Origin of the sequence: Aliiglaciecola sp. LCG003 (assembly GCF_030316135.1) — a bacterium.
Lineage (GTDB): Bacteria > Pseudomonadota > Gammaproteobacteria > Enterobacterales > Alteromonadaceae > Aliiglaciecola.
The window spans coordinates 4,267,691-4,325,361 of sequence record NZ_CP128185.1 but is presented as its reverse complement, the minus strand read 5'-3'; the positions used below and the strand labels follow the sequence as shown (position 1 = coordinate 4,325,361).

The following is a 57,671-nucleotide window of genomic DNA, read 5'->3' as shown; positions in this document are numbered from 1 at the left end:
TTTTGGCCATTTAGCTTTTCGAGTCGATGATATTTACGCACTGTGTCAAACGCTGTCAGATGCGGGCGTGGTGATAAACCGTCCTCCTCGAGATGGGCATATGGCCTTTGTTCGATCTCCCGATGGTATCTCAATCGAGCTGCTACAAAAAGGTGATGCGTTGCCGCCACAAGAGCCATGGGCGTCAATGGAAAATAGCGGTCAGTGGTAATTACCGCAAAGCGGCGATAATGACAGACTTTAGCTGCTGGTAGTTGCCACCAATACTCTGCACCTACCAGCTAGTTATGGCCCAATTGCTGGGCCGATTTTTGCTATCAAATGTCTGATTTGTACAATTATATCAACATATATTTTTCAGACTAAAACATACAATATCGGGACATTTTTCGGCAGTGACAGTCTGCTTCCATCCCAACGGGAAATATCTTTGTAGTGATTATGAAAGCCCATTCTTACCATTTAAAAGTCAATTCAGAGCAGCCATCAATCGTTAAATTGTGATTGAATTTATGCTGTTCGTACCCACGTTAATTGTTCTTCAGTTAGACGGTTAAAAAGAGTAAGACTATGGAACAGGCATTTAATGAGGCCCTACTTAAATTATGCATGTTGATGTATAGAATTGATGGGAAAATCACACTCACCGAGCAGGATTACTTTCAATCAATATATTCTCATCTCGATTGGCAGGGCGAACAAGATCTTGACGAGTTTCAACGACAGTCAATTCATCAAGTGCGCCAAGCGGTCGATAGTGGTGAGGTGAAGGCTTATATTCTATCGCTTAAGGATGCGTTGACTTTCAATGCTAAAAAAGCACTAACTGTGGCACAAGGGATTTCACTGGTTGACGGAGACATTGCCGAAGAAGAACAAGAGATACTTGATTACCTACAAAATCGGCTGCTCGCCAAAGCACTTGATTAAATTCCCAGAGCATAAAGCTGCAATATGTTTTGATACCCAAGGGTAAAATATTATACACTCACTTTCAGGGTAAAAATTTAACCTTTAGAGGTGTTAATGGATAATAAATTTGAAGCCCATGGAAGTTTGCAGCTAAAACTTGATGGGCAAATTCTTCAGGTAGAAGGCACTGGACCATGGAATTTAGAATCTCTTCAGCAAACCGGTGAAAGTGCTAGTGGGTTAATAGAGCGCTTAGCTGATAAGCCCTGGGCGGTTATCGTGATATTACATGGTGAATGTATATACGTACCAGCGGCCATGCAGTATTTGATCGATGTGGTAGCGCAAGAAAAACAAATAGGCAGAATCGCGACCGCTATTTTAGTCGATGATTGCGACTTGCCAATGTTTGCCGAGTCTCACCTTTCGGAAATTTATCGTAGCGCGGGAGAAACGTTTCGTTTTTTTCATGATGTTACAGAAGCTAAACAATGGCTGTTAGAGCAACTTAGTGATGGCCAAAGCTAACTTCTAACAACTCAATATTTTGGGTGAATGTCAGGGTTTTGATATCACCCATTCCTTCAATGTTTACAGTATTGGTTTGACTTGACCATAAGTCTCTTAACGCATCATGTTTAACTTGAATACCCTGTAAATTATCTATTTGGGCGGTTTCTTGATAGACCCAAAAAAACTTACCATCCACTTCAAAACCGACTTTTTTCAACGCAAGGTTATTGTTGTCTGCATCAAATAAGGTAAAACGTGCGGCGACATATTCACTAAACTGCAATTGTGTTTCCGTCGAATCCAGAATGTCGGCGCCCTTGCCAAAAATCTGTTTAACCGCATGTTCTGCATCGTGCAGATTGAACCGATGCATAACTTCGATATTGTCGGTGCGTGGATTGAACAGTATGGTTGAGATAGCGGTTTTCTGTTGATGGGCACTCACAGCTGCCGAAACCACTAAGGTAACGGCAAGCAACCATTTTAGTAAGCTTGGCTTGAACACTATTGATCGTCGCCTTTAAAGTCAGTTTTCAACTCCGTGGTCATATCATGCATGATGTCACGGCTGACTTTAGCTTTACTTTTTTCTTTCTTAAACGCTTCAATACGCGATGGAATGATCCGTCTAGGGTAGTGGTTATTACTGGTATCGACATCAGCCGTTTCCCAATGAGGGTCAATACTGACGCCAGTCAGCACTTTATCTTTTTCGGTGACAATTAATTTATTCACTGCCTTAGGGGTACGGCGCCAGATCTCGGCGGGAATTCGAAGCATATCAGTAGTACCATCTTCAAAAGTGAGCTCAAGAATAATCGGCATCACCAAGCCTCCTAAATTGGAAAACTCCAGCACATAGTAATTTTTGTCTTCTTTTACAGCACGCTCTAAAGCTATACGTTCCCAGTCTTTTAATTTACTCAGATATTTCTGATATTTATTGCGATCTTTATTGGTTACGGTGAAGCGGTCATTTTCATCGTAAAAGTCTTTCAAATCAGGAAAACGTTCAACCCAAAGCTGCTTACCTTCTTGGCGATTTCTGATATCGGTTAGTGAAACAGGTTTGTCGGCCTCTTGTTGACGTTCTCGGTCAAAATCGATATCCGGATCTTTGCTATCTAAGCGTAATTTATAGATAGAATCTAAAGATATGTCTACGTGGTCAGTGGTGTAAAACCAGCCGCGCCAGAACCAGTCCAAGTCAACCCCTGAGGCTTCTTCCATGGTGCGGAAGAAATCAGACGGAGTTGGACGTTTATATTTCCAGCGTTGGGCATATTCTTTGAATGCAAAATCGAACAACTCACGACCTAAAATCGTTTCGCGCAGTATATTCAGTGCCACGGCAGGTTTAGTATAGCCATTGGGTCCCAATTTCAACACACTATCAGATTGGGTCATAACCGGTACTTGGGTGGAACCTTTCATATAGTCAACTACATCGCGGGGTTCTACTCCCCAAGGAATGGTTGGGTCCCATTCACGACCTGCCACACCATCTAAGAAACTGTTTAAACCTTCATCCATCCAAGTCCATTGGCGCTCGTCGGAGTTGACGATCATCGGGAAATAGATGTGGCCCACTTCGTGGATCACTACGCCAATCAAGAAGCGCTTTTCGGCTTGAGAATACGTGCGGGTGCCATCGTCTTGTAACGTGGTGCGTGGACCATTGAAAGTGATCATTGGATATTCCATTCCGCCAACAGGTCCATTGACAGATTGGGCAACAGGGTAAGGGTAATCAAACGAGAAACGGGAATAGACTTCTAGTGTATGGATGATCGACTCAGTAGAGTATTTCTTCCATAAATCGCCCCCTTCTTTGGGGAAGAATGACATGGCCATTACCAGTGGTTGCTCGTCACCGCCTTGTTGATGGCCTCGGGCATCCCAGATAAATTTACGTGATGATGCCCAAGCAAAATCGCGGACATTTTTTGCTTTGAATCGCCAGGTTTTCTGCTCATCAGTAGCTGCTTTCTCGTTCTCCAGAGCTTCCTCTTCTGTTACCACAAACACAGTCCGCTCGGCTTCCTCTGCTTGTTTTAAGCGCTTACGCTGAGTAGCGGTTAAAACATCATTGGGGTTTTGCAGTGAACCTGTGGCTGACACTATGTGATCGGCAGGCACCGTGAGTTCAACATCATAATCACCGAACTCGAGAGTGAATTCACCTCGTCCAATGAATTCCTTATTGGTCCAAGCTTCATAATCGGTATAAGCGGCTAAACGAGGAAACCACTGAGCTAATAAGAAGATGTCATTGCCGCCTTCTCTGGCATCATCGGGGAAGTGCTCGTATCCAGAACGCGCAGAGACCGCATCTTCTTCGACGATATTGAAAGCATAGTCAATAGAAAATTCAACATCTTTACCCGGTTTGAGCGGTGTGGCTAAATCGACGCGCATTAGGGTGCCGACAACGGTGTATTTGAGGTCATTGCCACGGCTATCTGCAACCTTGTTAAGTTGGTAACCTAAAACGTTATCGTCAACAAATTGTTGTCTGCGTAATGCCCCAATACTGATTTGTGCAGGCGTGCTGCCTGAAGCACTCTTGGTACCAGGACCACGATTACCTATCCCACCAAAGGTAGTAGTAAGCGCTGACATTGAGTCATCACGAAATTTGTTTTGATCAAGCTGAACCCACAAATATTTTAGTGTGTCGGGTGAGTTATTTTGATAAGTAATTTGCTCACTAGCTTCAATGCGTCGCTTGGTCTCATCAAGTTTGGCTTGAATTTTATAGTCAACTTTTTGTTGCCAATATTGATGACCTGGCTCGCCCGCAGCATTACGGTAAACATTTGGAGTGGGGAGTGCTTCATCTAATTGACGGAATTTGTCTTGGAAGTCGCCTTTGGTTTGCTGGATAGTTGCGTAACTACTAAAAATTGGTAGAACGAATATCGCCAGAATACTTACTACAATTGCTCTGATTCGCATAGTGATGGATACTTAATACAGCTAATTCAATGCCCTAATTCTACCCTAAAAGCAATCTAAATCGCCAGCAAAACGGGATTTTAGCCTATAGCGCGCTAAATACGTGTTTTATTACGATTTAATCCATAAGTTATAACCCCTGTGGCTTGTTTTGTTTACATTTTGTCGTAATCTACACCTACAGTTATCTTTGAGGGATTACGATGATGGATTTTACCTGGCAACGAGTGGTGATTAAGGTCGGCAGCGCTTTAATCGCCCCGGATGGCAATCAATGCAGCGGCCGCTATTTATTGGCTATAGCACGCTTTATCACAGCGAGTCGTGATTTAGGTAAAGAGGTGATTTTAGTTTCTTCCGGCAGTGTTGCGGCGGGAAAGGGCAAAATTAAAACCCACCACGCTCCTTCTATTGCCGAGAAACAGGCAATGGCGGCCATCGGTCAAACTCAGATGATGGCGAATTGGTCACGCTTCTTTGACTTTCCCTGTGCACAGCTTTTGTTAACTTATGATGATCTACACAATCGCACTCGTTACGTGAATATTAAAAATACCTTACGAGAGCTGCTCAATCATCACGCTTTGCCGATCATCAATGAAAACGACACCGTGGCGGTGAATGAGCTAAAAGTCGGTGATAACGATAATCTTGCAGCCTATGCTGCCCTTATTGCTGAGGCCGATACATTGATCATTTGCTCGGATGTGGATGGTTTGTTTGACAAAGATCCCCGCCGCAACCCAGATGCGAAGCTACTGCCATTGATTGAACATATCGACGAGGCAACCATGGCGTTAGCTGGGGGGGCCGGCACTAGCCTGGGCACCGGTGGTATGCAGACAAAATTGCAAGCCGCACAAAAATGTACTCAAAGCGGGATTCAAACACTGATAGTCAATGGCCAGAAAGGTGACGTGTTTGACAACTTACTCGAAGGAAAAATACAAGGTAGTCTATTCAAACCCGTTGCTAGTCGCGAAAATTCCCGTGGCCAGTGGCTTAAGCACACCCTTAAAAGTTGCGGAAAAATTGTAATTGATGCAGGCGCAAAAACGGCCATTTTAAACAAAGGTGCATCTTTATTACCCAGCGGTATTATTGAGGTTGTTGGACAATTTAAGTCTGGCGAGGCAGTGACCATCGAATATCAAAGTCATCCGTTAGCCAAGGGGTTGGCTTTGTACAGTGCCAGTGACCTGCACCACATCAAAGGTAAGCGCAGTAGTGATATCGAAGGACAATTAGGCTACACCCTCGGCGAAGCCGTGGTACACCGTGATGATATGGTGTTGTTATAAAAACAAATAAAAATTATCGCTCGCCGCAATGTCGCGAGGGAGCTATCAGATTAGGAAAGAATTTATGTCATTTTCCATCGCTGTAGCAGCCCGTGCAGCCAGACTTGCCGCACGCTCAATTGCTACTTTAAGCAGTAATGTTAAAAACCAATTATTACGGGATATTGCCGATGAGTTAATCAGTCAATCGGATGCGATTTTGGCGGCCAATAAACGGGATCTTGAGCAGGCTAAAATTGCTGGGCTGGATGTTTCCATGCAAGACCGATTAATGCTTAGTGAGGAGCGCTTACAAAGTATTCGCCAAGCGGTGCTACAAATTGAACAACAAAGGGATCCAGTCGGCAGTATTAATCAGATTGAACGACAGCCAAGCGGTATCCGGGTTGGCAAAATGCGCATTCCTTTAGGGGTGATCGCGATGATTTATGAGTCTCGTCCTAATGTTACCATTGATGCCGCGGCTTTGTGTTTAAAGGCCGGAAACGCGGTTATTTTGCGTGGTGGTAAAGAAGCTATTCATTCAAATCTAGCCTTAGCCGCATGTATCCATCGAGCGCTGGAAAAGCACAATTTAGATCCAGCTATCGTAACAGTGGTGCCCGACACCGACCGCGCGGTGATGAATGAATTAATGACCTTGAGTGATGATGTCGACTTGATTATTCCTCGCGGCGGTGAAGGCTTAATCCGATTTGTTAGCAAGCACAGCCAGATCCCAGTGATCCAACATTTTAAAGGTGTTTGTCATCTGTATATAGATAAAGCAGCCGATTTAGTTAAAGGACTGGCACTATTACAAAATGGAAAAACCCAGCGAACCAGCGTGTGTAACTCCCTCGAAACACTATTGGTGCACCAATCGGTAGCGTCCGAGTTTTTGCCCATGGCTGCAGCGATGTTTGCCCAACATAAAGTGAAAGTGCATGCATGCCCAAAAAGTATAGGGTTCTTCGATGGCGCGGTTGCCGCCACTGAAGATGACTGGCATGCCGAGTATTTGGCCCTTGAAATTGCCATACGGGTTGTCGATAACTTCGATCAAGCTGTTGAGCATATCGCGCTTTATGGCTCGGGCCACACAGAGGTAATTGTGAGCCAAGATTATTCAGCGACCAACGAGTTTATCCGAGTGGTAGATTCAGCGGTAGTGATGGCTAATGCCTCGTCGCGCTTTTCCGACGGTGGAGAGTTAGGCTTAGGCGCCGAAATTGGCATATCAACCAGTAAATTACATGCTTATGGTCCTATGGGAGCTTTGTCGCTGACCACAGAAAAATTCGTGGTTTATGGTGACGGCGAAGTGAGGAAATAAACTATGCGCAAAACATCACCAGATGCTTGGATGTTCGTCGTGTTCATTATTGGCGTTATTGTCATTCCCATTTTAGTGGGAATGACGGTATTAAAGCTCTACCGACAGGTAAAGCCTTTACCTGAAATTGATCCAAAAGCCAGCTCATTTGTGCATTTGGATCAAATTCAGCAAGATAGCTTTTTTAAGATTACTTTGGTCGGTTGGTTGATAACCGGGCCAATTTTCTATTTTATCTATGCGACATACTTAAGCTGAAAGTGGCTTAATTCTGTCCCGTTGCAGTTTGTTTTAACATGGCATGGAAAAATGTGATGGCATTGATGTAATCTGCCACCGGTAGTTGTTCATTCACACCATGAAAGCGTTTCAATCCTTTGGGATCGAGGCGCACCATCATAAAACGATAGACATTGTCTGATAACCCATAAAAGTGTTTTGAGTCTGTGCCGCCCATCACTAAATAGGGGGCAACTAGTATCTGGTTGTCTAACTGTCGAATGTTCTTTTCAATTAGGCTATAGCCTAAACTATCTGTAGGGGAAACTTGAGATGGCTCATTTTGCATAAAGCTCTCAATTTGCACCCTAGGATTGTCGATGGCTTCGACCACATGCTGGGTGACTGTCTCGACCGTCTCACCTGGCAAGATCCTGAAATTGACAACGGCACTGGCTTGAGTCGGCAGAATGTTAGATTTAGAACTGCCGCTCAGCATAGTGGCAGCTATGGTGGTGCGAATACCTGCCGCACTTGAAGGCTTGCCTAACATGGCGCTTTCAACCAAGGGAGACAGCAACCAAAGGTTTGCCATTGGCAAGCGGGAACTTAAGGGGGCGTAGTAGCCAACCCGCTCGAAGGTTTCTATACTAAAGGTCAAATTAGTCTCAAACTGAGCATTTTCGATATCTACAATAGCTTGGCTTAGGATCCCTACCGCGGTGTGTTCAGGTGGTTGTGAAGAGTGACCGCCTTCATCATTGACAATGAGCTTTAAATTGACAAAGCCTTTTTCTGCGATGCCAATTAATGCCACGGGTTGGGTCATACCAGCCATGACTCCGTCTGTTATAGCGCCGCCTTCATCGAGGACAAATTCAAACTCAGTGCCTTGTTGCTTGAAATGTTCAGCGATTCTGGCCGCGCCTTGTTCGCCGCCGATTTCTTCGTCGTGGCCAAAGGCAAAGACTATTTCACGCTCGGGTACTAAGCCCTGACTAAGCAGTAGCTCCATTGATTCGAGCAATGCAAACACTGTGACTTTATCGTCTATTGTGCCTCGTCCCCAAATAATATTGTCTACTACCGCGCCGCTAAAAGGCGGCTGTTGCCACTGGGATTGTGTTACCTCATCTACTGGCACCACATCCATATGGCCCATAAACAAAGCCGGTTTGAGGGCGGCATTACGGCCTTCAAAACGGTACACCAAACTATGATGATTAAAGATCATTTGTTCGGCCGTTTGATGTATCAAGGGGAAGCTCTGTTCAATGTGCTCACGCAAACCAGCGAAAGCAGCATCATCGATACGAGATGGGTCATCATAAGAAATCGTCGCAAAGCGAATACCTTTAGCAAATCGTTCAACAGCAGCTGATTGATCTATATCTAATTGCTCGGTGTTCTGGGGAAGGTTTAACTGCTTATTTTCAAAGGTGGTTTCCGCACGTATCCATAGTACGGCAACTAAAATCATAACCGCTAAAATAAAGGTTAACAGCAATCTCTTCATATAATCTGACTCATTGAGTTTTTCCACTTATAACCAGTATAAACCTGAAGTTACAATAAAGTCTTGCTTGGTTGTTGAGTTGTTTTGCTAACATATTGTTCCGATTTATGGGCTTGAGATTACGCGTGTCTAATATTCAACTTTTTATCAGTTGCACACTTATTTGGGGTTCAACCTGGATTGCCATTACTTATCAACTGGGAGAAGTGGATCCAGCTTTGTCGGTTGCCTACCGGTTTACCATCGCGTCGCTAGTATTAGGCGCATATTGTTGGTTTAAGAAACTGCCTTTGAAAATGCCAACCCATATTCATCTGAAAATGGCGGCGGTGGGATTATGCCTATATACGTTGGATTATAGTTTCTTGTATCAAAGTCAAAAGTACATCATTAGTGCTGTGTTAGCCTTGATGAGTTCCAGTATTATTTATCTTAATATCATTATGCGTAAAATCTTTTTGAAAAAACCGATTCGGCCAGAAGTGTTGATTGGAGCCACTTTTGGTTTATTGGGCATGGCGCTTATTTTTTTGCCTGAATTTGATAAGGTGCAAAATGATGAATTTTTAGCTTTTGGGATCCTGCTCGCCTGCATCTCATTCTTTTTCGCCGCGTTGGGTAATGTGGTGTCTGAGCGAATCTTGGACCAAGGCACACCTGTAATTCAAATGAACTTTTGGGCGATGACCTATGGGCTGGTGTTCTTATATGGCTTTGCATTTTTCAGCGGGGCTGAATTTATTCTGCCCAAGTCGACAGATTATTATGTGTCTCTGCTATTTTTAGCCGTGTTTGGTTCCGTGTTGGCCTTTGGTGCTTTTATGAAACTAATGCAACAGATCGGCTCTGACAAAGCAGCCTATGTGGTATTGATGTATCCTTTGGTCGCCTTGTTTCTTTCAACATTATTTGAAGGATATCAATGGCAACTTCAAGCTGTTATTGGTGTTTTAATTGTGTTGTTTGGTAATGCAATTGCTATGGGTAAGATAGGTCTGCTGCGCTTCAAGATTAAATCGTCAGCAAATTAGCATCCTGCGAACACACTCTCAGTGCGCGGCCATGGGCTGCGCACTTGACCGTAGCAAACAGACTAGAGTGCATTGATTTTCTTATTCAGCTCGTAAGCTGGTTCTGTTACGATTTTTTCTAATACCTGCACACGTTCTTTCAAATCATGTATCTGCTGATCTTTCTCATCAATAGTGGCTTCGTATTGTGCTTTCTGACTGGCTTTAAAAGGGTTTGATGTTTTTCCATTAAACCAGTCGACTAATTTCCAATTGTGTTGCTTATCTAACCAAGCCGCATATAAATACAGGGCGCTTGAGCTAGCTATTATCATGACTATCCAAAATGTACTCATTTTCTTCTCCAATAAATGACGGTTGATTAGGTTCTGCATGGACAAATTTGATTGCATTACTGAGTTAGTCAGCCAGGCGCAAAAATTATTACAACAATTTTGTAATTATTTTCAACTTAGGCAGACTATTGCTTATGAATCACTTAATCGGTCATCCCAATTTGGGATTGACTAACCGCAGGGAGTTTTGGCTTGAGTAAGGAATTTGACAGGATCCTGTCTGAATATGGACCGATGCTGAGCCGTGTGGCGTCAAGTTATGAGGCTAATGAACACCTTAGACAGGAATTGCTCCAGGAGATTAGCTTAGCGGTGTGGCAAGCATTAAAAGGTTTTAAAGGTAATAGTAGCTTAAAAACCTATGTTCTGCGGGTGGCGCATAACAAAGCCGTTACTCATGTTTCCTATCATTCAAAACAGCCGAATAATGACAGTTATTGTGAAGTCGACAACCCCATTGCCGCTGTTCACCAACAAACTTCCGAACAAAACCTTTCACAACAAGCGGCGATTCAACATTTACTTGAGGGGGTCCGCAAGCTGCCTCTACAAGCTAGACAAATTATTACCATGTCGATGGAAGGTCTGAGTTATCAAGAGATTGCCGAGGTATGCGGGATTAAATCGGTCAATGTGGGTGTGATAATTAATCGCGCTAAGAAAACCCTAATGGAGCAAGTTCAATATGAACAATAACCGCGACAATCTAGAGCAGTTGTGGCAACAACAGCAGGTTTCACCGGTTGACACATCGCAATTAAAGCAGCAATGGCGACTGATGCGCAGTAAACAGTACTTGTATGTTTTGCTGGATGCGTTATCGACAGGGGCGATACCCGCAATTCTATTTCTGTATAGACACAGTTTATCGATGTTTGAATTTATCTGGATTTCGGCATTATCGGTGCTGTTTACGGGCTGGTTTATTTATACGCTGTGGCTACGACGCTATTCACTGGGTATGAATAAAACCGCTACCTCAACCTCCGATTTTGTGGAACAAGTCAAACGCCAGTACCGGCAAAATATGAAAATTGCATATGTAAATAAACTGCTGTGTTATTTGATGCCTTTCATATTTGCGTCGTATTTTGCCTTTGGTTATCTGGGTAATTATATTGATCAGGCCGAGATGTTTCGCAAGGGCTCTAGAATGCTGTTGTTTAATTTACTGTGCTTACCCTTTATTTGGATTTGGGCTGATAGGCGACAGAAGAAGTTTGCTAAATTACTGGCCGGATTTGAAGCTCGCTGGTCAGAATATTCTGTGAAAGACTTATAAGCATTGTGAGTGAAACTCGGCCTTTGAACCTTTTAAATATCGATTAGATCAAAATCCAATCATGGTTTTTATGCTGATTTCAGGATAAGTAGTAATAAAAACAGTCCTGGTCTTTTTTATAACCAAGGGATTCGTATAGCGCCTGCGCGTTATGGTTAGAGTGTTCTGTTTGTAACATGATCCAGCAAGCTAGTTGCTTTTTTGCATAGCGCTTGGCTTTTTGCATCAGTGCTCTAGCCACCCCGGCTCTGCGAGCAGAAGGGGTCACAAATAAATCATTTAGCAACAAACTCTTCTGAGCCTTAACTGAGCTGAAAATAGGATACAGTTGGACGAAACCCAATAGTGGCCCTTCATCCTCCTGCGCGACAAAAATAGTCGAGTCCCGCTGGGTTAGCCGTTCTGCGATGAACCGTGTGGCGATGAGCATATCTGAATTTTGTTGGTAATAAACACGATAGCCGTCAAACAGTTGCGCCAAACTGGCTAGGTCGTCAAATGTCGCTGAGCGAATTTGCATAAAATTTCCATCAGGTTGGACCTGGATTTTGTATTATTTGCCTACGCTTTACATTAAACTCATTCCATGTGCGAAATCAAACAGTTACTCGAAAAAAATCGTAAGTGGTCAGAAGCCACTACGGCCAACAACCCCGACTTTTTCCAGTCCTTGGCTCGTCAACAGAGTCCGAGGTATTTGTGGATTGGGTGCTCGGACAGTCGTGTTCCGGCCAACCAGATTCTGGACTTACCGCCAGGGGATGTGTTCGTGCACAGAAATGTAGCCAATTTGGTGGTGCACACCGACTTTAACTGTCTTTCTGTGCTTCAATACGCGGTTGATGTACTCAAGGTTGAACACATAATAGTTTGTGGCCATTACGGCTGTGGCGGAGTTGATGCGGCATTACAAAATAACTCTCTTGGTCTAATTGATAATTGGCTCGGGCATATTCGTGACCTAGTGCATAAATATAAAGCTGATTTAAGCGGTTTGTCGGCCCATGAAAAGGCGGCCAAATTGTGTGAGATTAACGTGCTTGAGCAAGCTTCCAATGTGAAACGCAATAGTATCGTTCGAGAAGCCCTTGGTCGAGGCCAAAAGCTGCAAATCCATAGTTGGATTTACAGTTTGAAAGATGGACTGTTAAAAGATCTCGCTAGCCAATAGCTTAATAGGCTTTTGATCTTCACCCTAAACCTGCTTTTTTACCACTAAGATTATCTGCTAGTACCAAGCTGAGCATTAAAATTTGCCCTGTCGCTCACGTGTTACATTCTCCTAAATCGCTAGCCAATGGCCTACGCGAACTCACCCTTCACAACCGCCAGCCCTTAAATGACACTCTGTTTAAAGGATAATCAGCCGTATAATGCCCATCAAATGTAAATATTTTATTACATAAATATTCAATCGATAGGAAATTTACCGAGAGTAAATTTTTCCGCTGTGTTATAACCAACATGCTGTTTAAAAACAGTCACTTGCTAAAACTAAATCCACGGAGTAAGTGGATGAAAATTAATACAAGGGAACATACAAATGAAAACAACAATAGCGAAGTTGGCATTAATCTCCTCAGCAGTCGGTTTAGCCTTCACACATACAGCAGTATTAGCACAAGAAACCCAAGGCGTTGAAAAAATAACAGTGACAGGATCACTGATCAAACGTACTGATATGGAAGGGCCCTCTCCGGTTACTTCGATTAGCGCGGATCAAATAGCCAATACAGGTGTAACGGATTTAATCAGCTTGTTTACCAAGTTGCCTATTTCCGGCCAAGGCACCTTTTCCACCCAAGGTAACAGCAGTGACGACACTGCCAATGGCGGTTCAAGTGTGTCTTTGCGTGGACTTGGTGCAGACTCAACCTTGATTCTAATCAACGGTCGTCGCGTATCGGTTTCACCTTTTGCAAAAGGGATTGATACCGCTTTCGTCGATATTAATAACATCCCTATTGCGGCGATTAAGCGCGTCGACATCCTCAAAGATGGCGCTTCTGCAACCTATGGCTCTGATGCTATCGCTGGTGTAATAAACATCGTGCTTAAAGACGATTTTGATGGTGCTGAGATTTCAGCCAAGTTCGGTACCACAGCAGATGGTGGCGGCGATGAACAAAATATCAGTTTGATATGGGGTAGCAGCAGCGAGAAGTTCAAACATACTTTTATTCTCGATTATTTTGACCGTGAAGAAGTGCTTTACGGGGATCGCTCTTTTTCAAGCTCTTCAAATCAAGCCGCGTTGCGACCTAATGACCCTGATGCGGTCGATTTCAGAAGTTCGGCGGGTATTCCGGGTACCATAGCGTTGCGCTCTGATCCAACTAATCGCGTCATTGATGAATTTGGCGTCGACCGCTGTGCAGCTGAAGATATTGACCGAGAAAATGTTCTTTGTCGTTATGATTATGCGCCCGTCATGACTATGGTCCCAGATGCTGAGCGTTTCAGTTTCAACTACCTAGGTCGCTATGAGGTGAATGATTCGGTTCGTGCTTTTATAGATTTTAATGGTCAAAACTCCAAATCTATTGTTCGCGGTGCGGGCAGCCCAAGTTTTAATGAATTGTTCATGGATGGCGACAATGCCAATCATCCTTTCGCGGATGATCCAGAACATCCATTCTTTGGACAAGACCTAACGATGCGCCGTCGTACCGTAGATATTGGCAATCGTGAAAAACGGGTTGATACCGATTATTACCGTACCATTGTTGGTTTAAATGGTGAAATCGAAACATGGAACTGGGAAGCGGCTTATAGTTACATCAAAAGTGAATCGGTAGAACGTGGCGTTGACGGCTATCCAAATTCAAGACGTGTTCAAGAAGCTATCGATAGCGAGCTATGGAACCCCTTTGAACCATCAACCAACTCACAAGAGGCGTTAGATTATATCGAGACAACTACTACTCGTGTGGGCAAATCAACCAACAAAACCTTCGATGTAACTTTCTCAGGTCCATTGATGAAGATGGGTAACAGCGAAGTAATGGCTGCGATTAAGGCTGAGTACCGCGAAGAAGCAATCAGCGATAATCCCGATGATCAATTCTTGCGTGGTGATGTATTTGGTACAGAAGCAACCCAAGCAAATGGCGAACGCGATAGTAAATCTTTGTCAGCAGAATTTGCTTTTCCAGTGATGGATGAATTGGAAATTCAGTTGGCTGTAAGATATGAAGATTACAGTGACTTTGGCACCACCACTGATCCTAAAGTATCGTTTTTGTGGGCACCAATGGACAACCTATCCTTCCGCGGCTCTTACGGTACTGCATTTAGAGCACCGTCTTTGCATCAGCTAGGATTAGGCAGAACAGATGAATCGCCAAACTTAGTCGATACCGTACGCTGTAATGCTGTGGACTTAGGCTGTCAGCCTGCTGAATATACAGCAGTGTTCGCCGGTAACCCAGAATTAGGGCCAGAAGAATCATCAAGCTATAACTTAGGGATGATATTTGAAGTCACTGAAGATTTAGATTTCTCGATTGATTACTACAGTTATGATATCGAAAATATCATCGATTCAGATACCCAATTTGTGTTTACCAACTTTGGTAATGATTCAACAGTTGTTGAACGTATTCCTACTGCAAATCCAAACGACCCAGGTGAAGTAGTCAGAGTGTATGATTCTTTCCAAAACATCGGTGATCTAGAAACTTCTGGAATAGACTTGGATGTTGGCTACAAAATGGAGTCTGACATGGGCTCCTTTAGATTTGGCTTTGTGATGAACTACGTGGTCAAATTTGAAGAGTATCGTCCTGCGGCCGATGGTGGTAAGAGATTGAACCTCACCGAAGGTCAGTTTGAACAACCTAAAGTCCGCCACACTACTTCAATGGATTGGGTAATGGATGACTTCAACGCAACAGTTGCGGTTAACTACATTGGTGAGTTTGATGGTGATGCTGATTCAGGCTTTGGCGATAAAACCGTTGATGCCATGACCACAGTAGATTTGGTTTTCAATTATAGAGGTATTGAAAACACCACACTTACGCTAGGTGCAACCAATTTGTTCAATGAAGAGCCTCCATTTAGCCACCATGATTTTATGGGCTACGTGAACTCTACCCACAATGGTCAGGGACGTTTTGTCTATGCTCAAGCAGGGTATAAATTCTAAAACCTGATTTAACCATTTAAAAAGCGCCGTTAGGCGCTTTTTTGTTTTGTAACCACCGAATTCAGCATACAATGCTATTGAAATAAATATAATTTAATGCCGTCGTAGATTACACACTACGTGGTCAATTCACTAAATCTGCACTTGGATAAAAATGTCAAACACCATAAATAGCAAGATTGATAAACCGGAGCTTGGCTTAGTCGAATTTGTAGCGCTAATGGCTTTTTTGACATCACTGGTGGCGTTGAGTATCGATGCAATGTTGCCTGCAATGAATCAGATTGGTAGTGATTTAGCTAGCGACAGCCCTCAATACACCCACATGATAGTGTCTATCTTCTTTTTGGGTATGGCATTAGGGCAAATGTATTACGGACCCTACTCGGATGCTAAGGGCCGCAGGGCGGCTATATTATCCGGCTTACTAATTTTTGCGCTTGGTACGGTTATTTGTATGTTGGCCGAGTCCATGGAAGTACTGCTATTTGGCAGAGTGGTTCAGGCCTTCGGCGTGTCGGGCCCACGCATTGCCTCCATTGCGCTTATTCGTGACCGCTTTTCTGGTGAAGCCATGGCACGGGTCATGTCATTCATTATGATGGTGTTTATCTTGGTGCCAATGATCGCCCCAGCCTTCGGCAAAGTTATTCTCATTTTGGCAAGCTGGCGAGAAATTTTCACCTCGTTTTTAGTCATTGGCTCTGCAGTAGGAATTTGGTTTTTCAGCCGTCAGCAGGAAACTCTGCCTAAAAATAAGCGGGTTAAATTTAGTTGGGCGGCACTGATAAAGTCGAGCCAGTACATCCTTACTCACAAGCAAGTGATGTCATATACCTTAGCTATGGGCTTTATATTTGGCGCCTTCCTGTCCTACCTAAGCGCCTCACAAACCTTGTTTGAAGAGTTCTATCAAGTAGGAGATATGTTTCCGCTGTACTTTGCGATTTTAGCATTTTCAATTGGTTTTGCATCTTTTGTAAACGGTCATTTGGTAATGACACTGGGCATGCGAAAACTTTGTTTGGGAGCTCTGTATGGCAATATTGTCATGGCGAGTCTATTGGTCAGCATCACTTGGTACTTTGATGGTTTACCGCCCTTGCTTGTTACAGTAAGCCTGTTATTTTGCGAATTCTTTTTTATTGGAATTTTATTCGGCAACCTCAACTCTATGGCAATGGTCCCTTTGGGCCATATTGCTGGGTTAGGCGCTGCCATTATTGGTTCCTTAAGTAGCGCTTTTTCAGTCCCCATCGCAATCTTCATTGGCAGCTATGTGACTAACGATATTGTGCCGATAGCAATAGGCTTTCTGCTCTTTGGCTGCTTAGCACTGATTAGTGTCTTATGGGCGGGTAAAGGTGATAGTCACTTAGATGAACCAGAGCAAGTGGTATGCTCAACTCGTAAAATAAACCAATAGTCTTGACCTGAAAAAGCCGTTCGGCTATTTCAGGTATTCAGACTATTTAGCGGTTACTAAGGGTTATTTGACTAAACGGACTATGGGGGAAGGTTTGACGTTTTCGACAATGTCGACAACACGTGGGTGCCTTACACCATTTTTAACTTTGTCGTAAATCACATTTTTCATTTCCAGCTCCTGACAAAACTTGTAAAAAGTCAGAAAGTCTTTTCGTGAAAAATCGTCATTTTCTCGGGTTAATTGGCTGTCGATATACATTGACTCACCATTAGCTGTTAACGTTGCTAGCGCTGTATACGGCTCTCCATATTTTTTTACACGAAGTGCTCTAACCATTTTCACTTCGAAGATCCAATCTCCCATTTGAGTGAATCGAGATATCGATGAATTCATTTTGTTCCCCACTCAGAACTTTTACTTTTATTATATTTAATGGAAACCTACTGATAGTCGCCTTGGACGCAAATGCAATCGACGAGCCAATACTTCAGGCTTTTAAAAATGGCGTCTAGGGAAAAACCCTACGAAAATTAAGTTTCCAAACAGAGACAGTCCAGCGACTCCAAATCACCAAAAGAGTGTATTTTGCGCTACAAAAACTGTTAAATGTAATCTAAATCAAACGGTTATATATATAATTATTTTTTATTATTATAGTATCATTTTTGCGACTAGTTAATATGTTTTGCTCTAAGTCTGCATTTAACAACTGGGTAAGCATAACCCTAAAGCAGAGTTAATACGAGTTTGGTTAATAATTCCACACTATTGTACATATTTTCATTAAAAATTCATCATAGACCACTTAGAACTTTAGTCTAGATACGAATAGAAAAAGCCCGACCAAAGGCCGGGCAAAAGGGCTTGGTTTAAGCACCTAACGACAGAAACGTAAATTTCTTGCTAATTATGAAGACTATTAAGCAACATCAACTATTGCTTTCATATCCGTCATATATCCCCGTAACACTGCACCAACAGATTCGACACCGTGATTACGTATTTTATGGTTCGCGTTAACAAGTGCCATGTTGTCAACACTATTGGAGCTAACGTTCAAACCTTTGCCAATCAATTCGGCCGAGATAGTGGGCATTAGCTTTTCTTTCAATAATGGGATGGCCGCATTAGCGAAGAGATAGTTGCCATATTCTGCTGTATCAGAGATAACAACATTCATCTCATATAAACGCTTGCGGGCAATAGTATTCGAAATTAGTGGAGTCTCATGTAATGACTCATAATAAGCTGATTCAGGTAGAATGCCTGCTTCAACCATGACATCAAATGCCAGTTCAACACCAGATTTGATCATGGCAACGATTAGGATGCCTTTATCGAAAAATTCTTGTTCGTCAATTCTGCCTTCAAACTGAGGCGCATTTTCAAAGGCACTTTGACCGGTTTCTTCACGCCATTTGAACAAGTTTGCATCACCATTGGCCCAATCTTCCATCATGGTTTTTGAGAATTCGCCACTGATGATGTCATCTTGATGTTTTTCAAACAAAGGACGAAGCATAGTGGTGAGTTGATCCGATAGTTCACAGGCTTTTAATTTTGCAGGATTGGACAGTCGGTCCATCATATTGGTAACACCACCGATTTTAAGCGCTTCGGTAATGGTCTCTAAACCAAATTGGATCAGCGCACCAGCATAGCCAGCATCTATACCATCTGCTATCATTTTCTCATAGGCCAAAATAGCCGCTGTTTGTTGCATTCCACAAAGAATGGTTTGCTCACCCATCAAATCAGATTTCACTTCTGCTACAAAGGATGATTGAAGTACACCGGCACGGTCACCACCTGTGGCAGATGCTAAGGCTTTGGCGATATCCCAACCTTGTCCTTGTGGATCATTTTCTGGGTGAACAGCGATGAGTGTAGGGACACCAAAACCACGCTTGTATTCTTCTCTAACTTCAGTGCCTGGACATTTGGGTGCACACATTACAACTGTGATGTCTGCACGGATTTGCTGACCTTCTTCTACGATATTGAAGCCATGGGAATAACCCAAAGTTGCGCCCTTTTTCATTAGCGGCATAACTGCCTCAACAACGCTGGAATGTTGTTTATCAGGGGTTAGGTTATAAACTAAATCCGCTTCCGGTATCAATTGTTGGTAAGTGCCAACTTCAAAACCATTGCTTGAAGCTCTTTGATAAGAATCTCGTTTTTCATCAATCGCGGCTTGGCGTAACGCATAAGAAACGTTCAAACCAGAGTCACGCATATTCAAACCTTGATTAAGGCCCTGAGCGCCGCAGCCTACAATGACTATCTTCTTGCCTTTTAAATATTCGCATCCGCTAGCAAATTCACTTTTTTGCATAAAACGGCAGCGGCCTAACTGATCAAGCTGCTGACGAAGAGATAATGTGTTGAAGTAATTTGCCATTATGTACCTACTGATTGGTGTCTTAAATTTATTGGCTGTAAACCAAGTGTAAAATCTATCGAGTCAGTGACGACTTGTGATGCTGTGCAGTCTAGACTTTCTTTAATGTTGAATAAAATGATATATTCGCAATACTGTATTTCATATTATGAAACAAATGGATATTCGCTCATTACAATTGTTCGTACACTTGGCTAATAGTTTGCATTTTGGCAAAACGGCAGAAGCGTTATTTGTCAGTCCCTCTACACTTAGTCGCGCGATTCAGCGGTTAGAAGAGGAGTGTGGGGCTGAGTTGTTTATCCGCGACAACCGAAAGGTTAAGTTGACCATTGCCGGGGAGAAAATGCGCGCCTTTAGCCAGCAAACATTATCTGCCTGGCACGGCTTAAGAGCGGATCTTGATCAACTGAACCCACTGTTAACTGGCGAGATAAAGTTATATTGCTCGGTGACGGCAAGCCAAAGTCATTTGCCAGATATTCTCAATCGCTTTCGCCAGCAACACCCACAGGTTGAAGTTAAGCTCACCACCGGCGACCATGCATTGTCAGTAAGCAAGGTGCTTGACCAGCATGCTGACGTGGCAATATCAGTGCACACCCCAGACTTTCCAAAAGAACTAGCCTTCTTCCCGTTGGATACCATTCCATTGCTATTGATTGCGCCAAAAGACAGTAATATCAATAGCTTGCAGCAAGTTGATTGGACTGCTAATTCGGTGATCTTGCCCGAGTCCGGTCCGTCTAAAAGGATTGTGCACCATTGGTTTGCTGAAATGGGTATACGACCTCGAGTGTATGCCACCGTGGGTGGTAATGAGGCGATTGTGAGTATGGTTGCCTTGGGCTGCGGATTAGGCATAGTGCCAAAGGTGGTGCTGGATAATTCCGTTGCTAGCAAAAAGGTCAACCAAATGCCCATTGATAACATAGAGCCTTACAAACTAGGTTTATGTTGCTTAAAGGCTCGCGTCAATGAAGTATTAATTGACGCTATGATAAACCAGGCGGAAATACTTAAGTAAAAACGCCTAAGTGACGTCAATAGCGAAGTTGATGGATGATACTATCTAGCGCCCGGTAATTCATGGCTTCGGCAAGATGTTGTCGAGCGATCAATTCACAATCTTCCAAATCAGCGATAGTGCGAGCAACTTTCAAAATGCGATGAAAAGCGCGCATAGAGAATCCAAACTCTTCGGCAGCACCTTGTAAAAATTGTTTGTCTTTTGCGGTTAATACGCAGTATGTTTCTAGCTCCTTTGTGGTCATCAATGCATTGCATTTGCTGGCCCGTTGGATTTGGATCTCTCTGGCTTTGATGACTCTCTGTTTAATCTGTGCGCTATTTTCTGATTTCATATCAGGAGCTTGGTACATATCTGTGCTGGGTAATTTAGGCACATCGACTTGCAGATCTATGCGATCAAGAAAGGGTCCAGAAATTCTGTTTAGGTATTTTAAGACCTGTTCTGAGGTGCTACGGCCATCATGCAGACTACCGGTAGGACTTGGATTCATCGCCGCTACCAATTGAAACTGCGCCGGATAGCTTACTTGTCGAGCGGCTCGCGAAATACAAACTTGTCCAGACTCCATAGGTTCACGCAATACATCTAGCACCCGGCGTTCAAATTCGGGTAACTCATCTAGAAAAAGAATACCGTTGTGAGACAGGCTGATTTCTCCGGGTTTAGGGTTTGATCCGCCGCCTACCAAGGCTACCGCTGAACAGGTATGGTGTGGCTGACGAAATTGTCTTAATGTCCATTGTTCTGGCGTAATGGGATGACCGGCAATGGATCTTATAGTGGCACTTTCTAATGCCTGTTGCTGAGTCATCTCCGGCAGCAGCGTAACTAAGCGTTTGGCTAACATAGTTTTACCTGTGCCGGGAGGCCCACAAAATAGGATGTTATGTGCGCCAGCCGCACTAATCTCCAATGCTCGTTTGGCCAGATGTTGGCCGCAGATATCCGACATGTCTACTTGGTATGAGGGGGAACTAGTGGATACAGTATGGTGAAATAATGGAATTTTTTGTTGCTGATTAAGCTGCAGGAAGAGCGTGCTGAGGGTCGCTACAGGGATAATTTTACTGTCGGGAATAAGTGCTGCCTCGGCACAATTTATTGCGGGGATGATGGCAGTGCGCTTATCTTTTTGACAGGCGTAGTTGAAAGGCAATGCGCCGGAGATTGCCCGTACTTCGCCGGTCAATGCTAGCTCTCCTGCAAATTCGAATTCGTCGAAATTAACCTCGGGTAATAATTCACAGGCAGCAATGATGCCGATTGCGATGGCTAGATCAAAGCGCCCCCCTTCTTTCGGTAAGTCAGCAGGGGCTAGATTTATGGTGATCCGTTTGGCCGGAAACTCAAAGCCCGAATTGAGCAATGCGCTTCTAACTCGCTCTTTCGATTCCCGCAAAGCGGTTTCGGCAAGGCCTACTAAATTAAACGCTGGTAAGCCATTGGCTAAATGTACTTCAATAGTCACCAAGGGCGCATTGATCCCAACCGATGCACGAGAATAAACCACAGCCAATGACATCACATATCCTTATGTTGCTGGTAGCTGTTATAACGTTAGTTGAGCGCAACGGTCATTGCCAATTATGAAGGTCTAGTTTTTACTAACTCGTATTCCAAGACTATAACCGAGCGACTAGAAAGCTGTTATTGAGACACCCATCGTAATTTGCATCATTCCAAGACAGATACTGGACTACAAACACGCGGTAAATACGTCCCTGGACGCTTAGCGTTTTCATCCCTGAAAACCATAGTTTGTAGCACAGCATCTGCCTTTACATTGGTATCGCTGTTATCGAGACACCCATCGAAATATAGTGCATTCCATTAAAGCGTTACGTGGAGGCAACGTTACGTGGACAGGCATGGTAATTTGCTTCATTTCAACGCAGCCACTGGGCTACAAGCATGCGATGACTATGTGGCTGCAATAAATTAATGGTTTGGTGAAATGCTTGAGTTATTGTTCATTTTCACCATGTACTGGGAACACAGGTAGGTGCCAATTCCAGCGCATCGAGGCGAGGCGGCTTAGCAAAGTACTTAGCAGTGCGGCGAGCATGACAATATCAGCATGCAAATTTAGCCAGCTTGCGGCGACATACACCGCACCACCAAAAATACAGGTGGTAGCGTACAACTCGCCTTTCAACACTAGTGGAATTTCTCGGCAAATTACGTCTCGAAGCAAACCTCCAAACACGCCGGTCATGGTACCTAAGGCGATAGCAACAAAGGGCGTTGCGCCAAATGCCAAGGCTTTTTGTAAGCCCATCACGTTAAAAAAAGCTAAACCGAAAGCATCAGCAATCAGTAAATAACGCAGCGGGAAGCTGGAGTAATATCTTAGCCAAACAATTGTGCCTATCGCAGCGATTAAGATCACATAGAAAAAGCTAGGATCATGAACCCAAAAAACGGGTGAGTCCAAAATCATATCCCGCAAGGTGCCGCCGCCAATTGCCGTTACTGCAGCCAGTACAATTACACCAAAACCATCCATATATTTGCGATATGCCATCAACGTTCCTGATATAGCAAACACCGCCACACCCGCCAAATCTATCCAATGAAACCACTCTGAAACCGAAAACATGCTCTATCATCGTCCGCTTAATCCAATTGACGCGGACCTTACCATACAGACGCTGAGGTAAAAACGAATAAAGTAGCCGAGAGGGCCTCCATGGCTATGCTTAGAGCGCATATATCATCAGGAGTCAAAAGACTCTCAAGGCTACCTCAATAGGACGTTTTTTGTGATTGGCATAATATATACAGATTGAAAACTTGATCCCTTAAGGTCTAACGTGATATTTCTATTAGCAGTGACGATACAAAATAATTTAGATTGTTGATCCATCTCTATCGAGCAAGTGTTGATTGTGATAATTAGCGCGCCGGATGTTTCCGTGCGAGGGTAGATATGTGAGTTTTACATTTACAAACCCTCGCAGTTTATCCGCGGGGGTTTTTTGTTTGTAACGTGCCAAAGCTGGCAAGCATACAAAAAAGCCAATTGAATTTGAAAGTTGCTTATCAACTGAACTGAATACATTAGAGGGTTAGACCATGCCAAAGTTACGCTCATCCACCACGACTCAAGGACGCAACATGGCGGGAGCCCGTGCATTATGGCGAGCTACCGGTATGACCGACAAAGATTTTGGTAAACCGATTATTGCGGTGTCCAACTCATTTACTCAATTCGTACCTGGCCATGTCCATTTAAAAGACATGGGCCAACTCGTGGCGCGCAGTATTGAGGAAGCCGGCGGCGTAGCCAAAGAATTCAATACTATTGCGGTAGATGACGGTATTGCCATGGGTCATGCCGGTATGCTTTATAGCTTGCCGTCTCGGGAAATTATTGCCGATTCCGTTGAATATATGGTGAACGCCCATTGCGCCGATGCAATTGTGTGTATCTCTAACTGCGACAAAATAACGCCTGGCATGCTGATGGCTGCGATGCGTTTAAATGTACCTGTGGTGTTTGTGTCCGGTGGACCCATGGAAGCGGGCAAAACTAAGCTTTCTGATGAAATCATCAAACTAGATTTGGTTGATGCGATGGTAGCTGCAGCCGACGACAAAGTCAGTGATGCAGATTCTGATGAAATCGAACGTTCTGCCTGCCCTACCTGTGGCTCTTGTTCAGGCATGTTTACCGCTAACTCTATGAACTGCTTAACGGAAGCGCTGGGTCTGTCACTGCCTGGCAATGGCTCTTTATTGGCCACCCATAAAGATCGAGAAGAGCTGTTTAAACAAGCTGGTCGTCAAGTGGTGGAGCTATGTCGTCGCTACTACCAAGAAGACGATGAAACGGCTTTACCCCGCAATATTGCTAATTTCAAAGCGTTTGAAAATGCTATGAGTTTAGATATCGCCATGGGCGGTTCAACCAATACTATATTACATTTGCTTGCGGCAGCCATCGAAGGTGAGGTGCCTTTCACCATGGATGATATAGATAGACTATCCAGAAAAGTGCCGCATTTATGTAAAGTTGCGCCTTCTACGCCGCAATATCACATGGAAGATGTGCACCGTGCTGGTGGCGTAATGGGCATATTGGCTGAGCTGAACCGCGCAGGTTTGTTGCATGCAGATACCCACCATGTATTTGGTAAAACCTTGGGTGAAGTGATCGAACAATGGGATATTGCCAGCAATCCTAGTGAGGATGTGCTTAATTTTTACAAAGCAGGCCCCGCCGGTATTCGAACCACTAAAGCTTTCAGTCAGGATTGTCGCTATCCAAGTGCTGACACTGACCGAGCTAAAGGTTGTATTCGCAACATTGAGCATGCCTTTAGTCTAGAAGGTGGGCTGGCAGTGTTATATGGCAATATCGCCTTAGATGGTTGTATTGTTAAAACTGCAGGGGTGGATGAATCCATCCATAAATTCACTGGCACCGCTCGGGTATATGAGAGCCAAGACGATGCGGTTAATGGCATCCTTAAAGGTCATGTTAAAGCCAAAGACGTAGTGTTTATACGCTATGAAGGTCCCAAAGGCGGGCCGGGTATGCAAGAAATGTTGTATCCCACCTCTTATCTGAAATCCAAGGGTTTAGGCAAGGAATGTGCGTTGATCACTGACGGTCGCTTCTCTGGAGGCACTTCTGGTTTATCGATTGGGCATGTCTCTCCTGAGGCCGCGGCTGGGGGGGCAATTGGTTTAGTCGAAGATGGCGATATTATTGATATTGATATTCCTAATCGCAGCATAAATCTGCGCATCAGCGACGAAGAATTGCAGCAACGCCGAGACGTTATGGACGCCAGTGCCAAACCTTGGAAACCGAAGAATCGTGATCGTAAAGTATCCTTATCACTCAAAACGTTTGCCTTGCTGGCAATGAGTGCAGACAAAGGTGCGGTGCGAGACCCGTCTAAATTGGAAGACTAAATGACTTTATCAGCCAACGAGTATCTCAAGCGCATCTTGCTCTCGCCCGTTTATGACGTGGCGCTGCGTACTGATTTGACGCGCCTAACAAGTTTGTCAGCCGCCTTAGGCAACGATATTTATTTGAAGCGCGAAGATCAGCAACCAGTTAAATCATTTAAGCTGCGCGGGGCCTACAACAAGCTCAGCAGTTTGACTCAAGCTCAATTGCAAGCTGGTGTGGTAGCCGCTTCGGCCGGTAATCACGCCCAAGGCGTGGCTTATTCCGCCAGAGTAAAAAAAATCCAAGCGACTATAGTGATGCCAGAAACGACCCCAGATATTAAGGTGGAAGCGGTACGCCGCTTTGGTGGCGAATATGCGCACGTATTGTTGTATGGCACCAGTTTTGATCAGGCCAAAGATGAAGCGCTGCGGTTAGCCGAGGTGAATGGCTATACCATGGTGGCCCCTTTTGACGATGAAGATGTCATTGTTGGCCAAGGCACCATAGGGCGCGAATTACTCGAACAACTGCCTGATTTAGATATTTTGTTTATTGCCGTAGGTGGTGGTGGGCTAGCGGCAGGCATAAGTGTTTATTTAAAACAGCTTCGCCCCGAGCTAAAAATTATTGCAGTAGAATCTGATGAGTCAGCCTGCTTACAGGCGGCTTTGCTGGCGGGTGAGCCAGTGCCCTTATCGTCAGTCGGGATCTTTGCCGATGGCGTGGCGGTGAAAACCATAGGTGTAGAGCCGTTTCGGCTGTGTCAGCAATATGTTGATGAAGTGATTACGGTCACCACTGATGAGATTTGCGCTGCTATCAAAGATATTTTTGATGATACTCGGGTAATCGCTGAGCCTGCAGGGGCCTTGTCTGTAGCCGGAATACGTAAATATCTCAACGAACATACCTTGGAAGGCAAAAAGATTGGCGGTATTTTATGCGGGGCCAATATTAACTTCCACACCCTGCGCTATGTATCTGAACGCTGTGAGCTAGGTGAGCAAAAAGAAGCGGTATTTGCAGTTAAAATTCCAGAGCATACCGGTGCCTTTAAGCAATTCTGTGAAATGCTTGGCGGACGCACAATAACTGAATTTAATTATCGTTATGCCAGTGATGGCGAGGCGCATATTTTTGTCGGCATCAAATTACGTTTTGGCAAGGAAGAATATCGGCAACTCGAACGAGAACTTACCACAAGCGGCTATCAGTGCTTTGACTTGTCTGAAAATGAAATGGCTAAGTTGCATGTGCGCTATATGGTGGGAGGACGGCCACCAAGTTTACTTAATGAACATATATTTTCCTTTGAATTTCCTGAGTATCCTGGGGCATTGATGAAGTTTCTAGATACTTTGGGCGAGAACTGGAATATCACCTTATTTCATTATCGTAATCATGGTGCAGCGGAAGGTTTAGTGTTAGCGGGCTTTGATATTCCAGAAGGTGGAAGGGCAGAATTCGATAAGCATTTGGCTGAGCTTGGTTACCTATACACGGAGCAAACTGCAAACCCAGCGTATCAGTTCTTTCTGTCTGATCTGACGTCCCATTAAAGATACCTTAAGCCCATCAAGGTAGGGCTACCTTGATGGGCTCTATAGTTTATTACTTCTGTTGTGCGTATAGCTTTTCCAGCCGTTGTGCGATTTCAGGTGCAATTAAGCCAATGATATCCTGACGCAAGATTTCACTTGTTTCAGAATGCTGCAATTGCCCGTCGTCACTGTCTGCCAAAAGATGGTTTTCTTTTAATGCATTAACAAAAGTAGCTAACACATTTTTATCGAAAAACTCTGGTGAGTTAATCCCGTGCAATGCAGATAAACGCTCGGCAAATTTGGCGCTTTGTCTTTCAAGTGCGCCCCGGCTCATGCGTTCTTCACTGGCCAATAACGATAGAACCAACGCATAACGTTGCAAAGTTTCCTGAATGCTGCGATTTAACAGCCACAGAGAGTAAAACGATGTGGCAGTAGGGCCAGCATGAAATAGGTTTTCACCTCGGCATTCTATCATTCCCATTTCTTGCATACTGTCGATCAAACTCTCAGTATATTGCTGGGCTTGTTCCACTGAAAAATAGATAAATAATTCACGCTGTAACATTGGATAGAGGCGCACAATCAAATCGATTAATTTGTGTTTGGTAATGCCATTGTCAGCAAATAAAATAGCGGCAATCAATCCTGGTAAGGCGAACAGATGTAAAATGTTATTCCTGTAGTAGGTTAACGCCACTGCATTGTTGCGCTCCAAGGAGATGATTTTACCAAAGCTGTCTTCTGATACGGTCATTTTGCCAAGCTTCAGGGTGTTGGCCACAATTTCTTCAGCACTTTTCTCTGGTAAGGTGACCAAATCACTGTAGGGAGATAGGCGCAGCAGTTTTAGGTAATCTTCAACCGCTTGCTCTAACTCTTTGAGACCCATTGACGATTTTTTAGCTGACAGCAAACAAAGGGCGCAAATAGACATGCCACTGATCGCCGCCGTTTGATTAATTCTGACCATAACCTGATTAGCCAGAACATTCACGGTTGGGGTTAGCCAACTGGGTTTTCTTTCTGAGTCAATTCCTTGCGAGTCACGCCAATCGGGAACTTGCTTGTCTAAAAAGTTATTTAACTGGATCGGTTCGCCGAAATTTAAAAAGCCGTGGCCGTAATTTTTTAATTTTCTGACAGCAGAAAATACACCAAAGAAAGACTCTTTCTTCTTGCCGCCGCCTTTAAGCTCTTTCAAGTAGCTGCTGACTTCCATCACGTGCTCGTAACCAATATATACCGGCACGATACTGACCGGGCGATTGACGCCTTTAACCATGGCTTGCAGTGTCATGGCGAGCATGCCAGTTTTGGGTGGTAGTAGCCTACCGGTGCGGCTACGGCCTCCTTCTGCATAGTATTTAACGGAATAGCCTTTATTGAACAACAACTCCAAATATTCACGAAATACCGCGGTGTAAAGTTTGTTACCGGCAAAACTACGACGCAAGAAGAAGGCGCCACCACGACGGAACATTCCGCCAACAGGCCAGAAGTTTAAGTTAATGCCCGCTGCAATATGTGGCGTGACTAAACCCTGATGATAGATGACGTAAGTGAGCAGCAAGTAATCCATGTGGCTGCGGTGACAAGGTACATAGATTATTTCATGACCGTTTTGCGCAAGCTTTCTTACCTTGTCAGCATGACGAACATCAATACCATCATATATTTTGTTCCATATACGGGTGAGTACCCGATCACCAAAGCGGATCAAGCCCTCGCGATAATCAGCCGCAATTTCGTTTATATAGGAGCGAGCTAAGTCTTTGGCTTTGTCTGAGGTTAACTTTTTTTGCCGAGCTTCTTCACTAATAGCATGTTTGACCGAAGCAGAACCAAGTATGGAGTTATATAGTTCGGATTTCTCTAACAGGGTTGGGCCGTTAAATGCTTGGCGCTTGCGGTGAAAGTGAGTACCCGCCAACCGAATGAGCTTATGGGCGATTTCAGCCTCTGTACCAAGAAGATTTGTCATTTCTCGAGACGACACAGCTTTGCTGTAGGACACAAAGTTATCTCGTCCTAAAAACAGCACTATGAAGAATTTACGCAACCAACTGGGCGAAGCTTTATCCGCTAATAAATCTGCTAAGCCTTCAGACTTGCGTCCGGGGGCTCTACCCCAAAAGATCGTGACGGGAACAAATTGTAAATCAAGATTGGGGTCTTCAGTATGTAATTTAAACAGATGGGTAAAATCGTTGGCAATTCTAGTGCCTTTGATGCTGCGACCAAGCACAGACTGGGGCTGCTCAAGGAATACGCAGGCGTCGTGTTCTTCGTTACCAATGCGAATTTTCTTGGTAGGGCTGGGTAAACCTAGCTGCTTAGTGGACATTTTCAATGCCAACTGATCGGTTATCGAGTGCGTTCTTATCAGATAAATAATCGGTTTATCTTTCTCAATCCCCAATTCTTTCTCAATATCTGTGGGGATATTATTGACTTTGACCAGCCACTTAACTGGCCAAGAGAACAGTGCAAGCAGCAATTTATGCAGCCAAACCATATATCATACCTTGAATTTTTGTTAACAAAGGGAGCATAGCATGAAGCGTCAATTTATGCTTTTTTCGGTGGACAGCACTTGCACTGGCAAGTAATCGAAAATCGAATGCCACCCCGTAATTATTAAAGTGCTGATATTTTAAAGCAATTATTAGCAAACTACCTAATAGAACGTTCAGAAGATGCTGGTTAGCGCTTAATCCCTAAGCAAAATAGGCTTGAGAGCTGAATTTTTCAGCAAAGGATCTGCCAGAGGGAGTGAAATTGCAAGCTCACTATTAAAACCGCCGAACTGACTGGGAATGTAAAATAGAGCATGAGACAGGGGTAGCTTGCTAGCGGGCTTTTTAGATGAATGTCCAAGCTAAAATTCTGGTTATTTTATTTCCCTGCTTCATGTCTATTTGCCGTATATCACTGGCACCCAGCTTGCGCATCAACTTCATTGCAGGCTTCACATTGTCAATTTTCGATACCAGACTGGTGAACCAACGGCATTGGGCTGAAAATACTTGGCTTTCCTTTATCATCTTTTTGAGAAACATTTGTTCGCCGCCCTTGCACCAAAGTTCAGCTTCCAGACCTCCAAAGTTTAGCGTGGGAGTCGCAGAAACTGACTGACTTGAGGTGTCATTTTTAACGCCCTTAGGTGTTTGTTCACCGCGATTGCGAGCAAGGTTATTGAGTTTCAACTGGCTACCTTTGAGGGCTTCTTGTTGCGAAGCATGAAAGGGTGGGTTGCAAACACTGACGTCGAAGCATTCACCCGCTTGAATAATTCCTGCAAAAATAAGATTTTTATCCTGTTGAATGCGCAATGAGAAGCAGTCTTTTAACGTAGGATTTTTAGCGATAATCGAGGCAACGTTGTCGAGAGACTGAGGGTTAATATCGCTACCAACACAATGCCAACCGTAAATTTGACAGGCCAATAGAGGATAAATTCCATTCGCACCCGTTCCTATGTCGAGCAAGGTGATTTTGGACGGAGTATTGGTGTGCTGCGCAGACGGCTCGTCCACTCCAAGTAACTCTGCGATGTAATGGATATAATCTGCTCTACCAGGGATGGGCGGACAAAGAGCACCCTGCGGAATATTCCAATTGTCAATCTTGTAATGTCGTTTTAACAGCGCGGTATTTAGCGCTTTTACCGCCAATGGATCTGAAAATTCGACGGAAAGGTTACCATGAGCATTTGTTTTCACAAATCCGCTGAGTGGCGGGTAACTTTTGATCAGTGATGGAAAGTCATAGCCTTGATTGTGCAGATTCCTCGGATGTAGGCTGCCACGATTTGGCTTGGTTTGGCTCTTATTTCTATGATGAAGCGTGCTCACAGTAGTATTTCCGAGGTTAACAATTTAAAGGGGGGACTGCTTTACCCTGTGATTATAAGCTTAAATATAAAATATAGGCAGACTTAACATAGTGCTGCGCTGCTAATTAATTGCTTCCCAAGGGCTAAATGACACTATGGTTGTGTTCAAAGCATTCAATTGGGCTATTATCCCAACAATTTCCTCGCCGACTTATGCTTTGCTTTAATCGACACCGCCATATCAGCTGCCTGAATTGGCGACTTGTGTAGTGACTTCCTCGATAAAGTGCATAACTTCCAGCATACAAACGGCACATCAGGATTTTGCGCCTAAAACAAAAAAGCCGCTCCTTTAGGAAGCGGCTTTTCGAGCTTAGCTATTCGACTTACATATTAAAATAAGTGCGAGCAAAAGACCTAATGCTACGGCCATTACAGGTAATATTTTTAAGCTCATACGGCTTTAAGTTTAATGAAGCTACACCTTCAACAGCTGCTTTAACACAAGTCATTGAAGCATCAGTATTATCATATGCAACAACGGAGTATTTAACCGCTGGTTGCTCTTTTTCTTCAACTTGCTGATATTGCTTAGCAAAATCAGCGATTTTTTTACCATTACAAAGGGTGTCGCTGCTAAAGCGTGCTTTGCCCATCTTCTTAGCTGCGCTTAAACCTTCTTTGGCGGAAACAAGGCATAGTTGCGTTTGCTCTGAATTATCTAGCGCAACAAAATCATAGTTAGTTGCGGTAGTTGCCATAGCAGTTGAAGAAGCAGCCAATACAGATAAAGCGATTAAAGTAGTTTTCATAATAGTATTCCAAGTAAGTTTAAAGTGTAAATTAGGTTGCTCTCAAAGCGTGGAGCTATTATGACTAAAGCTTGAACAAAAAGTAACCACTAATGGTAATATGCCATCATACAAAGGTATGGTGTTTGATACCTAATTTAATTGTTAATTTATTGATAAGTAAAGGTTATTTTTATGATTTATATCTTGTTCTGTCTTTTGTCTCGGTTTTGGTGTGGCGCGTTGGGAGCATCTTCAGTAGTTGGCATGGGCGATGCTTAATGGCGATAAACTTACTCGTAGCCACTAGTACGCAAGGAGATAAATGTTCTTAAAAGTGACAAACCAGTGGGCGAGCTGTACAACAGGGTGAAGGCTGTAAAACTAGTCTAGTTAAAATTGTCAGAAATATTGTGATAATCTGAGGGCTGGTTTAATAGTCATAAAAAGATGCACCACCTTTGCTATTTAGCCGTAGTAACAGCGCTAGCTGGTTTTCGGCGAAACATCTAGCTCAAATTTAGGCTTTCCGCAGGATCTTCATTATGTGGTTAATACCATTGCGCAATAAGGCTAATTGATAAAGTAGAAGTAGTATGAAAATAATTAGAACTAAGCAATTTACCTCCGAACGGGCTTGGGGAGCATTAGACATTGCGAATATGTCCGGCATCACCACCCGACTTCATTGGACTGATCAGCCTTATAAATGGCATATTAACGATGGTGAAGAGGTATTTGTGGTGTTGGATGGTGTGGTTGAGATGTTTTTCAAAGATAATGGCGTTGAGCAATCAACACGATTAGAAACCGGTGATATATTCTTTGCATCAATTGGCACTGAACATGTTGCCCATCCTCACGGAGAAGCTCGGATTTTGGTTGTAGAGTCTGAAGGGAGCGTTTGACCGGTTTTTTAATTCGACACAAGCAGCAAGCTTTTCACGCTAGTATTTTTAAGCGCAATTGCACGGCCTAATTAGGCGACATATGTATTACAAAGGATAAGAGTTCAATGGAAGATCAAGCAGTAAAAATTCAACGTAGTTCAAATTTAATTAAAGCTCTTATGGCCCTTGTAGTAGTGATGCAGGTTGTTGGATTTTATCAAACCAATACTTTGGATTTCGGGGTAATTGCAGGAGAGATTGGAGTATTGTCGTTACTTCGAGGCTTACTTTTGTCTCCTTCGTTATTGGCCGCTCCACTTAAACTCTGGTTCACCCCAGGTTGCACACCTTCTAGACAAAGTTATAAATATTTTATATTGGCATTTGTACTAATTTTCGTCAGCGCGTTGTAGCCATAACCATATAACATCCATCTCGCAAAAAGCTGTAATTTAAGCATTGCGTTAGTGTGCACCTTGCTGACGACTCTCGGTTGAGAACTATATGGTTGCATGGACAGAGTTGTATTGGTGTCGTATAACTGTGTTAAAATCGCCGTCTGTTTATCGTTGTGAAGCCGTAAACGTTTCCTGAAATTGAGCGCAATATGCAGCGTGCATTGGCGCTCTATACCTAACGAGGCAAGTATGAGTCACCATGAAATTCATCGTTCACATCGGGTTGGTTGGCTACGTGCAGCAGTTTTAGGCGCCAATGACGGGATCGTATCTACCGCTAGTCTGATTATTGGTGTCGCTGCGGCGAGTGCCGTTCATGAGAGTATTTTATTGGCGGGCGTTGCGGGCTTAGTGGCAGGGGCTATGTCGATGGCAGCGGGAGAATACGTGTCTGTCAGCTCCCAATCTGATACCGAAAATGCTGATTTGGCAATGGAGAAACGTTCCTTAGAAGATGATTTCGACTTCGAGAAAGATGAGCTTGCACAGATTTATGTTACCCGAGGGCTGGATTCCGCTTTGGCTATGCAAGTTGCAGAGAAATTAATGGCCCATGACGCCCTTGGGGCCCATGCTCGTGACGAAATAGGACTATCGGAAAGTGGTGCTGCACAACCTGTACAGGCAGCACTTTTTTCAGCGGCAACTTTCACCCTTGGCGCAGCGCTTCCTTTGCTGGTGGCCTGGGTCATCCCTGGAGCTCAATTAATTCCATCTGTGGCTGTCTCTTCATTATTATTTTTGGCATTACTGGGTGCTCTTGCAGCCCGAGCAGGTGGCGCAGCTATATCTGTTGGCGCCATAAGAGTCACATTTTGGGGGGCGCTTGCTATGGCGCTAACTGCTGCTGTGGGGCGGGTTTTTGGCGTGGTGGCGTGAAAGGACAATATTACAATCTCATCCACTCACAAAACAGATGCAGATCAGCACATGCATTAAACACAAACGTCCTGTTAGTGGAACACATAATAAGCCATAGCCTTTACCCTTAATTCAGTGTTTTATAGATGGCAAAACAAGGAGTAATGATGAACTTCAATCAAGCACAGGGAAATATGAACTTCGCCTATTTTGGCGGTTCTATGGGGGTTTTTGCCTCTGGCATAATTTGGGGGATAGCCGGCTTAGTCGCGCTGTTGTCGTCCAACCAAGCAAGTATGTACACTCTTTTTTTTGCTGGCATGTTGATTCATCCAATCGCAATACTATTGTCAAAAGCACTCAAGCGCCCAGGAGCGCATCTGCCTGATAATCCCTTAGGAAAACTCGCGTTGGAAAGCACCATTATTTTGTTTGTGGGCTTGTTTATCGCTTTCTATGTAGCAAAGCTTCAAGTGGAGTGGTTTTATCCGATTATGTTGCTGATAATTGGTGTACGTTATCTGCCGTTTCAGACTTTATATGCAACTAAGCTTTATTGGTTCTTGGGTGGTCTGCTGATGCTCTGTGGTGTTTTATGTATTCTATTCGGGGCTAAGTTTGTTGTCGGTGCTTTTATAGGTAGCGGGATTGAACTGCTATTTTCATTAATTATTTTCTATCAATCTAGACGACAAGATTCAAATACGGCATTGTAGTGACAAAGAATAAATATTGGAGACTCAGGAAATGAATAAACTGGTATTAATTATTTTGGCTATTCTTCTACCGCCTATCGCTGTTTTGCTAAAAAGTGGTTTCGGGAAAGATTTATTAATCAATGTGCTGCTTTGTATACTGTTTTATGTTCCGGGTATCATTCATGCAGTTTGGGTGGTAACAAAGTAACCTTCTGAATAACAATCGGGAAATAGTGTGAGTAGTTGTTTCGATAGAAATAATCTTTACTGAATGCTATTTTTCGTTGGTTAAATCGTATTCTGCAATTTTAACCTGCTTTTAATGCAAGTATTCCTTAACAGCTGTTAATTCGTAATCGTAATATAGCGAAAAAAGTGTGTCTATATTAGAGTTGCCCAGTAAACTGTAACGTTATAGCTTGCACTGATTACGCGGTGCGAGTTAACAGACTAGAGTACATAACAAAGCGTTGCTAGGGGAAGGCGTATGAACGAGTTAGACTGGTATGAACCAAAAAAAAATACTAATCTTGTTGAGCAATGCCCTTGTTGCGACTATTTTACCTTGTCACAAAGAGCAAGCTACCTGATATGCCCCATCTGTTTTTGGGAGGATGATGGCGTTGACGTGAATGCGCAAGATAATTACTCGGGACCAAATCATATGTCGTTGCGCCAAGGTCGACAAAACTTCATACAGATTGGTGCTTGTGACCCCAAGATGCTTGAACATGTATTGTCTGAAGAAGATAGAAAATCATTCCACTATAAAGCCCGGGAAAAATAATAACGGCAACTAGATTTGTTTTATGAGATTAACTGTATATACTACCAGTTGAACTGTATAGAATAACAGGCTGTTTATGCGTCCACTAACTCCAAGACAAGCAGAAATACTCCAGCTCATCAAGACAACTATGTCTGAAACTGGCATGCCCCCTACTCGTGCTGAAATTGCCCGGGAATTAGGCTTCAAATCCGCTAATGCTGCAGAAGAACATCTAAAAGCCTTGGCTAGAAAAGGTGTGATCGAAATATTACCGGGTACCTCACGGGGCATAAAGTTAAATGTGCCGCTAGATGATGTGCCTGAAGAGTTAGGCCTACCTTTAATTGGTCGCGTTGCTGCGGGTGAGCCGATCTTGGCTGAAGAACATGTAGAATGTCACTACAAGGTTGATCCTAATTTATTTAAACCCAGTGCCGACTTCCTGCTGCGCGTCAGTGGTATGAGTATGAAAGATATCGGTATTTTAGACGGTGATTTATTAGCCGTACATAGAACAACCGATGTGCACAATGGCCAGGTGGTAGTCGCTCGTGTCGACGAAGATGTAACGGTAAAGCGTCTTGAAAAACGGGGGCGAGAAGTACTATTGCATGCGGAAAATGACGATTTCAATACCATCAAAGTTGACTTGGCATCACAGCCGTTCAATATTGAAGGCATTGCTGTTGGTGTGATCCGTAACGCTGACTGGATGTAAATAGCCACTTCGTTAATTTCCAGGTATTTGATAAAACAATTAGCCACTGGTGAAAGCCATTGGCTATTTCTAGCTGCTTTTCGCTCCCCTCTTTAGCAACGAATAACTTACTACTTTTTATGTACTTCAATTCCCGCCCCAAACCGTCATCAGGCAAAAAAAAATAATCACAATGATTCTAACAGCATATTATTTTGCAGGTTGGCAGGTGAATATCACTTAAAATACTTCATTTAGCCTATTTTGGATAAAAATCAATCAGTTGTTTCTAATAACAACAAAAAACACTAGACTCCATTGGCTGATTGAGTAATTCTTATACGTCAATTAACAGATTCATAACAAAAATAAATCAAGTCATTTACCACGTTAGAGTTTTTGGCGGATATTATCTGTGCGTTACTCCCTTGGAAAAGGCTTAAATCACCAGGAGGTGTTGAGTGAAAAAGACATGGTCCGGCGCATCGGTCTTACTGACCAGTATCATTGCGTTTGCTACCTCAGCAGAAACGAATTCGACTGCTGACCAATACCAGCTGAATCTACGACAGGGTGTGACAGACATCAGTGCTGAAGTCTATGACTTGCACATGTTGATGTTTGGCATATGTGTTGTTATTGCCGTACTTGTGTTCGGTGTGATGTTTTACAGCATGTTTTTTCACCGCAAATCACGGGGTGCTAAGCCTGCTCATTTTCATGAGAGCGTAAAAGTAGAAATTGCTTGGACCATCATTCCATTCGTTATCCTCGTGGTGATGGCCTTTCCTGCTGCAAAAACTTTAATCGCCATGGAAGATGCCAGTGCAGCAGATGTGACGGTGTTAGTCACAGGTTCACAGTGGAAGTGGCATTATAAATATATGGATGATGACGTAGAATTTTACTCATCATTAGCCACTCAACCGGAACAAATTAGCAATCGCTTTGCTAAAGGTGAAAACTACTTATTGGAAGTAGATAGACCTTTGGTTATTCCTACCGGTAAAAAAGTCCGCTTTTTAGTGACCTCAGATGATGTTATTCATTCTTGGTGGGTACCGGATTTCGCCGTCAAAAAAGACGCCAACCCTGGTTTTATCAATGAAGCTTGGGCCAATGTGAATCATGCCGGCATTTACCGTGGGCAATGTGCAGAGCTATGCGGTAAAGATCACGGATTCATGCCAATCGTCGTTATTGCCAAAGAGCCCGCCGAATATCAAGCCTGGATCACGGCACAACAAGAATCCCAACGCAAAGCAAAAGAAGAAGAACAACGTTTGCTAGCGTTAAATATGAGTATGGATGAATTGATGGCCACTGGCGAGCAGGTCTATATGCGCACTTGTGCAGCCTGTCATCAGCCTAACGGTGGTGGTTTGCCAGGTGTATTCCCAGCTTTGGCTGGCAGTGCAATGGCACTGAACGATATTCCTGCCCATATCGACATTGTTATAAATGGCAAAACTGGCACTGCTATGCAGGCGTTTGGCAAACAATTAACAATGAGTGAGATTGCCGCCGTTGTGACTTATGAGCGAAATGCTTGGGGTAACAATACGGGTGACATGATCCAAGCAAAAGACATCAACGCCGTTATGACGGGTCAATAGGAGGTTAATTATGAGTACTGCAACACAAGACCTGCATCATGATGACCATCATCATCATGCGCCAAGCGGCATAAAGCGTTGGCTGTTTACTACTAACCATAAAGATATTGGTACTTTGTACCTTTGGTTCGCGTTCATCATGTTCTTGATTGGTGGCGCAATGGCCATGGTAATTCGAGCAGAATTATTTCAGCCAGGCCTGCAAATTGTTGAGCCTAACTTTTTTAATCAGATGACCACAGTGCATGGGTTGATCATGGTATTTGGTGCGGTTATGCCTGCCTTTACTGGCTTAGCTAACTGGCTAGTACCTATGATGATCGGTGCGCCAGATATGGCTTTACCGCGCATGAATAACTGGAGCTTCTGGATTTTGCCAATGGCATTTACCATCCTACTTGCTTCATTATTTATGGAAGGTGGTGGCCCAGCATTTGGTTGGACGTTCTACGCTCCCCTTTCAACTACCTATAGTAACGATACCACTGCGTTGTTTGTATTCTCTGTACACATCATGGGTATCTCATCGATTATGGGTGCTATCAACGTCATCGTAACGATTTTCAACATGCGTGCCCCAGGCATGACATGGATGAAAATGCCGTTGTTCGTTTGGACGTGGCTGATCACTGCATTCTTGCTGATAGCAGTTATGCCAGTATTGGCGGGTGCCGTTACCATGGTGCTGACCGATAAGTTCTTTGGCACTAGTTTCTTTAACGCAGCAGGCGGTGGTGACCCAGTTATGTTCCAGCATATTTTCTGGTTCTTCGGTCATCCTGAAGTGTATATCATGATCCTGCCCGCATTCGGTATCATATCAGCAATCATTCCGACCTTCTCTCGTAAAAAGCTGTTTGGTTATGCCTCAATGGTTTACGCCACCACGTCTATTGCGTTGTTGTCGTTTATTGTTTGGGCTCACCATATGTTTACCACAGGGATGCCAGTGGGGGCCGAACTGTTCTTTATGTTCGCAACTATGTTGATATCGGTACCTACCGGGGTGAAAGTGTTCAACTGGGTAGCAACCATGTGGCGAGGTTCCTTGTCTTTTGAAGTGCCCATGTTATTTGCACTGGCATTTATTGTGTTGTTCACCATTGGAGGATTATCTGGATTAATGCTGGCGATTACGCCTGTGGATTTCCAATATCATGATACCTACTTTGTAGTCGCTCATTTCCATTACGTATTGGTGACCGGCGCGATATTCTCGATTATGGCTGCGGTCTATTATTGGTTACCCAAGTGGACCGGCAAAATGTTTGACATCACTTTGGCTAAATGGCATTTCTGGTGCTCATTAATTTCCGTTAACGTGTTGTTCTTCCCTATGCATTTCGTTGGCTTAGCTGGTATGCCTCGTCGTATTCCTGATTATGCTCTGCAATTTGCCGACTTCAACAAGTGGATTAGTTTAGGTGGCTTTGCATTTGGTTTGTCGCAACTAATATTCCTAGCACTGCTAATTAAAGCTTGTCGTAAAAAGGGTGATCCGGTTAGCGCTCAAGTTTGGGAAGGCGCTGAGGGGCTTGAATGGGAAATCCCATCGCCAGCACCTTATCACACCTTCGAAACCCCTCCTGTGATCAAGTAAAGTCATTATTGTATGACACAGGATACTTCTACTAGCCAAGACAAAAACGGCAAGCTGGTTATCAAGCTTGTCGCGATTGTCTTTGGCATGTTCGGTTTTGCATTTGCGCTGGTGCCTTTGTACGAGGTGTTTTGTCAGGTGACCGGTCTTAACGGTAAAACCAGTGACAACGCAGCGATCTATGAGTCGGTTGAAATCGATCGCTCACGGATTGTCACTATTGAATTCATTACCCGTACAAACACGGGAATGCCTTGGGAATTCAAAGCACAAACCCGCAAAATAGAAGTGTATCCAGGAGAGATGAATCAAGTTGATTTTTACGTTAAAAATTCAACGACAAAAGACTATGTGGCGCAAGCGATCCCTTCCGTATCTCCAGGTACGGCGGCGATTTATATCAACAAAACAGAGTGTTTCTGCTTCAATCATCAGCCTCTAGCGGCGGGACAAGAAGCGTTAATGCCGATGAAATTTTATGTTGATCCGCAACTGCCTAAAGATATTACGTTTTTTACGCTTCAATATACCTTGTACGACGTCACAGCCAGTGCTCAAGACGTTGCGATGAACCAAGGATAAAAGGAAAATCAAATGGCACAACAAGAACAAGAGTACCAAAAATATTACGTTCCTGACCAAAGCCCCTGGCCCATTGTCGGCGCGGTGGCTTTATTTTTAATTGCCTTTGGTGCAGGCAATTTTGTGGTAGAGCAAACCCGTGGAGAAAGCGGTTACGGCGGTTGGACTTTGGTTGCTGGCATCGTTACCTTGATAGTGATGTTGATTGGTTGGTTTAACAATCAAATCCACGAGTCTATGTCTGGCCTATACAGTGAGCAACTAGGGCGCTCTTATCGACAGGGAATGGCGTGGTTTATTTTTTCTGAAGTGATGTTCTTTGCCGCCTTCTTTGGTGCGTTATTTTATGCACGTGTTATCTCGGTTCCGTGGCTTGACGGAGCGGGCAATAACGCGATGACTGGCGAAGTATTATGGCCAAATTTTGAAGCGGTTTGGCCGTTAATTAAAACCCCAGGGGGTGTTGAGACCGAAGCTATGGGGTGGATGGGATTACCTTTATATAACACCATCATATTATTGGTATCATCGGTCACCTGTCATTACGCGCATGTAGCCTTGGAAAAACAAAAACGTAGCCAGTTAATTGCTTTCTTAGGTGTGACTATTTTACTCGGGTTTTTCTTTATCACTCTGCAGGTTGAAGAGTATGTGCATGCTTATCGGGAAATGAATCTGACCCTGCAATCTGGTGTATACGGTAATACATTCTTTTTGCTTACCGGGTTTCACGGAATGCACGTAACCCTGGGAACCATTATATTGATTGTGTTGTTCTTACGGATACTCAAAGGACACTTTACCCCAGAGAATCACTTTGCGTTCCAAGCGGGTAGTTGGTATTGGCACTTTGTCGATGTAGTCTGGGTTATGCTGTTTTTCTTCGTATATATCCTATAAAAGACATTTGATAGCGCCCGTTAATACGGGCGCGGATTCGGAGTTATTAACCCTGTCGCTACGGCCAACAGCAGTAAAAGTACAATTGCTACCGACACCAGTACTCTGCGGCCAATAAACTTACTCATGGGAGGCTGATTAGGGTCGTTTTTTAGCATTATCATCATGGCGCGAAATAAGTTATACAGCATAAATAATAACAAGCCGCCTACGATCAGTTTTACTAGCAAAATCGATTTCTCCTCTACATTATGGCCGATAATTCAACGACTTCATCTGACCAGAAACATCCATATATTACCACTGTTTTTATTATTTTTGTGGTGGCCGTGCTATGTGCACTGGGGTGGTGGCAGGTACAGCGTGGTCAGCATAAAAGTGAAAGGCTGGCCCAAATTGAACTGCGCCAACAGGCCTCGGATATAGGTTTGCAAAGTCTTCTTAACCTAGACGATAAGCGTGATGTGCCATTCTCGGTGGAGGCTAGACCATTATCAGAAAAATTATTCCTACTCGACAATCGAACGGAAGCAGGCAAGGTCGGATACCATGTTTTATTGCCAGTACGGACCGCTCAAGGTTTGTTAATGGTGAATTTGGGATGGGTACAAGGGGGACAATATCGCGATCAGGTACCTGAAATAACTATTCCTCCCGAGCGTACTTATTTTATCGGCACCAGCTCTGTTCCGAGTGTAAACCCGATGGTCACGGAAACGGCAACGCTACAAGATAAGTGGCCGATTGTTTTACAAAGTATTGACTTGCCTTTTATGTCTAAATTTTTAGATGAGCGTCTATTGCCAGTAATAATGCAATTGGATCCTCAGCATCATTTGGGTTTTAGTCGAAATTGGAAACCTGTGGTGATGTCACCGCAAAAACATTACGCCTATGCCATGCAATGGTTTGGGCTCGCTATTGCCTGTATGGTGATTTATCTAGTGGCTATAAGAAAACGTAAGGTAAAAAAAGATGTCTAGAAGTGAAGTCAAAAAGTACAGAAAAACCCCTTTGTTGTTGGCAATCGTATTTGTGTTGCCAGTGGTTTTGGCTTATTTGGCTCTAAGCTATGATTGGTTTAATAAAGCTTCTACCAACAAGGGGCAATTACTTGAAACGGTATTGGATTTAAATCTTATAAATAGTGAGCTTGAGCCTAAATGGCGGTTGTTATTTGTTATGCCTCAGACATGTCAACAATCATGTGAGAATGCGTTGTACAGCATTAATCAAATATGGGTGGCGCTGGGTAAAGAATCGGATCGTGTGGAGCCTGTGGTCTTAGTTCATAATAACAGCGCAAACCCACAAAGCACTCAAATTGTTAAACATCCTAGTGTTGTAGTGTTACAAGTAGATGAGCAAAATGTAAATAAGGTGTTTAAAGATGACGCCGCAGATGGTATTTTCATTTCCGATACCTTGGGAAATATAATTCTTAAGTATCCGCTAAAACAACAAGAACAAGAAGCGATACAACAAAGTCGCGATATTTTGTCAGATTTGCGCAAGCTACTGAAGCTTTCACGAATCGGTTAGGGAATGGTAGTAATGAGAAAACTAGTGCTGGTGGCAGTATTGTTAGCAATTGTGGTGATTGTATTGGGGGCGTATACCCGCCTTACTGATGCAGGACTGGGCTGCCCAGACTGGCCAGGTTGTTATGGACATCTGAGTGTACCTAAGACCGATGTACATATAACTGCCGCAGTGAATGCATTTCCAGATCGTCCTTTTGAAGCTCATAAAGCTTGGAATGAGATGATCCACCGCTATGCAGCCGCCACTCTCGGCTTCGTAATTTTACTGATTTTCATCGGCAGTTTTCTCAAGCGTTCTTATCACAGTCCGGTCAAACTTCCGTTTTTCTTGTTGTGTTTGGTGGCTTTTCAAGGCGCGCTAGGAATGTGGACGGTTACCCTAAACCTGCTGCCGGTTGTGGTTATGGGACACCTTTTAGGTGGGTTTGCCGTTTTGTCTTGTTTGTATCTACTGTATTTGCGCCTGACACCTTATCGTATTCCAGGTGGAGATACTGGGATAGCTCGGTTTGCTAAATATTGCGCCCTTGGGATTATGATCTTGATTTGCCAAATTGCCTTGGGTGGCTGGACATCAGCCAATTATGCGTCTCTTGCTTGTACTGAATTACCGTTTTGCGAAGGTGGATGGGTTAATCGACTCGACATCCCCGGCGCCTTTAGTATACCAGTAGCGGATAATTACGAATATGGTACACATGACTGGCCGCAACGCATGACCATGCATGTTGCCCATCGAATTGGCGCAATTGTGACATTTGTTTATCTGTGTTGGTTGGCCATTCGCTTATACAGCAATGCCGCATCACAAAATATACGATCCTTGTCGGTAAAGATGGTACTTATTCTTGGCCTGCAAGTAATCTTGGGTGTAAGCAACGTAGTCTTTAGTTTGCCGCTGGCAGTGGCTGTTTTGCATAACGCAGTTGCCGCTTGCTTACTGCTGATTATGGTCAAGCTCTGCTACACCATGTACCGAAAGACTTAGGAAAGACTGATGAACAAAACAATCGAAGTAAACTATTCAAAATCGACTGGTCAAAGCGCCACTTGGCGTGACTATTACGAATTGACTAAACCCAAAGTGATTAGTTTGCTGTTGCTAACAGCATTAGTTGGCATGTGCCTCGCAACCGAAACGTGGGTCAGCTGGCAAATATTGATTGCAGGCTTAGGTGGTATTGGTTTGTTGTCATCTGCCGCTGCGGTCATCAACCATGTCGTTGACCGTAATATTGATCGAAAAATGGCGCGAACCTTTAATCGACCGGTAACAAAAGGCAAAATTAGTCCCAAAAGAGCGTTAATTTTTGCTTTGGTGTTGGGCGTGGCGGGCTACATTTGTCTTGAACTGTGGGTGAACCGTTTAACCGCAGTATTAACCTTGGCCAGCTTAGTTGGCTACGCGGTGGTTTATACTATGTATTTAAAGCGTGCGACGCCGCAAAATATCGTTATCGGCGGCTTGGCAGGCGCAGCTCCTCCTTTATTAGGTTGGACCGCTGTAACCGGAGAAATCCACCCCTACGCCTTATTATTAGTCTTGATTGTATTTACTTGGACGCCACCACATTTTTGGGCTCTGGCGATTCATCGAGTAAAAGATTATGCCAAAGCTGAAATCCCTATGTTACCCGTCACCCATGGTGTTGAGTTCACGAAAACCTCGGTGCTGCTTTATACATTATTATTAACCATCGTGTGTTTATTACCTTATTTGACTGGTATGTCAGGGGTGATCTATTTAGTCAGCTCTTTAATACTAAATGCCGGCTTTATGTATTATGCGTGGAAGCTAAAATTCGCCGGTGATGAAACGACTCCGATGAAAACATTTGGTTTTTCTATATTCCATCTGATGATATTGTTTGTGGCCTTATTGGTTGATCATTATTTTAAATTTTCATTATGAAGCAAAACACTCTTTTAGCGATAGTCGCTGTGGTCGCGCTGGCAGCTGGTTTATATTTTGCTGTGAATATCGCACCGCCGGCAACTGACAAGGTTAAATTTATGCAGCAATACCCTGCTGCACGAGCTTTACCTGAATTTGAATTGTACGATAAACAAGGTTCTACATTTACAAATCAGAACTTGGCCGATAAATGGACCTTGGTGTTTGTGGGATATACGTTCTGCCCCGATATCTGCCCAACTACCATGGCTGAACTAAAAAGTATCTACCCTCAGTTACAGCAAATAGAAACTGAGCACCCGATTCAAGTTTGGTTTCTGTCGGTAGATCCTCGCCGAGATACAGCTGAACGCTTAAATGAATACGTAGATTTCTTTAATCCAGAATTTTTGGCCACATCAGGGGAACACAAGCAGCTGTTTCCGCTAGTACGAGCCTTAGGCATGATGTACGCCATGAGTGATAACATGGACGATCCTAACTATTTAGTCGACCACAGCGCTTCGGTCACGGTGATCAATCCCCAGGTTCAAGTGGTAGGACGTTTTAAACCCCATTTAGAGCCGGGTAAATTGGCAGTTAGTGACAGTGAGCAGATTCTGGCAGATATGCCTATAGTCGTTAGGCAATGAGCAAGACTTGCCCAAGCACAATGTAATAACATCTAGTCCAGAGGACGCAAAAGAGTTAAGTCGGCTTATTTTCGCTTCTGGACAAGAAACTTTTGAAAAAGTCTTTAATCCTGCCAATTTAGATCACGCGACTTCTCGCCAAAAGGTGTTGGACTATCTATTTATTTCGCTCGGTCAGCCTGAAGGCCAATTCGGCTATTCAAATCAATATATCATTAAGCATGATGCAAAAGTAATAGCATGTGGCAGTTGCTGGACATCTTCAGTATCTGATACCTTCAAGCAGTCTACCTTGCGCAGTCTTATTGATTACTTTGGTGTACTGGAGACTGCTGTGATCCTTAACAACAATACAAAATTAGCTCGATTGATTATGCCTCCTCAATCGGATGAATTGGGAGTTGGTCATATTGCTGTGGCGGTTCAACATCGCCGTGAGGGTTTGGCAACAACCCTTTTAGAGTGGTTTAAGCAACATGCTATTGAGTCAGGTAAACGCGCGTTAAGTTTGCAGGTAGTGGATGGGAATTTAGCCGCATTAAGATTATACCAAAAATTTGGTTTTGAGCGGGTCAAATTGGTCCAACCTGAAGCGGATGCCATTGAACTTGGCTTGCAGCCACACGTTCACATGCGGCTAGAACTAAATTGACAAAAGTTCCGCGGACGTTACCAACGTTACCAAAACGTTAACGAGACACCCATTTTAAAAAACGTTAACGAGACACCCATCTTAAAACGTTAACAAGACATATATGGACGCTCTCGGTATGTCAACGTATTACCAATCGCTTCGTACTGATTTTCAGCGTCCTTACATGGACAGCCATGTTAATTACAGTCATTCCAAGCCCGTTACTGCACTACAAACACGCGGTAAATACGTCCCTGTACGCTTAGCGTTTTCATCCCTGAAAACCATAGTTTGTAGTACAGCAATCGTCTTTCCATTTGTAAATGTTAACAAGACATATATGGACGCTCCCCTGATGTCAACGTACTAATTGCCCCTTCGTGCTGATTTTCTGCACGAATTACGTTTTTACTATTCTATTACCGCTAGTCTGTTGTCTTGAAGGCAGTCTAAAATGGCTTAGTTCTGACATATATTCAGGCTCTTTATTAGCGTTGGTTTAATCAACGCTGGCCTCTGATGAACTCCGAACCTTATCGCCTAAAAACACCCAGTCGGATTGTTATCCGTGTCTAAGTCTGGCTTTGATGAGGTAGGTAGACCGTTTTCTTCATCATTTTATGACTAAGCGGGGTAGGTAAAGTAAGTGTTATCCCGTGTCTTGCCTTCCACAACACCCACACAGGCTTGGTGCCTTTGTCCTACACGGAATTGAGCTCGACAGGGATAACGTAAAGTGATTCATGTTATGCGCTCACTTGTGAGGACGTAACGCGATAGTGCTCCTGACGTGTGAGCAATATCCAGATTAAACGTGCTAAACGATGGGCGACGGCGACTGCCACTTTATTAAACGGCTTGGTAACGCGAAGTTTAGTGGCCCACAGTGATAACGGATCAGTTCTTTGCGCGGCACGACTCACGACAGACCGCGCACCATGTACCAGTTGTTTACGTAAATAACGGTCTCCGCGTTTGGTAATGCCGCCCATCTTACTGATATTGCCTGAGGCGTGTTGTTTAGGCGTCAGCCCTAACCACACGGCAAATTCTTTGGGATTATTAAACGCCTGGCCTTTATCAATGGCGGCTAAAAACGCTGAGGCATTAATGAAACCAATCCCTGGGATGCTGAGCAATATTTTGCCACTTTCACTGTTATTAACAAAGTGATGCAATTGCTGCTCAATGGCCTTGATGCGAGAGCGTGTGTCTTCATATTCTGCCTTTAACGCGCGCATCATGGTTCTCAACTGGTTACTGCGTTGTTCGCTATCAATTACTTGGGCTAATCCTGCACACAAGGCCACGTGGCCACAAGGAAATATTACCCCAAATTCACTTAACAACCCGCGTATCTGGTTACTCAGGGCCGTTTTGTTTCTAATTAAGCGCTCTCGAATTCGATGCAAGCAATTAATTTCTTGCTGTTGCTCAGATTTTACGGGGACAAAGCGGATATGTGAGCGCTGGCTGGCTTCTGCTATGGCAAAAGCATCGTTATGGTCATTCTTGTTGCCTCGCACAAAAGGCGTGACATGTTGGGCTGGTATAAGCTTGGTATCATGACCTAATTTAGCAATTTCACGCCCCCAGTAATGCGATGAATAACAGGCTTCCATCACCACCAACGTAGGTGGTTGTTGGCGCATAAAATCAAGTAGCTCAGTCCGTTTTAATTTCTTATTAAATTGCGGTTTAATATGTTCATTTACTCCGCACACTTGAAATACAGTCTTTGCCAAATCGATGGTAATTGTTTTAAGCTTCATATTGGACGTTCCCTATGTAAATAGTCTTGTTTAAGAACTACTATTTTGGCGCATTGACGCCGTATTGGGGAGCGTCCATCTCATCACCCATCTTAATAACGTTAACAAGACACCCATCTTAATAAACGTAAGCACCGTTACAAGCACCGTTACATGGACATCCATCGTAATCGGTTCATTCCAAGCCCGTTACTGCACTACAAACACGCGGTAAATACATCCCTGTACGCTTAGCGTTTTCATCCCTGAAAGCCATAGTTTGTAGTACAGCAATCGTCTTTCCATTTGTAAACGTTAACAAGACACCCATCTTAATGAACACCATTCCAAACGTCCTTACATGGACAGCCATGTTAATTACTGTCATTCCAAGTCCGTTACTGCATTACAAACACGCGGTAAATACATCCCTGTACGCTTAGCGTTTTCATCCCTGAAAACCATAGTTTGTAGCACAGCAATCGGCTTTCCATTGGCTTGGGTGCAAGAATCGTTAAACGTCCTTACATGCGTCCTTACATGGACAGCCATGTTAACTCGGTATGTTGATGTTGGTTGCGGTGCGAGGATTAGGGCACTTTTAATAGCTAGTCGAGCGTAAGTGTCATGCAGATACTGTTGGGATCATCAAAGTAGCCTGCAAATGGCGGGCAGGGTTTAAATCCGCGTCGCAGATATAGTTGTCTAGCAGGGGCAAAGAATGCCATGCTGCCGGTCTCAAGACTGACGCGGGTGCAGCCGCGAATCTGTGCTTGGGTGATGATGTTTTCTAGTAGTGTTGTTGCTACGCCTTGGCGCTCAAAACCTTTAGCAGTGCGCATTGCTTTTATTTCGCCGTGCTTCTCGTCTATTGTCTTTAGTGCACCACAACCTGCCAACTGTTGATTTACTCTAACACTCCAAAATGTCATATGTGGTGAGTTAAATTGGCTTTCATCTAGCGCGTGTACACTGCCGCGGGGAGAGTGATCAAACATCTCACGGTGATGGGCTTTTAGCAGTTCAATCACATCACTTGATAGGGGACTTTCTTGTTGTAAAATCATCATAGTATCTCGAAAAATATCAGGTTAGGCTATGCAATTAGTTTAGCCAATCACCTTTTTCAGTGGGTACAAACCAGGGTTGGGAAAACCAATAATAACGGCCCCGTTGAGTTATGCTTGGCGCTGTACAATTTATTCGGGAGCGGCCTACAGACAGCTGCTTAGGTAGTTGCAATGTGAAGGTATTCTGCTGCCAGCTTATGGGGAGTGCTTCACCTTTAAAATAACAAGCTAGCTGGGTGGCCCGCAAATCATTGGTGTTAACCGTTACCTTTTGGACCGGTTGGCGCTTGTCGTAATCAAGCTGCGGATCCTGTATAGCCAATTCGATGACCGGCATATCCAAACTGTTTAGCTTGGCCTTGAGAGTTTCTAAATTGGAGTATATGCCTGCCGCAGGTATTCGTGGCAAGGCGCTATAATCACTGTGCTGCGACACTGCGCCTGAATGCTGTCCAAAGCCGGTGTAGCCAAGAGAGGCAATTTTATCAGCCAATTGCTGATTATATTCACCAAAAGGGTAAGCCAAGTACTTTAGACTCTCGCCCGTTTTTTGTTGTAATAGGTGTTCCGCTGACTCGATATCCTCTAAGCTGCGAGCCAACCAGCCTTGCGTCTGACTGCCTTGGAGCAAATGATTGTGGTGACTGGTATGATTCGCAAAGCTTGCTCCCTGCTGCTGCATCTGGGCAACTTGCTGCCAACTTAGTTGGTAGTTTTGCGTATCTATCAATGGTGGATTTATAAACACAGTATAGGTGAAGCCGTAGCGCTTTAAGATTGGATGAGCATTTAGGAAAATGTTTTCATATCCATCATCAAAGGTAATTGCTACTGCATTTTCTGGCAACGGTTGTTTGTTGCGGATGCTATTGACCAAACTGCTAAGGGCAACCACGGTATGATGTTGCTGTAGGTAAGCCATATGTTGTTCGAACATTTTTGGGCTAATAGTCGTGCTAGGCGGCGTGTCTTCGCTCACATGATGATACATAAGAATCACCCCGTGACTCTCTTGAGGCTCAGCCTTGAGTGCTGGAATAAATAAAAGTGCGCCTACTAATGAAAAAATGAAATAATACATGCAATCTGGCCGTTAATTGAGAATGATGGATCTTATCATTGCAGCAAAGCTTAAACCAATCAGATACTAAAATACGTTTCTGGCAGAGGCGCCCCCACGTTCAGCTTTTAACGCTGGTTTTGCCGATGTTACTGGCACATATCAGCGCGCCACTGATTGGCCTAGTGGACACTGCCGTGCTTGGTCATATGCAAGGCAGCCATTATTTAGCAGGGGCGTCATTTGCAGCCTTAGTCATTACCCAAATCTATTGGATATGCGGCTTTGTGCGTATGTCGGCAACTGGATTAAGTGCGCAGGCGAAAGGCGAAGCGACAGATGAGGGGCGGACACAGGTTTTTTACCAAAGTATTTTCTCTGCGGGTCTATTGGGACTCGGCATCTTGCTTTCAGCAAGCTATCTGCTTGACATCGCTCTATATTTTTCTGAAGCCGAACATCAAGTTGAAGCGGTCATCGTTAGTTATTTTAATGTAAGGATCTGGGGCGCGCCTGCTGCATTATTGAATCTTGCACTGGTAGGATGGTTATTAGGTCAGCAAAAAGCTCGTTTTGTAATGCTGGTCCAAATCAGCTCTAACTTAATCAATGTGATGCTCAATTTACTCTTTGTATTTGTTTTCAATTGGGATGTTGCGGGGGTAGCGGCGGCTAGCGTGATTGCCGAGTATAGTGTGACCATTTTTAGCTTGCTATATATTTTCAAACAGTCGCTATCTGCATTTGATAAGCACTGGCTCGGTATCAAAAGTCTGCAAGTACTTACAAAACTCAATGGCGCTATGCTACTGCGCAATCTTGCACTGCAGTCATGTTTAGTGTTTATGACGTTCCAAGGGATCCGGTTAGGGCAACAAACTGCGGCTATCAATGCGGTATTAATGCAATTTTTTGTGCTGATTTCATTGGGGCTTGATGCCATTGCTTATGCTGTAGAGGCCAAGGTGGGCGAGGCCAAGGGCGCGTCAGATAGTAAAATGCTACACTTCAACACCTTAATCGGGGTCTTTTGGTCAAGTATCTTTGCACTCCTATATGCATTGATGTTTGTGCTATTTGGCAGTGATATTGTGACGTTACTGACTGATCAACAAGACTTGCAACAGGCAACAAATGATTATTTAGTCGTGATCTGGTGTTTACCGCTAATTGCCCATTGGTGTTTCTTGTTTGACGGCGTATTTGTTGGTTTAACCCGTGCATCAGCGATGCGAAATAGTATGATCCTTAGTGGACTGTTAGTGTACTTCCCCGTTTGGTGGCTGTTACAAGACTGGCAAAATTGGGCGCTATGGATAGCATTATTAGCATTACTTGGAAGTCGTGGGATTAGTCTTGGTGGGTATTACGTTTATCTTTTTCAGCAGCGGCGCTTAATCGATTGATAGTTTGTGAAAAGCGGTTGGCGAAAATACCTGCATACCCTTTCGCTGCATAGATGAAGCCACCAGCTAACACCAGTACACCTGGTATTTGCAGCATGATCCAATAGCGATTTCCTGCCAATATCAACACAATACCAAATACGAAAATAGCCAGGCCAATTTTGAAATCGGCCCAGCTTTTATGGGGCTGACTACCTAAGCGATAAAACCAGTGTTTTAACATGGTTGCTAGTGTGCTTAGTAATAAGAGTGCTCACCGGCTTCGTGCTCAGTTGCATCTTTAACGGCGGTTATTTCTCCGGAAAAAGCTGCCAGCATCTGTTTCTCTATGCCGTCTTTAAGCGTCACGTCGACCATAGAACAGCCATTACAACCTCCGCCGAACTGAAGGATTGCTTCGCCTTTAGGAGTGATCTCCATCAAACTAACCTTGCCACCATGACTAGCTAATTGAGGGTTAATTTCCGCTTCAATCATATAGCTAATACGCTCGGCTAAAGGTGCGTCTTCATCGACTTTGCGTGCTTTGGCATTTGGTGCTTTTAGCGTTAGCTGGGAACCCATTTGGTCCGTCACGAAGTCAATCACGGCTTCTTCTAAAAACGGTGCACTTTCAAGGTCGACTACTGCATCGAAACCGTTAAATTCAAACGTTGTATCGGACTCTTCTACTGCATCCGGTGGGCAATAAGACACACCACACTCTGCGCCAGGGGTGCCTGGATTCACCACAAACACGCGAATGTGAGTGTCTGGCTCTTGATTTTCAAGCAATTTAGCAAAGTGTGCTTGAGCACTTTCAGAAATCGTAATCATCAATCAATCCTGACTTACAAAATTTATGTGGCTATTCTAACAGAAATACCTGAGTAAAAAACTCAAGTAATCGAATTCTATTATGATATTTTTAACTAACAAAGATTTGATGCATACTGGAGCGTCACATAAGAAGTTTGGTCGATTCAGCAAAAATCAATGTTGATAGACCAATATTTGTCCATCTGTCTTCTCACATTTGCTGTTGAGAATGATAAACGATGGGTAATGTAGTTAATTACTATGAAAAGAGTGTTCTATGATTTCAATGCGAAGTAGTTTGGTCTCGTTATTATGTTGGGTGCAGCTTAGTGCCTTTGCCATGTCAGACATGGATTATTTACCTAAATCGATACAATACGATCCCAATATTCCCAAGCCAGCCGAAATTTTAGGCGCACCTGTGGGGACCTGGCATGTGCGTCATGACCAGTTAGTGGAGTACATGAAAGTGCTGGCGCAAAGCTCTGATAGAGTCAGCGTAGTGGAAACTGGGCGAACCCATGAAAATCGCCCTTTGTTATTACTTACTATCACTGACTCCTCGAATCAATCAAAGATTGCGTCAATGCGTTCACGTCACTTAAATATTCTGTCCTCTGGTGATACGCCTACTGAAGATGACCCTTTAGTTTTGTGGATGGGGTACAGCGTACATGGCGATGAGCCGTCAGGGGCGAACGCAAGTATGCTAGTGGCGTATTATTTAGCGGCTGCACAAGGGCCTGAAATCGATAAACTGTTGAAAACCAATATTGTGTTACTCGACCCTTCTGTTAATCCCGATGGCTTATCTCGTTTCGCCCAATGGGCTAATATGCACAAAGGGCAAAATTTAGTTGCTGATCCTAATCATCGTGAACATCGTCAACACTGGCCAAGCGGCCGAGTTAATCACTATTGGTTCGATTTGAATCGAGATTGGCTGTTACTGACTCATCCTGAGTCGAGAGCGCGGATCAAACAGTTTCAGCAATGGCGCCCCCATGTATTAACTGATTTCCACGAAATGAATCCCAATAGCACTTTCTTTTTTCAGCCAGGCATTGAATCGCGAAAAAATCCTTGGACCCCGGACCAAAATGTTACCCTGACCGAAGCGCTAGGAGATTTTCATGCCGCGGCATTGGATGACACCAAGCAGCTTTATTTTACCCAAGAGGCATTCGATGATTTCTATTATGGTAAGGGATCAACTTATCCGGATGCCCAGGGCAGTATCGGTATTTTATTTGAGCAGGCCAGTAGTCGCGGTCATTTACAAGATACGATTAATGGCCCGCTAGCCTTTTCAGCAACTATCCAAAATCAAGTAACTACCTCTCTTTCAACCTTCAAAGGGGCGGTGGCGAATAAGCCTGCCTTGTTAAAATACCAGGCTGATTTTGCCAAGCACACAGACCAATTACTGAATGATGATGATGAGCGTGGTTATCTGCTCACTCAAGGAAAAGATAGCGGACGCTTCAATCAACTCAAACAGATTTTGCAGCAACATCAGATTGAGTTCTTTGGATTAGATAAAGACGCTAAAATTGATGATGCCACGTATCGCTCGGTAGACAGTATCTTTGTGCCTTTGGAACAGCCGCAATATCGTCTCATCAAGTCAATATTCTCTACTCGTAAACGCTTCGCAGATAATACTTTTTATGATGTTTCCAACTGGAATCTAGCCCTAGCGTTTAATATTCAATATTCGGCCGTCGACAAGAGTGACTTTAGGCGTTTATCGGTAAGCAAAAAGTATGCAGAAAAACCGCCGGTTCAGCTACCTAGACTACAAGATGGCGCTTATGCTTACGGCTTCAGTTGGAATGACTATTATTCGCCTAAGCTGCTACAGCGACTGCTCGAAGCGGATGTGCAAGTGCGCATTGCTGGAGGCGCTTTTTCCGCTACAACCACCAGCGGTAATATCAGCTTCTCGTCAGGTTCTGTAGTGATCCCCACCGCCCTTAAACAACCTGCAGACTTACTGGCAACATTGACTCGACTGTCTACTGAACTAAGCATCCCCATTTGGTCAATTGAAAGTGGCTTGACTAAACAAGGGATTGATTTAGGCAGTGGTAAAATGCATGCCATAGAGGTGCCAAAAGTCATGATTGTAGGTGGCTTGGGCACATCACAGTATGAGGCCGGAGAAACTTGGCATTATCTCGATAATCATGTGGGTTTGCCTGTTTCAATCATTGATTTGGAGCGGTTGGCACGAGTAGATTTGAGCGGCTACAGCCACATGATTTGGGTTGATGGTCGTTATAAAGATGTACCTGAATCGCTCAGCGATAAAGTTAAATCTTGGGTACAAAATGGTGGGATATTGATCGGCCAGCAAGGTGCGGCCAAATGGTTTACCGAGAAAGAGTGGTTAAAAGCCAAGTTTATGCAGCAATCTGAGATCGATGGTGCTTTTAAAGGTAAAAACATGACCTTCTCAGATAAAGAAGGATTTGAGGCCAAACAACGTATTGCTGGTGCCGCCTTCGCCACTAGCCTAGATATCACCCATCCACTGGGCTTCGGCTATGAGCGAACCCTATTACCAGTATTTAAAAATAGTGGTGCGGTTATGTTAATGCCTGAAAAGGCGTTCGTCACAGTGGCACATTATACTGAGAAGCCGCTGTTAGCCGGTTATACCTCAGATGAGTTACAAGATCTCATAGCCGATTCTGCCGCTATCGTGGCTCATAATATGGGGCAAGGTAAGATTATAGGATTTGCGAATAATCCAAACTTCCGTGGCTATTGGTACGGTACAAGTCGTTTACTTAGTAATGCTATTTACATGGCGTCTTTTATCGATGCTCAGGGGTAATGCAAATTGCCCATACATCGATTCTCAACGATGGGTATCTTTCTTTTAGCACGTTGACTGCGGCTGACACCGTTGAACCTGTTGTGATCACATCGTCAAAAACGGCGATGTGATCAACACCTATTAACGGCCTATGACAGGCAAAGGCATTCCGAGTGTTAGTGTACCGCTGAGCGGCTGATAAATCAGTTTGTGGCTGGGTATACTTTAACCGCTTTAAAGTATTCGCATAGCATTTAATCCCTTTTAATTTAGCGATCTGTTGTGCAATACAAGCCGCTTGATTGTATTTCCTTGTTGCCAGTCTTTTAGGATGCAAGGGTATAGGGACTAGGGCTTGAGGTAAGCTTGGTAAGGAGTCAGCGAAGTGACAAAACACCTGTGCCAATGCCTTTGCGTAGAGGGCTTTTTTAGAAAATTTCAAACCTTGAATCAATTGTGAAAGTGGCCATTGATATTCGGCCAATGCCAGTAAAGATCCAGCGCTAAAGGTTTTTAACTCAACGCGCACTTTGATTCGATTAAGCATATTGAAGTCGTAGCGGGCCAAATCATAGTGCGGCATATCATGACAACAGACAGGGCAAATTAATACCGGACTGAGTTGTCGACACAGCAGGCAATTACGATTTAACGCTAACAAGCTCAACCATCCTTTGTTAGAATTTACCTCCATTATAATAATTCCTTTTAAGTGTACTGATGACGGCGACGCTATATTCTGAATCCCGAGGACAAGGTCCTAACTTGGTGCTTTTGCATGGTTGGGGGCTGAACAGCGGAGTATGGGAACCCATCAGTCACCTACTTGAACGTCACTTTCGGGTTACCTTTATTGATTTGCCCGGCTTTGGCCGCAACGCTAATATTCTGCCGCAGCAATATGACTTGCCCTCTATAACCAGTATGGTTGCATCCTGTTTACCCGACAAGTGCAGTTTATTGGGTTGGTCACTGGGAGGCTTAGTGGCGCAACAAATCGCCATACAACAATCTGAGCGTATTGATAAATTAGTATTGCTGGCATGTTCCGCGAAGTTTAGTCAGGACGCAGATTGGCCCGGGATTAAACCCGAAGTGTTGGCTGCTTTTGAGCGTCAGTTGGAACAAGACTTTAGTAAAACCTTAGACCGCTTTATGGCTATTCAAGCTATGGGTAGCGAAACGGCTAGGGCCGATATTAAACAAATCCAAGCTCATATTCAGCACTTTCCCATTCCCGACGATATGGCCTTACAAGCGGGCTTAAAATTATTAAATGAGACTGATTTGCGCCAGCAAATCGGACAAATTAATTGCCCTACCTATCGACTTTACGGACGTTTGGATAGTTTAGTTCCCGTGCGCGTTGTGCCACTCATTGCTGCGTTACAAGCAAATTGTACTAGCCATATATTTGCTCACGCTTCCCACGCGCCTTTTATCTCGCACCCTGAAGAGTTCTTCCAGCAGATAAAAGAAATTTTTCAGATCAGCGATTAGTTTCATACACGCCAATGGTCGCATATAACTTTCATTTCTTGCTGATTAGGTTATAATTTACTCAGGTAATGGGGGTTATCTTAAATGGCAATTAATTTATCAAATAATGTGAATTCAGCGATCCTGTCAGGGGCCTTTGGATTAAACAGTGCGCAGTCGGGAGCGTTCGGCTTGAAGCGTGCGCAAGCCGGTATTACTGAGGCGTCGATTAATATCGCCCAAGGTAACAGACAAGCGCAAAGTCCCCAAGATGTGCTAAACAATGCCGCTTTCCAACAAATATCCCAAGCTCGTCAATTACTTCCCGCTGGCGGTGATAGCTTAATGGACGCACTAACCTCGTTACAAATTAATAGTCGTAATGCACTGGCATCAACCAAAGTGCTGGACGTGGCAAATGATACGGTCGGTCGTATCATTGATGAGCTAGCGTAGAATTAGGCTATGAACATTGTGACGCCGACCCCAACAGCTATCGTTTTCACTACTGGAAATGTCAATACTGAGGCTGCTCGTCGCGATAATATCCAACGTGAAACTATTCCCCAAGCCAACAGTGCTGAGAACTCAGCTGCCGAAAGCGGTCTAGGATCTGAATCAGATCGTGCTAAAGCACCGGGTCAACCGCCACAGTTAACTTACGAACGTCCACAAATTCAACAAAATGCAAATGGACAAAATGGCTCATCCCAAGGCGATTTGTTCAATCAAGACAACGCTGAAGATGCCAGCGCTGGCAAACAAGATGCTGAGGCAAAACAACAGCAGCAACAACAAGAGTTGGCCGAACAACGTGAAGTAGAAGAGCTAAAATCTCGCGATGCAGAAGTACGTACTCACGAACAAGCCCACGCCTCTGCTGGCGGAGAATATACAGGCTCGCCTTCCTATGAGTTTGAAAGTGGTCCTGATGGCCGTCAATATGCTGTAGGCGGTGAAGTCAGTATTGATGTGTCTAAAGAGAAGTCTCCAGAAGAAACTATTCGAAAAATGCAGCAAGTTCGTGCTGCAGCCCTTGCCCCTGCTGAACCCTCACCTCAAGATCTTCGAGTGGCCAGTGATGCCACAAGATTTGCGGCGGAGGCTCGCGCTGAATTAGCCAAAGACAAATCTGAATCGGCCAATCAAGCCGTAGCTGATGATATTCAACGACAATTTAGAAATGGTTCTGAGCAGGAAGAACAACAGCCTTCCACTATGATTGGCGACTTTCCTGAATTAGATGACATAGTTGATGGAATCAATACTCAACCTGATACCCGTTCATTAGAAATCGCTGCAGCAGATCCTGACTTTAGCGCACAAGATACCGCTGCACTGCAACAACAATTAGACAGTCGCGACTCTGGCCTACTTCGCCGGGTTTCAGTAATTGAAGGTTTTTACCAAAGCATTAGTCAACCCCGTCCAGCTGGATTACAACAAACTGCTTAAGGGCTTAGCTAAGTTCTCAACGGCCGATTAACAACCCACTTCGCCCCAGCATATCGACGGTTTTGATTATCCGCCGTAATGCCTAAACATCTGGATAATGACTAATATTATCGCCAGCGGTAATACCCATCGCCCAATCTTTCCCATTTGCTCCGAAGATAGCCGAAAATTAGATTTCTCAATTAGCGGCACCAGCACCAATAGCGAGATAAAAAGTACAGCGATAAGTATTAACGGTGCCATCTTGAACTACTCCTGTTGTTATTTCTGTTTGGCTTTGGCGAATGCATCCGCAAAAGCATTGCCCATTGCCGCATTGCCAGCGGAGGAGGGTTTTGCTTTTTGGTTGTCACGCTGCGAGCCACGATTTTCAGGTTTGCTTACCTTGCTTCGGTTATTTTGATGAGTCTTTGGCTGAGCGGTTGGTGTCTCTTCTAGCTTCATGGTGAAACCAATGCGCTTACGCTGCTCATCAACTTCCAATACTTTCACCTTTACAATATCGCCAGCTTTGACGACTTCGCGGGGATCGGAAATGAATTTATTGGTCAT

General features: G+C 44.0%; 58 protein-coding genes (2 of these 58 running past the window's edge). 37 read left to right on the top strand and 21 right to left on the bottom strand.

Features of this window, described 5'->3' with window-relative positions; translation table 11 throughout:
- From QR722_RS18930 to QR722_RS18920, 3 genes are all read left to right on the top strand, one after another.
- A protein-coding gene (locus QR722_RS18930; protein ID WP_286284561.1) for a VOC family protein crosses the window boundary here: on the top strand, positions 1-211 show its 3' portion. The gene continues 230 nt to the left of window position 1, outside the view; 211 of the gene's 441 nt are visible here — the last part of the coding sequence; its start codon lies off the left edge, out of view; the stop codon is at positions 209-211.
- 359 nt (positions 212-570) lie between these two features.
- Positions 571-930 carry a tellurite resistance TerB family protein gene (locus QR722_RS18925; protein ID WP_286284560.1) on the top strand — a complete coding sequence of 120 codons (360 nt, stop codon included), beginning with the start codon at positions 571-573 and terminating at the stop codon, positions 928-930.
- Between the two features lie 96 nt (positions 931-1,026).
- Positions 1,027-1,440: a hypothetical protein gene (locus QR722_RS18920; RefSeq protein WP_286284559.1), complete on the top strand. Its 414-nt coding sequence runs from the start codon at positions 1,027-1,029 to the stop codon at positions 1,438-1,440.
- On the opposite strand, the gene QR722_RS18915 is transcribed toward QR722_RS18920, so the two are convergent.
- On the bottom strand, positions 1,421-1,930 hold the full coding sequence (locus QR722_RS18915) for a DUF6702 family protein (protein ID WP_502872448.1): 510 nt from the start codon (positions 1,928-1,930) through the stop codon (positions 1,421-1,423). The two genes, QR722_RS18920 and QR722_RS18915, sit on opposite strands and share 20 nt — an antisense overlap.
- Positions 1,930-4,383: a M1 family metallopeptidase gene (locus QR722_RS18910; RefSeq protein WP_286284558.1), complete on the bottom strand. Its 2,454-nt coding sequence runs from the start codon at positions 4,381-4,383 to the stop codon at positions 1,930-1,932. The genes QR722_RS18915 and QR722_RS18910 overlap by 1 nt, the downstream gene beginning before the upstream one ends.
- Positions 4,384-4,586: 203 nt before the next feature.
- Here QR722_RS18910 and proB point away from each other — a divergent pair, with 203 nt between their 5' ends.
- The 3 genes from proB to QR722_RS18895 all read left to right on the top strand — a co-directional run bounded on the left by proB (position 4,587) and on the right by QR722_RS18895 (position 7,257).
- On the top strand, positions 4,587-5,684 hold the full coding sequence (gene proB, locus QR722_RS18905; RefSeq protein ID WP_286284557.1) for a glutamate 5-kinase: 1,098 nt from the start codon (positions 4,587-4,589) through the stop codon (positions 5,682-5,684).
- A gap of 64 nt (positions 5,685-5,748) precedes the next feature.
- Positions 5,749-6,999 carry a glutamate-5-semialdehyde dehydrogenase gene (locus QR722_RS18900; protein WP_286284556.1) on the top strand — a complete coding sequence of 417 codons (1,251 nt, stop codon included), beginning with the start codon at positions 5,749-5,751 and terminating at the stop codon, positions 6,997-6,999.
- A gap of 3 nt (positions 7,000-7,002) precedes the next feature.
- A complete protein-coding gene (locus tag QR722_RS18895; RefSeq protein WP_286284555.1) occupies positions 7,003-7,257 on the top strand; it encodes a hypothetical protein in 255 nt (84 codons plus the stop codon).
- 7 nt (positions 7,258-7,264) lie between these two features.
- On the opposite strand, the gene QR722_RS18890 is transcribed toward QR722_RS18895, so the two are convergent.
- Entirely contained in the window at positions 7,265-8,761 is a 1,497-nt protein-coding gene (locus QR722_RS18890) for a M20 family peptidase (protein ID WP_353506893.1), read from the bottom strand.
- Positions 8,762-8,859: 98 nt separating this feature from the next.
- On the opposite strand from QR722_RS18890, the gene QR722_RS18885 reads away from it, so the two are divergent.
- Positions 8,860-9,765, top strand: a complete 906-nt coding sequence (locus QR722_RS18885) for a DMT family transporter (protein WP_286284554.1) — start codon at positions 8,860-8,862, stop codon at positions 9,763-9,765.
- A gap of 62 nt (positions 9,766-9,827) precedes the next feature.
- On the opposite strand, the gene QR722_RS18880 is transcribed toward QR722_RS18885, so the two are convergent.
- The gene (locus QR722_RS18880; protein ID WP_286284553.1) at positions 9,828-10,100 is read right to left on the bottom strand and encodes a hypothetical protein; all 273 of its coding nucleotides are present in this window, start codon (positions 10,098-10,100) and stop codon (positions 9,828-9,830) included.
- 234 nt (positions 10,101-10,334) lie between these two features.
- Between QR722_RS18880 and QR722_RS18875 the strand changes: the two genes are divergently transcribed.
- Complete coding sequence (locus QR722_RS18875; protein WP_502872486.1) at positions 10,335-10,796, top strand: RNA polymerase sigma factor; 462 nt, start codon at positions 10,335-10,337, stop codon at positions 10,794-10,796.
- Complete coding sequence (locus QR722_RS18870; protein WP_286284549.1) at positions 10,786-11,382, top strand: hypothetical protein; 597 nt, start codon at positions 10,786-10,788, stop codon at positions 11,380-11,382. The genes QR722_RS18875 and QR722_RS18870 overlap by 11 nt, the downstream gene beginning before the upstream one ends.
- Positions 11,383-11,461: 79 nt before the next feature.
- On the opposite strand, the gene QR722_RS18865 is transcribed toward QR722_RS18870, so the two are convergent.
- Entirely contained in the window at positions 11,462-11,902 is a 441-nt protein-coding gene (locus QR722_RS18865; RefSeq protein WP_286284548.1) for a GNAT family N-acetyltransferase, read from the bottom strand.
- Between the two features lie 66 nt (positions 11,903-11,968).
- Between QR722_RS18865 and can the strand changes: the two genes are divergently transcribed.
- From can to QR722_RS18850, 3 genes are all read left to right on the top strand, one after another.
- On the top strand, positions 11,969-12,553 hold the full coding sequence (can, locus tag QR722_RS18860) for a carbonate dehydratase (protein ID WP_286284547.1): 585 nt from the start codon (positions 11,969-11,971) through the stop codon (positions 12,551-12,553).
- A 372-nt stretch (positions 12,554-12,925) separates the two neighbouring features.
- A complete protein-coding gene (locus QR722_RS18855; RefSeq protein WP_286284546.1) occupies positions 12,926-15,532 on the top strand; it encodes a TonB-dependent receptor in 2,607 nt (868 codons plus the stop codon).
- A 154-nt stretch (positions 15,533-15,686) separates the two neighbouring features.
- A complete protein-coding gene (locus tag QR722_RS18850) occupies positions 15,687-16,958 on the top strand; it encodes a multidrug effflux MFS transporter (RefSeq protein ID WP_286284545.1) in 1,272 nt (423 codons plus the stop codon).
- Between the two features lie 63 nt (positions 16,959-17,021).
- Here QR722_RS18850 and QR722_RS18845 read toward each other — a convergent pair whose 3' ends face one another.
- Both QR722_RS18845 and ilvC read right to left on the bottom strand, forming a co-directional pair.
- A complete protein-coding gene (locus QR722_RS18845) occupies positions 17,022-17,354 on the bottom strand; it encodes a hypothetical protein (RefSeq protein ID WP_286284544.1) in 333 nt (110 codons plus the stop codon).
- A gap of 526 nt (positions 17,355-17,880) precedes the next feature.
- Entirely contained in the window at positions 17,881-19,365 is a 1,485-nt protein-coding gene (gene ilvC, locus QR722_RS18840; protein WP_286284543.1) for a ketol-acid reductoisomerase, read from the bottom strand.
- A gap of 157 nt (positions 19,366-19,522) precedes the next feature.
- On the opposite strand from ilvC, the gene ilvY reads away from it, so the two are divergent.
- Complete coding sequence (gene ilvY, locus QR722_RS18835) at positions 19,523-20,392, top strand: HTH-type transcriptional activator IlvY (RefSeq protein WP_286287740.1); 870 nt, start codon at positions 19,523-19,525, stop codon at positions 20,390-20,392.
- Between the two features lie 16 nt (positions 20,393-20,408).
- On the opposite strand, the gene QR722_RS18830 is transcribed toward ilvY, so the two are convergent.
- Entirely contained in the window at positions 20,409-21,920 is a 1,512-nt protein-coding gene (locus QR722_RS18830; protein ID WP_286284542.1) for a YifB family Mg chelatase-like AAA ATPase, read from the bottom strand.
- Between the two features lie 441 nt (positions 21,921-22,361).
- Positions 22,362-22,997 carry a trimeric intracellular cation channel family protein gene (locus QR722_RS18825; RefSeq protein WP_286284541.1) on the bottom strand — a complete coding sequence of 212 codons (636 nt, stop codon included), beginning with the start codon at positions 22,995-22,997 and terminating at the stop codon, positions 22,362-22,364.
- 476 nt (positions 22,998-23,473) lie between these two features.
- On the opposite strand from QR722_RS18825, the gene ilvD reads away from it, so the two are divergent.
- Both ilvD and ilvA read left to right on the top strand, forming a co-directional pair.
- Positions 23,474-25,321, top strand: a complete 1,848-nt coding sequence (gene ilvD / locus QR722_RS18820) for a dihydroxy-acid dehydratase (protein WP_286284540.1) — start codon at positions 23,474-23,476, stop codon at positions 25,319-25,321.
- A complete protein-coding gene (gene ilvA / locus QR722_RS18815; RefSeq protein ID WP_286284539.1) occupies positions 25,322-26,866 on the top strand; it encodes a threonine ammonia-lyase, biosynthetic in 1,545 nt (514 codons plus the stop codon). It begins immediately after the preceding gene.
- 52 nt (positions 26,867-26,918) lie between these two features.
- On the opposite strand, the gene plsB is transcribed toward ilvA, so the two are convergent.
- The 3 genes from plsB to QR722_RS18800 all read right to left on the bottom strand — a co-directional run bounded on the left by plsB (position 26,919) and on the right by QR722_RS18800 (position 31,501).
- Positions 26,919-29,369 carry a glycerol-3-phosphate 1-O-acyltransferase PlsB gene (plsB, locus tag QR722_RS18810; protein WP_286284538.1) on the bottom strand — a complete coding sequence of 817 codons (2,451 nt, stop codon included), beginning with the start codon at positions 29,367-29,369 and terminating at the stop codon, positions 26,919-26,921.
- A 346-nt stretch (positions 29,370-29,715) separates the two neighbouring features.
- Entirely contained in the window at positions 29,716-30,708 is a 993-nt protein-coding gene (gene rlmF, locus QR722_RS18805; RefSeq protein WP_286284537.1) for a 23S rRNA (adenine(1618)-N(6))-methyltransferase RlmF, read from the bottom strand.
- A 367-nt stretch (positions 30,709-31,075) separates the two neighbouring features.
- Entirely contained in the window at positions 31,076-31,501 is a 426-nt protein-coding gene (locus tag QR722_RS18800; protein ID WP_286284536.1) for a hypothetical protein, read from the bottom strand.
- Between the two features lie 575 nt (positions 31,502-32,076).
- On the opposite strand from QR722_RS18800, the gene QR722_RS18795 reads away from it, so the two are divergent.
- The 11 genes from QR722_RS18795 to QR722_RS18745 all read left to right on the top strand — a co-directional run bounded on the left by QR722_RS18795 (position 32,077) and on the right by QR722_RS18745 (position 40,551).
- Positions 32,077-32,388, top strand: coding sequence for a cupin domain-containing protein (locus QR722_RS18795; RefSeq protein WP_286284535.1), 312 nt, complete (start codon positions 32,077-32,079; stop codon positions 32,386-32,388).
- A gap of 107 nt (positions 32,389-32,495) precedes the next feature.
- A complete protein-coding gene (locus QR722_RS18790; protein WP_286284534.1) occupies positions 32,496-32,783 on the top strand; it encodes a hypothetical protein in 288 nt (95 codons plus the stop codon).
- Positions 32,784-33,017: 234 nt separating this feature from the next.
- Positions 33,018-33,707, top strand: a complete 690-nt coding sequence (locus QR722_RS18785) for a VIT1/CCC1 transporter family protein (RefSeq protein WP_286284533.1) — start codon at positions 33,018-33,020, stop codon at positions 33,705-33,707.
- Between the two features lie 128 nt (positions 33,708-33,835).
- Positions 33,836-34,405, top strand: coding sequence for a DUF7010 family protein (locus QR722_RS18780; RefSeq protein WP_286284532.1), 570 nt, complete (start codon positions 33,836-33,838; stop codon positions 34,403-34,405).
- Positions 34,406-34,436: 31 nt separating this feature from the next.
- The gene (locus QR722_RS18775; protein WP_286284531.1) at positions 34,437-34,595 is read left to right on the top strand and encodes a YqaE/Pmp3 family membrane protein; all 159 of its coding nucleotides are present in this window, start codon (positions 34,437-34,439) and stop codon (positions 34,593-34,595) included.
- A 279-nt stretch (positions 34,596-34,874) separates the two neighbouring features.
- A complete protein-coding gene (locus QR722_RS18770; RefSeq protein ID WP_286284530.1) occupies positions 34,875-35,174 on the top strand; it encodes a CPCC family cysteine-rich protein in 300 nt (99 codons plus the stop codon).
- A gap of 76 nt (positions 35,175-35,250) precedes the next feature.
- Positions 35,251-35,874: a transcriptional repressor LexA gene (gene lexA / locus QR722_RS18765; protein WP_286284529.1), complete on the top strand. Its 624-nt coding sequence runs from the start codon at positions 35,251-35,253 to the stop codon at positions 35,872-35,874.
- 440 nt (positions 35,875-36,314) lie between these two features.
- On the top strand, positions 36,315-37,469 hold the full coding sequence (coxB, locus tag QR722_RS18760; RefSeq protein ID WP_502872447.1) for a cytochrome c oxidase subunit II: 1,155 nt from the start codon (positions 36,315-36,317) through the stop codon (positions 37,467-37,469).
- Between the two features lie 10 nt (positions 37,470-37,479).
- Positions 37,480-39,069, top strand: coding sequence for a cytochrome c oxidase subunit I (gene ctaD / locus QR722_RS18755; protein ID WP_286284528.1), 1,590 nt, complete (start codon positions 37,480-37,482; stop codon positions 39,067-39,069).
- Between the two features lie 12 nt (positions 39,070-39,081).
- Positions 39,082-39,651, top strand: a complete 570-nt coding sequence (locus QR722_RS18750) for a cytochrome c oxidase assembly protein (RefSeq protein ID WP_286284527.1) — start codon at positions 39,082-39,084, stop codon at positions 39,649-39,651.
- A 12-nt stretch (positions 39,652-39,663) separates the two neighbouring features.
- Positions 39,664-40,551 (top strand): cytochrome c oxidase subunit 3, encoded by an 888-nt coding sequence (locus QR722_RS18745; protein WP_286284526.1) that lies wholly within the window; start codon positions 39,664-39,666, stop codon positions 40,549-40,551.
- Positions 40,552-40,571: 20 nt separating this feature from the next.
- On the opposite strand, the gene QR722_RS18740 is transcribed toward QR722_RS18745, so the two are convergent.
- Complete coding sequence (locus tag QR722_RS18740) at positions 40,572-40,781, bottom strand: DUF2909 domain-containing protein (protein ID WP_286284525.1); 210 nt, start codon at positions 40,779-40,781, stop codon at positions 40,572-40,574.
- A gap of 21 nt (positions 40,782-40,802) precedes the next feature.
- Between QR722_RS18740 and QR722_RS18735 the strand changes: the two genes are divergently transcribed.
- From QR722_RS18735 to QR722_RS18710, 6 genes are read left to right on the top strand one after another with little or no spacing between them, the layout of a single operon-like run.
- Positions 40,803-41,534, top strand: coding sequence for an SURF1 family protein (locus tag QR722_RS18735; protein WP_286284524.1), 732 nt, complete (start codon positions 40,803-40,805; stop codon positions 41,532-41,534).
- A complete protein-coding gene (locus QR722_RS18730; protein WP_286284523.1) occupies positions 41,527-42,093 on the top strand; it encodes a redox-active disulfide-containing membrane protein in 567 nt (188 codons plus the stop codon). The genes QR722_RS18735 and QR722_RS18730 overlap by 8 nt, the downstream gene beginning before the upstream one ends.
- Positions 42,094-42,105: 12 nt before the next feature.
- Positions 42,106-43,083 carry a COX15/CtaA family protein gene (locus QR722_RS18725; protein ID WP_286284522.1) on the top strand — a complete coding sequence of 326 codons (978 nt, stop codon included), beginning with the start codon at positions 42,106-42,108 and terminating at the stop codon, positions 43,081-43,083.
- Between the two features lie 9 nt (positions 43,084-43,092).
- Positions 43,093-44,007, top strand: coding sequence for a heme o synthase (cyoE, locus tag QR722_RS18720; protein ID WP_286284521.1), 915 nt, complete (start codon positions 43,093-43,095; stop codon positions 44,005-44,007).
- Entirely contained in the window at positions 44,004-44,642 is a 639-nt protein-coding gene (locus QR722_RS18715; protein ID WP_286284520.1) for an SCO family protein, read from the top strand. Before cyoE ends, QR722_RS18715 begins: the two co-directional genes overlap by 4 nt.
- A gap of 7 nt (positions 44,643-44,649) precedes the next feature.
- The gene (locus QR722_RS18710) at positions 44,650-45,294 is read left to right on the top strand and encodes a GNAT family N-acetyltransferase (RefSeq protein ID WP_286284519.1); all 645 of its coding nucleotides are present in this window, start codon (positions 44,650-44,652) and stop codon (positions 45,292-45,294) included.
- A gap of 728 nt (positions 45,295-46,022) precedes the next feature.
- On the opposite strand, the gene QR722_RS18705 is transcribed toward QR722_RS18710, so the two are convergent.
- The 3 genes from QR722_RS18705 to QR722_RS18695 form a co-directional block, all read right to left on the bottom strand.
- On the bottom strand, positions 46,023-47,048 hold the full coding sequence (locus QR722_RS18705; protein WP_286283064.1) for an IS110 family RNA-guided transposase: 1,026 nt from the start codon (positions 47,046-47,048) through the stop codon (positions 46,023-46,025).
- Between the two features lie 587 nt (positions 47,049-47,635).
- Positions 47,636-48,097 carry a GNAT family N-acetyltransferase gene (locus QR722_RS18700; RefSeq protein WP_353506892.1) on the bottom strand — a complete coding sequence of 154 codons (462 nt, stop codon included), beginning with the start codon at positions 48,095-48,097 and terminating at the stop codon, positions 47,636-47,638.
- 34 nt (positions 48,098-48,131) lie between these two features.
- The gene (locus QR722_RS18695; protein ID WP_286284518.1) at positions 48,132-49,178 is read right to left on the bottom strand and encodes a polysaccharide deacetylase family protein; all 1,047 of its coding nucleotides are present in this window, start codon (positions 49,176-49,178) and stop codon (positions 48,132-48,134) included.
- 125 nt (positions 49,179-49,303) lie between these two features.
- Here QR722_RS18695 and QR722_RS18690 point away from each other — a divergent pair, with 125 nt between their 5' ends.
- Positions 49,304-50,563, top strand: coding sequence for an MATE family efflux transporter (locus QR722_RS18690; RefSeq protein ID WP_286284517.1), 1,260 nt, complete (start codon positions 49,304-49,306; stop codon positions 50,561-50,563).
- Here QR722_RS18690 and QR722_RS18685 read toward each other — a convergent pair.
- Together QR722_RS18685 and nfuA are read right to left on the bottom strand one after the other, a co-directional pair.
- A complete protein-coding gene (locus tag QR722_RS18685) occupies positions 50,508-50,786 on the bottom strand; it encodes a hypothetical protein (protein ID WP_286284516.1) in 279 nt (92 codons plus the stop codon). The two genes, QR722_RS18690 and QR722_RS18685, sit on opposite strands and share 56 nt — an antisense overlap.
- Before the next feature lie 14 nt (positions 50,787-50,800).
- A complete protein-coding gene (nfuA, locus tag QR722_RS18680; RefSeq protein WP_286284515.1) occupies positions 50,801-51,379 on the bottom strand; it encodes a Fe-S biogenesis protein NfuA in 579 nt (192 codons plus the stop codon).
- A gap of 268 nt (positions 51,380-51,647) precedes the next feature.
- Between nfuA and QR722_RS18675 the strand changes: the two genes are divergently transcribed.
- Positions 51,648-54,203 (top strand): M14 family metallopeptidase, encoded by a 2,556-nt coding sequence (locus QR722_RS18675; protein ID WP_502872485.1) that lies wholly within the window; start codon positions 51,648-51,650, stop codon positions 54,201-54,203.
- Here the strand turns inward: QR722_RS18675 and QR722_RS18670 are convergent.
- Positions 54,184-54,879 carry a ComF family protein gene (locus QR722_RS18670; RefSeq protein ID WP_286284513.1) on the bottom strand — a complete coding sequence of 232 codons (696 nt, stop codon included), beginning with the start codon at positions 54,877-54,879 and terminating at the stop codon, positions 54,184-54,186. The genes QR722_RS18675 and QR722_RS18670 overlap by 20 nt on opposite strands.
- A gap of 26 nt (positions 54,880-54,905) precedes the next feature.
- On the opposite strand from QR722_RS18670, the gene bioH reads away from it, so the two are divergent.
- The 3 genes from bioH to QR722_RS18655 all read left to right on the top strand — a co-directional run bounded on the left by bioH (position 54,906) and on the right by QR722_RS18655 (position 57,119).
- Positions 54,906-55,685 carry a pimeloyl-ACP methyl ester esterase BioH gene (bioH, locus tag QR722_RS18665; protein ID WP_286284512.1) on the top strand — a complete coding sequence of 260 codons (780 nt, stop codon included), beginning with the start codon at positions 54,906-54,908 and terminating at the stop codon, positions 55,683-55,685.
- 84 nt (positions 55,686-55,769) lie between these two features.
- Complete coding sequence (locus QR722_RS18660; protein ID WP_286284511.1) at positions 55,770-56,120, top strand: hypothetical protein; 351 nt, start codon at positions 55,770-55,772, stop codon at positions 56,118-56,120.
- Positions 56,121-56,129: 9 nt separating this feature from the next.
- A complete protein-coding gene (locus tag QR722_RS18655) occupies positions 56,130-57,119 on the top strand; it encodes a putative metalloprotease CJM1_0395 family protein (protein WP_286284510.1) in 990 nt (329 codons plus the stop codon).
- A gap of 66 nt (positions 57,120-57,185) precedes the next feature.
- Here the strand turns inward: QR722_RS18655 and QR722_RS18650 are convergent, their stop codons facing one another.
- Complete coding sequence (locus tag QR722_RS18650; RefSeq protein WP_286284509.1) at positions 57,186-57,362, bottom strand: hypothetical protein; 177 nt, start codon at positions 57,360-57,362, stop codon at positions 57,186-57,188.
- An 18-nt stretch (positions 57,363-57,380) separates the two neighbouring features.
- A protein-coding gene (locus QR722_RS18645; protein WP_286284507.1) for a Tex family protein crosses the window boundary here: on the bottom strand, positions 57,381-57,671 show its end. 2,040 nt of this gene lie beyond the right edge of the window; only the last 291 of its 2,331 coding nucleotides appear in the window; its start codon lies beyond the right edge, outside the window — the gene reads right to left on this strand; it ends in the stop codon at positions 57,381-57,383.

Bases quoted from the DNA above. Each gene is read 5' to 3' on its own strand.
- QR722_RS18800 (WP_286284536.1), bottom strand. From the start codon at position 31,501: ATGAAAACTACTTTAATCGCTTTATCTGTATTGGCTGCTTCTTCAACT.
- QR722_RS18790 (WP_286284534.1), top strand. From the start codon at position 32,496: ATGGAAGATCAAGCAGTAAAAATTCAACGTAGTTCAAATTTAATTAAA.
- ilvD (WP_286284540.1), top strand. From the start codon at position 23,474: ATGCCAAAGTTACGCTCATCCACCACGACTCAAGGACGCAACATGGCG.
- QR722_RS18865 (WP_286284548.1), bottom strand. From the start codon at position 11,902: ATGCAAATTCGCTCAGCGACATTTGACGACCTAGCCAGTTTGGCGCAA.
- proB (WP_286284557.1), top strand. From the start codon at position 4,587: ATGATGGATTTTACCTGGCAACGAGTGGTGATTAAGGTCGGCAGCGCT.
- QR722_RS18675 (WP_502872485.1), top strand. From the start codon at position 51,648: ATGCGAAGTAGTTTGGTCTCGTTATTATGTTGGGTGCAGCTTAGTGCC.
- QR722_RS18780 (WP_286284532.1), top strand. From the start codon at position 33,836: ATGGCAAAACAAGGAGTAATGATGAACTTCAATCAAGCACAGGGAAAT.
- QR722_RS18725 (WP_286284522.1), top strand. From the start codon at position 42,106: ATGAGAAAACTAGTGCTGGTGGCAGTATTGTTAGCAATTGTGGTGATT.
- QR722_RS18850 (WP_286284545.1), top strand. From the start codon at position 15,687: ATGTCAAACACCATAAATAGCAAGATTGATAAACCGGAGCTTGGCTTA.
- QR722_RS18660 (WP_286284511.1), top strand. From the start codon at position 55,770: ATGGCAATTAATTTATCAAATAATGTGAATTCAGCGATCCTGTCAGGG.
- QR722_RS18895 (WP_286284555.1), top strand. From the start codon at position 7,003: ATGCGCAAAACATCACCAGATGCTTGGATGTTCGTCGTGTTCATTATT.
- QR722_RS18775 (WP_286284531.1), top strand. From the start codon at position 34,437: ATGAATAAACTGGTATTAATTATTTTGGCTATTCTTCTACCGCCTATC.
- QR722_RS18745 (WP_286284526.1), top strand. From the start codon at position 39,664: ATGGCACAACAAGAACAAGAGTACCAAAAATATTACGTTCCTGACCAA.
- QR722_RS18700 (WP_353506892.1), bottom strand. From the start codon at position 48,097: ATGATGATTTTACAACAAGAAAGTCCCCTATCAAGTGATGTGATTGAA.
- ilvC (WP_286284543.1), bottom strand. From the start codon at position 19,365: ATGGCAAATTACTTCAACACATTATCTCTTCGTCAGCAGCTTGATCAG.
- QR722_RS18735 (WP_286284524.1), top strand. From the start codon at position 40,803: ATGGCCGATAATTCAACGACTTCATCTGACCAGAAACATCCATATATT.
- lexA (WP_286284529.1), top strand. From the start codon at position 35,251: ATGCGTCCACTAACTCCAAGACAAGCAGAAATACTCCAGCTCATCAAG.
- QR722_RS18750 (WP_286284527.1), top strand. From the start codon at position 39,082: ATGACACAGGATACTTCTACTAGCCAAGACAAAAACGGCAAGCTGGTT.
- ilvA (WP_286284539.1), top strand. From the start codon at position 25,322: ATGACTTTATCAGCCAACGAGTATCTCAAGCGCATCTTGCTCTCGCCC.
- nfuA (WP_286284515.1), bottom strand. From the start codon at position 51,379: ATGATTACGATTTCTGAAAGTGCTCAAGCACACTTTGCTAAATTGCTT.
- plsB (WP_286284538.1), bottom strand. From the start codon at position 29,369: ATGGTTTGGCTGCATAAATTGCTGCTTGCACTGTTCTCTTGGCCAGTT.
- QR722_RS18880 (WP_286284553.1), bottom strand. From the start codon at position 10,100: ATGAGTACATTTTGGATAGTCATGATAATAGCTAGCTCAAGCGCCCTG.
- QR722_RS18730 (WP_286284523.1), top strand. From the start codon at position 41,527: ATGTCTAGAAGTGAAGTCAAAAAGTACAGAAAAACCCCTTTGTTGTTG.
- QR722_RS18650 (WP_286284509.1), bottom strand. From the start codon at position 57,362: ATGGCACCGTTAATACTTATCGCTGTACTTTTTATCTCGCTATTGGTG.
- ilvY (WP_286287740.1), top strand. From the start codon at position 19,523: ATGGATATTCGCTCATTACAATTGTTCGTACACTTGGCTAATAGTTTG.
- QR722_RS18690 (WP_286284517.1), top strand. From the start codon at position 49,304: ATGTTACTGGCACATATCAGCGCGCCACTGATTGGCCTAGTGGACACT.
- ctaD (WP_286284528.1), top strand. From the start codon at position 37,480: ATGAGTACTGCAACACAAGACCTGCATCATGATGACCATCATCATCAT.
- QR722_RS18770 (WP_286284530.1), top strand. From the start codon at position 34,875: ATGAACGAGTTAGACTGGTATGAACCAAAAAAAAATACTAATCTTGTT.
- cyoE (WP_286284521.1), top strand. From the start codon at position 43,093: ATGAACAAAACAATCGAAGTAAACTATTCAAAATCGACTGGTCAAAGC.
- QR722_RS18705 (WP_286283064.1), bottom strand. From the start codon at position 47,048: ATGAAGCTTAAAACAATTACCATCGATTTGGCAAAGACTGTATTTCAA.
- QR722_RS18910 (WP_286284558.1), bottom strand. From the start codon at position 4,383: ATGCGAATCAGAGCAATTGTAGTAAGTATTCTGGCGATATTCGTTCTA.
- QR722_RS18855 (WP_286284546.1), top strand. From the start codon at position 12,926: ATGAAAACAACAATAGCGAAGTTGGCATTAATCTCCTCAGCAGTCGGT.
- QR722_RS18875 (WP_502872486.1), top strand. From the start codon at position 10,335: ATGCTGAGCCGTGTGGCGTCAAGTTATGAGGCTAATGAACACCTTAGA.
- can (WP_286284547.1), top strand. From the start codon at position 11,969: ATGTGCGAAATCAAACAGTTACTCGAAAAAAATCGTAAGTGGTCAGAA.
- QR722_RS18830 (WP_286284542.1), bottom strand. From the start codon at position 21,920: ATGTCATTGGCTGTGGTTTATTCTCGTGCATCGGTTGGGATCAATGCG.
- QR722_RS18695 (WP_286284518.1), bottom strand. From the start codon at position 49,178: ATGTATTATTTCATTTTTTCATTAGTAGGCGCACTTTTATTTATTCCA.
- QR722_RS18655 (WP_286284510.1), top strand. From the start codon at position 56,130: ATGAACATTGTGACGCCGACCCCAACAGCTATCGTTTTCACTACTGGA.
- bioH (WP_286284512.1), top strand. From the start codon at position 54,906: ATGACGGCGACGCTATATTCTGAATCCCGAGGACAAGGTCCTAACTTG.
- QR722_RS18715 (WP_286284520.1), top strand. From the start codon at position 44,004: ATGAAGCAAAACACTCTTTTAGCGATAGTCGCTGTGGTCGCGCTGGCA.
- QR722_RS18685 (WP_286284516.1), bottom strand. From the start codon at position 50,786: ATGTTAAAACACTGGTTTTATCGCTTAGGTAGTCAGCCCCATAAAAGC.
- QR722_RS18920 (WP_286284559.1), top strand. From the start codon at position 1,027: ATGGATAATAAATTTGAAGCCCATGGAAGTTTGCAGCTAAAACTTGAT.
- QR722_RS18795 (WP_286284535.1), top strand. From the start codon at position 32,077: ATGAAAATAATTAGAACTAAGCAATTTACCTCCGAACGGGCTTGGGGA.
- QR722_RS18670 (WP_286284513.1), bottom strand. From the start codon at position 54,879: ATGGAGGTAAATTCTAACAAAGGATGGTTGAGCTTGTTAGCGTTAAAT.
- QR722_RS18870 (WP_286284549.1), top strand. From the start codon at position 10,786: ATGAACAATAACCGCGACAATCTAGAGCAGTTGTGGCAACAACAGCAG.
- QR722_RS18900 (WP_286284556.1), top strand. From the start codon at position 5,749: ATGTCATTTTCCATCGCTGTAGCAGCCCGTGCAGCCAGACTTGCCGCA.
- QR722_RS18925 (WP_286284560.1), top strand. From the start codon at position 571: ATGGAACAGGCATTTAATGAGGCCCTACTTAAATTATGCATGTTGATG.
- QR722_RS18825 (WP_286284541.1), bottom strand. From the start codon at position 22,997: ATGTTTTCGGTTTCAGAGTGGTTTCATTGGATAGATTTGGCGGGTGTG.
- QR722_RS18845 (WP_286284544.1), bottom strand. From the start codon at position 17,354: ATGAATTCATCGATATCTCGATTCACTCAAATGGGAGATTGGATCTTC.
- QR722_RS18785 (WP_286284533.1), top strand. From the start codon at position 33,018: ATGAGTCACCATGAAATTCATCGTTCACATCGGGTTGGTTGGCTACGT.